Origin of the sequence: Shewanella glacialimarina, assembly GCF_020511155.1 — a bacterium.
Classification (GTDB): domain Bacteria; phylum Pseudomonadota; class Gammaproteobacteria; order Enterobacterales; family Shewanellaceae; genus Shewanella; species Shewanella glacialimarina.
Genome location: NZ_CP041216.1, coordinates 346,029 through 403,699 on the forward strand (window position 1 = coordinate 346,029; position 57,671 = coordinate 403,699).

Annotated in this window: 48 protein-coding genes (2 of these 48 cut by a window edge); 27 read left to right on the top strand and 21 right to left on the bottom strand. The window is 41.0% G+C overall.

Annotation, left to right across the window (positions count from 1 at the left end; translation table 11 throughout):
- The 6 genes from coaE to nadC form a co-directional block, all read right to left on the bottom strand.
- Positions 1-179, bottom strand: the 5' portion of a protein-coding gene (gene coaE / locus FJ709_RS01455) for a dephospho-CoA kinase (RefSeq protein ID WP_226412761.1). It extends 439 nt beyond the left edge of the window; the window shows 179 of its 618 coding nt (coding positions 1-179); its start codon is at positions 177-179; its stop codon lies off the left edge, out of view.
- Between the two features lie 27 nt (positions 180-206).
- Positions 207-1,136, bottom strand: a complete 930-nt coding sequence (locus FJ709_RS01460) for a prepilin peptidase (protein ID WP_226412763.1) — start codon at positions 1,134-1,136, stop codon at positions 207-209.
- Positions 1,137-1,186: 50 nt separating this feature from the next.
- A complete protein-coding gene (locus tag FJ709_RS01465) occupies positions 1,187-2,455 on the bottom strand; it encodes a type II secretion system F family protein (RefSeq protein WP_226412765.1) in 1,269 nt (422 codons plus the stop codon).
- 97 nt (positions 2,456-2,552) lie between these two features.
- Positions 2,553-4,265, bottom strand: a complete 1,713-nt coding sequence (pilB, locus tag FJ709_RS01470; protein ID WP_226412767.1) for a type IV-A pilus assembly ATPase PilB — start codon at positions 4,263-4,265, stop codon at positions 2,553-2,555.
- Positions 4,266-4,353: 88 nt separating this feature from the next.
- Positions 4,354-4,773, bottom strand: coding sequence for a prepilin-type N-terminal cleavage/methylation domain-containing protein (locus FJ709_RS01475; RefSeq protein WP_319002888.1), 420 nt, complete (start codon positions 4,771-4,773; stop codon positions 4,354-4,356).
- A gap of 811 nt (positions 4,774-5,584) precedes the next feature.
- Positions 5,585-6,463: a carboxylating nicotinate-nucleotide diphosphorylase gene (nadC, locus tag FJ709_RS01480; protein ID WP_226412769.1), complete on the bottom strand. Its 879-nt coding sequence runs from the start codon at positions 6,461-6,463 to the stop codon at positions 5,585-5,587.
- Positions 6,464-6,746: 283 nt separating this feature from the next.
- On the opposite strand from nadC, the gene ampD reads away from it, so the two are divergent.
- From ampD to FJ709_RS01520, 8 genes are all read left to right on the top strand, one after another.
- Entirely contained in the window at positions 6,747-7,328 is a 582-nt protein-coding gene (gene ampD, locus FJ709_RS01485; protein WP_226412771.1) for a 1,6-anhydro-N-acetylmuramyl-L-alanine amidase AmpD, read from the top strand.
- Positions 7,329-7,417: 89 nt separating this feature from the next.
- Complete coding sequence (gene ampE / locus FJ709_RS01490) at positions 7,418-8,269, top strand: beta-lactamase regulator AmpE (protein ID WP_226412773.1); 852 nt, start codon at positions 7,418-7,420, stop codon at positions 8,267-8,269.
- Positions 8,270-8,473: 204 nt separating this feature from the next.
- The gene (gene pdhR / locus FJ709_RS01495; protein ID WP_226412775.1) at positions 8,474-9,226 is read left to right on the top strand and encodes a pyruvate dehydrogenase complex transcriptional repressor PdhR; all 753 of its coding nucleotides are present in this window, start codon (positions 8,474-8,476) and stop codon (positions 9,224-9,226) included.
- A gap of 107 nt (positions 9,227-9,333) precedes the next feature.
- The gene (gene aceE / locus FJ709_RS01500) at positions 9,334-11,994 is read left to right on the top strand and encodes a pyruvate dehydrogenase (acetyl-transferring), homodimeric type (RefSeq protein ID WP_226412777.1); all 2,661 of its coding nucleotides are present in this window, start codon (positions 9,334-9,336) and stop codon (positions 11,992-11,994) included.
- An 11-nt stretch (positions 11,995-12,005) separates the two neighbouring features.
- Complete coding sequence (aceF, locus tag FJ709_RS01505; protein ID WP_226412779.1) at positions 12,006-13,886, top strand: pyruvate dehydrogenase complex dihydrolipoyllysine-residue acetyltransferase; 1,881 nt, start codon at positions 12,006-12,008, stop codon at positions 13,884-13,886.
- Positions 13,887-14,179: 293 nt separating this feature from the next.
- On the top strand, positions 14,180-15,610 hold the full coding sequence (lpdA, locus tag FJ709_RS01510) for a dihydrolipoyl dehydrogenase (RefSeq protein ID WP_226412781.1): 1,431 nt from the start codon (positions 14,180-14,182) through the stop codon (positions 15,608-15,610).
- Between the two features lie 567 nt (positions 15,611-16,177).
- Positions 16,178-20,611, top strand: a complete 4,434-nt coding sequence (locus FJ709_RS01515; RefSeq protein ID WP_404829993.1) for an EAL domain-containing protein — start codon at positions 16,178-16,180, stop codon at positions 20,609-20,611.
- Between the two features lie 117 nt (positions 20,612-20,728).
- Positions 20,729-22,939: a patatin-like phospholipase family protein gene (locus FJ709_RS01520; protein ID WP_404830032.1), complete on the top strand. Its 2,211-nt coding sequence runs from the start codon at positions 20,729-20,731 to the stop codon at positions 22,937-22,939.
- A gap of 56 nt (positions 22,940-22,995) precedes the next feature.
- On the opposite strand, the gene hxpB is transcribed toward FJ709_RS01520, so the two are convergent.
- The gene (hxpB, locus tag FJ709_RS01525; RefSeq protein ID WP_226412785.1) at positions 22,996-23,664 is read right to left on the bottom strand and encodes a hexitol phosphatase HxpB; all 669 of its coding nucleotides are present in this window, start codon (positions 23,662-23,664) and stop codon (positions 22,996-22,998) included.
- Between the two features lie 399 nt (positions 23,665-24,063).
- On the opposite strand from hxpB, the gene acnB reads away from it, so the two are divergent.
- Positions 24,064-26,661: a bifunctional aconitate hydratase 2/2-methylisocitrate dehydratase gene (acnB, locus tag FJ709_RS01530; protein WP_226412787.1), complete on the top strand. Its 2,598-nt coding sequence runs from the start codon at positions 24,064-24,066 to the stop codon at positions 26,659-26,661.
- A gap of 273 nt (positions 26,662-26,934) precedes the next feature.
- Here acnB and FJ709_RS01535 read toward each other — a convergent pair whose 3' ends face one another.
- The 4 genes from FJ709_RS01535 to FJ709_RS01550 all read right to left on the bottom strand — a co-directional run bounded on the left by FJ709_RS01535 (position 26,935) and on the right by FJ709_RS01550 (position 29,719).
- On the bottom strand, positions 26,935-27,414 hold the full coding sequence (locus tag FJ709_RS01535; RefSeq protein WP_226412789.1) for a hypothetical protein: 480 nt from the start codon (positions 27,412-27,414) through the stop codon (positions 26,935-26,937).
- Positions 27,415-27,666: 252 nt separating this feature from the next.
- Positions 27,667-27,870: a hypothetical protein gene (locus FJ709_RS01540; RefSeq protein WP_226412791.1), complete on the bottom strand. Its 204-nt coding sequence runs from the start codon at positions 27,868-27,870 to the stop codon at positions 27,667-27,669.
- A gap of 664 nt (positions 27,871-28,534) precedes the next feature.
- A complete protein-coding gene (gene trmH / locus FJ709_RS01545; protein WP_226412793.1) occupies positions 28,535-29,239 on the bottom strand; it encodes a tRNA (guanosine(18)-2'-O)-methyltransferase TrmH in 705 nt (234 codons plus the stop codon).
- Between the two features lie 96 nt (positions 29,240-29,335).
- Positions 29,336-29,719, bottom strand: a complete 384-nt coding sequence (locus FJ709_RS01550) for a RidA family protein (RefSeq protein WP_226412795.1) — start codon at positions 29,717-29,719, stop codon at positions 29,336-29,338.
- A gap of 273 nt (positions 29,720-29,992) precedes the next feature.
- Between FJ709_RS01550 and FJ709_RS01555 the strand changes: the two genes are divergently transcribed.
- The 3 genes from FJ709_RS01555 to FJ709_RS01565 are packed head-to-tail and all read left to right on the top strand — an operon-like array spanning position 29,993 to position 32,864.
- Positions 29,993-31,207 (top strand): hypothetical protein, encoded by a 1,215-nt coding sequence (locus FJ709_RS01555; protein ID WP_226412797.1) that lies wholly within the window; start codon positions 29,993-29,995, stop codon positions 31,205-31,207.
- Positions 31,204-32,049 (top strand): hypothetical protein, encoded by an 846-nt coding sequence (locus FJ709_RS01560; protein ID WP_226412799.1) that lies wholly within the window; start codon positions 31,204-31,206, stop codon positions 32,047-32,049. The genes FJ709_RS01555 and FJ709_RS01560 overlap by 4 nt, the downstream gene beginning before the upstream one ends.
- Positions 32,049-32,864 carry a hypothetical protein gene (locus tag FJ709_RS01565; protein ID WP_226412800.1) on the top strand — a complete coding sequence of 272 codons (816 nt, stop codon included), beginning with the start codon at positions 32,049-32,051 and terminating at the stop codon, positions 32,862-32,864. Before FJ709_RS01560 ends, FJ709_RS01565 begins: the two co-directional genes overlap by 1 nt.
- A gap of 98 nt (positions 32,865-32,962) precedes the next feature.
- On the opposite strand, the gene spoT is transcribed toward FJ709_RS01565, so the two are convergent.
- The 3 genes from spoT to gmk all read right to left on the bottom strand — a co-directional run bounded on the left by spoT (position 32,963) and on the right by gmk (position 36,045).
- On the bottom strand, positions 32,963-35,068 hold the full coding sequence (gene spoT, locus FJ709_RS01570; protein WP_226412802.1) for a bifunctional GTP diphosphokinase/guanosine-3',5'-bis pyrophosphate 3'-pyrophosphohydrolase: 2,106 nt from the start codon (positions 35,066-35,068) through the stop codon (positions 32,963-32,965).
- Positions 35,069-35,081: 13 nt separating this feature from the next.
- A complete protein-coding gene (gene rpoZ / locus FJ709_RS01575; protein ID WP_188735731.1) occupies positions 35,082-35,360 on the bottom strand; it encodes a DNA-directed RNA polymerase subunit omega in 279 nt (92 codons plus the stop codon).
- A gap of 61 nt (positions 35,361-35,421) precedes the next feature.
- Positions 35,422-36,045, bottom strand: a complete 624-nt coding sequence (gmk, locus tag FJ709_RS01580; protein ID WP_226412804.1) for a guanylate kinase — start codon at positions 36,043-36,045, stop codon at positions 35,422-35,424.
- 185 nt (positions 36,046-36,230) lie between these two features.
- Here gmk and FJ709_RS01585 point away from each other — a divergent pair, with 185 nt between their 5' ends.
- Genes FJ709_RS01585 through yjjG form a run of 3 tightly spaced genes read left to right on the top strand, consistent with a single transcriptional unit; the run spans position 36,231 to position 39,389 of the window.
- Positions 36,231-37,544 (top strand): DUF805 domain-containing protein, encoded by a 1,314-nt coding sequence (locus FJ709_RS01585; RefSeq protein WP_226412806.1) that lies wholly within the window; start codon positions 36,231-36,233, stop codon positions 37,542-37,544.
- Between the two features lie 49 nt (positions 37,545-37,593).
- Complete coding sequence (locus FJ709_RS01590; RefSeq protein ID WP_226412808.1) at positions 37,594-38,661, top strand: aminoglycoside phosphotransferase family protein; 1,068 nt, start codon at positions 37,594-37,596, stop codon at positions 38,659-38,661.
- 44 nt (positions 38,662-38,705) lie between these two features.
- Positions 38,706-39,389: a pyrimidine 5'-nucleotidase gene (gene yjjG, locus FJ709_RS01595; RefSeq protein WP_226412810.1), complete on the top strand. Its 684-nt coding sequence runs from the start codon at positions 38,706-38,708 to the stop codon at positions 39,387-39,389.
- A gap of 83 nt (positions 39,390-39,472) precedes the next feature.
- Here yjjG and FJ709_RS01600 read toward each other — a convergent pair whose 3' ends face one another.
- The gene (locus FJ709_RS01600) at positions 39,473-42,022 is read right to left on the bottom strand and encodes a penicillin-binding protein 1A (RefSeq protein ID WP_226412812.1); all 2,550 of its coding nucleotides are present in this window, start codon (positions 42,020-42,022) and stop codon (positions 39,473-39,475) included.
- 186 nt (positions 42,023-42,208) lie between these two features.
- On the opposite strand from FJ709_RS01600, the gene FJ709_RS01605 reads away from it, so the two are divergent.
- The 9 genes from FJ709_RS01605 (at position 42,209) to FJ709_RS01645 (ending at position 51,216) form a co-directional block, all read left to right on the top strand.
- Positions 42,209-43,288, top strand: coding sequence for a pilus assembly protein PilM (locus FJ709_RS01605; protein WP_226412814.1), 1,080 nt, complete (start codon positions 42,209-42,211; stop codon positions 43,286-43,288).
- Positions 43,276-43,860, top strand: coding sequence for a PilN domain-containing protein (locus tag FJ709_RS01610; RefSeq protein ID WP_226412816.1), 585 nt, complete (start codon positions 43,276-43,278; stop codon positions 43,858-43,860). Before FJ709_RS01605 ends, FJ709_RS01610 begins: the two co-directional genes overlap by 13 nt.
- Entirely contained in the window at positions 43,857-44,474 is a 618-nt protein-coding gene (pilO, locus tag FJ709_RS01615; protein WP_226412818.1) for a type IV pilus inner membrane component PilO, read from the top strand. The genes FJ709_RS01610 and pilO overlap by 4 nt, the downstream gene beginning before the upstream one ends.
- A complete protein-coding gene (locus FJ709_RS01620) occupies positions 44,475-44,993 on the top strand; it encodes a pilus assembly protein PilP (RefSeq protein ID WP_226412820.1) in 519 nt (172 codons plus the stop codon).
- 52 nt (positions 44,994-45,045) lie between these two features.
- Positions 45,046-47,064 (top strand): type IV pilus secretin PilQ, encoded by a 2,019-nt coding sequence (locus FJ709_RS01625; protein ID WP_404830033.1) that lies wholly within the window; start codon positions 45,046-45,048, stop codon positions 47,062-47,064.
- A 224-nt stretch (positions 47,065-47,288) separates the two neighbouring features.
- Positions 47,289-47,804: a shikimate kinase AroK gene (gene aroK / locus FJ709_RS01630; RefSeq protein WP_188842299.1), complete on the top strand. Its 516-nt coding sequence runs from the start codon at positions 47,289-47,291 to the stop codon at positions 47,802-47,804.
- Positions 47,805-47,812: 8 nt separating this feature from the next.
- A complete protein-coding gene (aroB, locus tag FJ709_RS01635) occupies positions 47,813-48,889 on the top strand; it encodes a 3-dehydroquinate synthase (protein WP_226412824.1) in 1,077 nt (358 codons plus the stop codon).
- A 19-nt stretch (positions 48,890-48,908) separates the two neighbouring features.
- A complete protein-coding gene (locus FJ709_RS01640; RefSeq protein WP_226412826.1) occupies positions 48,909-50,312 on the top strand; it encodes an AAA family ATPase in 1,404 nt (467 codons plus the stop codon).
- A gap of 61 nt (positions 50,313-50,373) precedes the next feature.
- Positions 50,374-51,216: a Dam family site-specific DNA-(adenine-N6)-methyltransferase gene (locus FJ709_RS01645; RefSeq protein WP_226412828.1), complete on the top strand. Its 843-nt coding sequence runs from the start codon at positions 50,374-50,376 to the stop codon at positions 51,214-51,216.
- Between the two features lie 10 nt (positions 51,217-51,226).
- Here the strand turns inward: FJ709_RS01645 and FJ709_RS01650 are convergent, their stop codons facing one another.
- Complete coding sequence (locus FJ709_RS01650) at positions 51,227-51,406, bottom strand: DUF2970 domain-containing protein (RefSeq protein ID WP_226412830.1); 180 nt, start codon at positions 51,404-51,406, stop codon at positions 51,227-51,229.
- Between the two features lie 2 nt (positions 51,407-51,408).
- A complete protein-coding gene (locus tag FJ709_RS01655) occupies positions 51,409-51,774 on the bottom strand; it encodes a hypothetical protein (RefSeq protein ID WP_226412832.1) in 366 nt (121 codons plus the stop codon).
- 386 nt (positions 51,775-52,160) lie between these two features.
- On the opposite strand from FJ709_RS01655, the gene rpe reads away from it, so the two are divergent.
- The 3 genes from rpe to trpS are packed head-to-tail and all read left to right on the top strand — an operon-like array spanning position 52,161 to position 54,584.
- Positions 52,161-52,829, top strand: a complete 669-nt coding sequence (gene rpe, locus FJ709_RS01660) for a ribulose-phosphate 3-epimerase (protein WP_226412835.1) — start codon at positions 52,161-52,163, stop codon at positions 52,827-52,829.
- A 42-nt stretch (positions 52,830-52,871) separates the two neighbouring features.
- Positions 52,872-53,552: a phosphoglycolate phosphatase gene (locus FJ709_RS01665; protein WP_226412837.1), complete on the top strand. Its 681-nt coding sequence runs from the start codon at positions 52,872-52,874 to the stop codon at positions 53,550-53,552.
- Between the two features lie 33 nt (positions 53,553-53,585).
- On the top strand, positions 53,586-54,584 hold the full coding sequence (gene trpS, locus FJ709_RS01670; protein ID WP_226412839.1) for a tryptophan--tRNA ligase: 999 nt from the start codon (positions 53,586-53,588) through the stop codon (positions 54,582-54,584).
- Positions 54,585-54,655: 71 nt separating this feature from the next.
- Here trpS and FJ709_RS01675 read toward each other — a convergent pair whose 3' ends face one another.
- The 4 genes from FJ709_RS01675 to FJ709_RS01690 all read right to left on the bottom strand — a co-directional run.
- Positions 54,656-55,237, bottom strand: coding sequence for a BON domain-containing protein (locus FJ709_RS01675; protein ID WP_226412841.1), 582 nt, complete (start codon positions 55,235-55,237; stop codon positions 54,656-54,658).
- Positions 55,234-55,827 carry a phosphoheptose isomerase gene (locus tag FJ709_RS01680; protein ID WP_226412843.1) on the bottom strand — a complete coding sequence of 198 codons (594 nt, stop codon included), beginning with the start codon at positions 55,825-55,827 and terminating at the stop codon, positions 55,234-55,236. Before FJ709_RS01680 ends, FJ709_RS01675 begins: the two co-directional genes overlap by 4 nt.
- A gap of 113 nt (positions 55,828-55,940) precedes the next feature.
- The gene (locus FJ709_RS01685) at positions 55,941-56,267 is read right to left on the bottom strand and encodes a YraN family protein (protein WP_226412845.1); all 327 of its coding nucleotides are present in this window, start codon (positions 56,265-56,267) and stop codon (positions 55,941-55,943) included.
- Positions 56,264-57,671, bottom strand: the 3' portion of a protein-coding gene (locus FJ709_RS01690; RefSeq protein ID WP_226412847.1) for a penicillin-binding protein activator. 419 nt of this gene lie beyond the right edge of the window; 1,408 of the gene's 1,827 nt are visible here — the last part of the coding sequence; the start codon falls outside the window, past its right edge; its stop codon occupies positions 56,264-56,266. The genes FJ709_RS01685 and FJ709_RS01690 overlap by 4 nt, the downstream gene beginning before the upstream one ends.

Below are 57,671 nucleotides of genomic sequence, written 5' to 3' on the forward strand. Positions count from 1 at the left end.
GATATGTCCGCGCCGAAATGTTGGATAATCTGTTGCAAACCGCTTGAATTAGGCTCAACTACTTGTCTGGCGACAATGTCTGCATCAACTAAGGTGATGCCTAAATCAGCAAATAAATTAGCAACAGTGGTTTTGCCGCTGCCGATGCCGCCAGTAAGACCGACAATAAAGTTAGACATGTGATTGTTTGGATAAATTAGTTAGCATTAAATAAGCGTGCTCAAATACCAGTTAATGATATCTTGGCCCCAAATAAGGGCTATCCAGCCGGCTAGCGCAATATATGGGCCAAACGGAATAGGTTTACCTGCATGCAGTTTTTTGGTCGCTATCATGGTGATGCCCACAATAGCCCCTACTAAGGATGATAATAAAATGATCAATGGTAGTATTTGCCAACCTAGCCATGCACCGAATACCGCCATTAATTTAAAATCACCATAACCCATACCTTCCTTGCCTGTGGCTAGCTTAAATAGCCAAAATACCGACCAAAGACTTAAGTATCCTGCAGCTGCGCCAAGTAATGCATCGCTAGAACTGGTAAACACCCCTTGCAAGTTGATCAGCAGCCCTAACCAAAGTAAGGGTAAGGTGAGTTGATCGGGTAATAACATTTCATCTAAATCAATGCCGGTTAACGCCACTAGAAAGAACGTCAGTATTGCGGCAAACAGAAATTGAGTTGTAGGGCCAAAATAAAACGCTAAAGTGGCCACCATTACGCCGGTAATCAATTCCATCACAGGGTAACGAGCTGAAATAGCGGTCTTACAGCTGGCGCACTGGCCTTTTAAGATTAACCAACCTAAAACGGGTAAATTATGCCAAGGCTTGATATTAGCCTTACATTTTGGACAAGCTGAACCTGGCACTATAAGGTTATATTTTACTGGGAACTCATCTATCGGTTTAGTTAAGCGTTTTTCACCGACTTGCTGGACGATATCAGGATGATATTCGGTTAAGTAAAAATTACATTCACTTTGCCATTCACGCTTCATCATAACCGGTAAACGGTGGATAACCACATTAAGAAAGCTGCCAATGGTGGCGGCAAAGATAAAGCTAATTGCCACAAATGCCCAAGGGTATTGGTGCATGATGGTGGTAAAAGTTGAAATAAATTCAGTCATGTTATTCTTATTTTTGATAGTAAATGTGTATTAGAAAAGAAGTTAGAATATTACCCACCTACCACTTTACCCATTTGGAATATAGGTAAATACATGGCGACAATTAAGCCGCCAACAACGGTACCAATAACCACCATCATAATTGGCTCAATTAAGCTAGATAATGCGTCAACTGCATCATCAACCTGCATCTCATAAATATCAGCGACTTTATTCAGCATATCATCTAGACCACCAGATTCTTCACCAATCATCACCATTTGGATTAACATGTCGGGAAATAGCCCTGTTGTTCGCATAGCAACATTCATTTGCATGCCGGACATGACTTCTTGTCGAACTTTTAACAAAGCTTTGCGATACACAGCGTTACCTGAAGCGCCAGCAGCAGACTCTAAACCATCAATCAGTGGCACACCAGCAGCAAAGGTCGTGGATAAAGTACGGGCAAAACGGGCCATGGCACCCTTGTGCAAAATATCGCCAACAGCTGGGGTTTTTAAAATTAATACATCGACCTTGTCCCGCACAATTTGTGAATTTCTGTGTGCTCTAATAAACAAAAAAATCACAGCAAAAATCATAGCGCCAATAATGTACCAAGACGATTGCAGCGCTCTGGAAATGCCTAATACAAATTGAGTAAATGCCGGTAGTTCAGCGCCGAAGCCATTAAAAATCTCTTCAAATTGTGGTACAACAAACAGTAGTAGTAACGAAGTTACCGCTATGGCAACAATAACCACAGCGGCTGGATAAAACATGGCCTTTTTGATTTTAGATTTCAGTGCTTCAGACTTTTCACGATAAGTCGCAATACGGTCAAATACCGCATCAAGAGAACCAGAGTGTTCCCCTGCGCCAACCAAATCAACATAAAGTTCATCAAAATAGCGTCTATGAGGTCGAAGTGCATCAGATAACGGAATACCCGATTGCACATCTGATAAAATTCCGCCGAGTAATTCACGCACCTTAGCTTTTTCATGACCGCGACCCAATAGCTCTATGGTGGTCACTAAAGGCACCCCAGCAGCTAACATGGTAGCTATTTGGCGAGTGATCATAGCAATGTCCATTGCGCTGATGCTTTTTTCAGTTTTAAACAGTGGTGTAGCTTTCTTTCTAACGCTTTTAGGGGAGACCCCCTGGCCTTTTAGAATAGTTCTTATTTCCGCTATCGTGTGACCCCTGAGCTCACCTGAAGTTTTTTTGCCATCGTTATTGGTGCCTTTCCACTCAAAGGTATATACCTTAGGCTGATGTTTAACAGCCTTTTTACTTGAACGGGATTTTCTTTTCGCTGCAGCGGTTGCCATAAAGCGATTCCTTGAAATTAGGCTCACATTTTGATTGTTTGTTTTAATTGTAAGCGAGTAGTTAATAAATATCTAAATTAAAACCAAGTAACTATTTTTAGTTAAAACTGGTGACACGATTGACTTCAGAAATACTAGTAACGCCATGGACTACTTTCAGTAACCCGGATTGACGCAAATCTCGCATACCCTCGGATTTTGCTTGCTGGGCAATTTGCAAAGAGTTACCACTTTCCATAATCGTACGCGCGATGGCATCGGATATTTTCATTACTTCATAAATGCCGACACGGCCTTTGTAGCCGCCGGAACATAAATCACAGCCACAGGGTTTATAAACGGTAAACCCTGCATCAATGTTTTGTTGGTTAAAACCAAGGCGCAACAATTCTGCAGCGGGTACATCTTCAGGCTGCTTGCACTCGGGGCATAAACGTCTGGCTAAGCGCTGGGCAATAATTAAATTCACTGAGCTGGCAATGTTATAGCCGGGTACACCCATGTTAATTAAACGGGTAAGGGTTTCTGCTGCCGAGTTAGTATGTAATGTTGATAATACTAAATGACCGGTTTGCGCGGCCTTAATGGCAATTTCGGCTGTTTCTAAATCACGTATTTCACCTACCATCACCACGTCAGGGTCTTGGCGTAAAAATGATCGTAGTGCTGATGCAAAGGTCAAGCCTGCTTTTAAATTAATATGAACCTGGTTAACCCCTTCTAGGTTAATTTCTACCGGGTCTTCGGCGGTAGAAATATTGCGCTCTTCGGTGTTTAATATATTTAGGCCAGTATATAAGGATACGGTTTTACCTGAACCCGTCGGGCCAGTGACTAAAATCATCCCCTGGGGTTTGGCGAGCATTTCTTCATACAATAAACGTTGGTCATCTTCATAACCGAGCTTTTCAATGCCTAATTGCGCTGAAGATGAATCCAAAATACGCATTACAATTTTTTCGCCCCAGATTGTGGGCAAGCTACTGACACGAAAATCAATGGATTTTGTGCGTGACAGTTTCATTTTAATCCGGCCATCTTGCGGCACGCGGCGCTCGGCAATATCCAACTTTGACATTACTTTTAAACGGGCTGAAATTCTGGCTGATAAGTTAACAGGTGGTTCAGACACTTCATGTAAAATACCGTCTATGCGAAAACGAATCCGGTATCGCTTTTCATAGGGTTCAAAGTGTAAGTCTGATGCACCTTTTCGAATGGCATCGGTCAGAATTTTATTGATATAAATGACGATAGGTGCATCGTCGCTACTGTCAGCGGATGGTTCATCTTCATGTTGATTGGTATCGGTTACATCTAAGCCTGCTAAGGCTTCTTCGTCAAGGCCATCAAGGCCTAAGCTGTTTAAATCTTCTTCTAGTACTTTTTCTAACACTTTATGCAGTTTATCATCTTCCACCAGAATGGCTTCAGCATGCAGGCCTAGACTAAATTGAAAATCTTCTAATGCTGAAATGTTGGTTGGGTCAGATGTTGCGATATAAAGTCTGTTACCACGCTTAAACAGTGGCAAACATTTGTGCTTGGAGATGAGCTTTTTATTGAGTAACTCTTCGGCAATATTGGTGATATCAAATTCATTGAGATCAAGTAGCGGTGTGCCATATTCTTCATAGCAAAGCTCAGCAATTTCCCGTGCAGACAAAAACTTATTGGTAATTAATGCACTGACTAAAGAGGATCTGTTTTTTCTTGAGTGGGAAATGGCCGTCGACAACTGCTCCTCAGTTAAGAGGTTCTTGCGGATAAATAATGTCGATAATCCTAAATTTAACGCTGTATTAGGCATAATAATGGGTTACCAATAAAAAAGGGTAAATGCTATATAGTATTTACCCTTTATTCACAATGTGAGCAACTTAATTTTAGTATATAGCCTAAGGTAAGTTTGCACCTTTTTTACATTTGTCTAATTCTGCTACTGGTGTTGCAGCCATAGAGAAAACAATACCACCTGCAGCATCGAAAGTACCGGTCAATTGACATTTTGGTTCGCTCCATGTAAGAGCAAAAGTGCCATCTTGCGTTGGGTCGGCGGTAACACCGGTACCAAATTTAGTGTTTTTGGTTGCTTCAGCAGCTATACCGGTACAACCAATACCCGTAGTAATACAAGTTTGTACCTTAGTTGAGAAAGAGGTAATACCTTTCATTGCCGCGCCACCTTGTGCAGATGTCACGTAATCTTTATAAGCAGGCAATGCGATGGCTGCTAAAATACCGATGATCGCGACTACGATCATTAATTCAATAAGGGTAAAACCCTTAGCGTTTTTGATTTGGTTAATGCTTTTCATTTTTTCTCTCCGTAAATGTGCTTGGGCCTATCCAATCCTAGGTACTGAACTGTATATCGGGCTACAACGCCTTTTAACTCATTGCAGTTTGTTACATGTTCAGTGGCATCCATCGTTGCCGAAGCCTTACGGGCACATATTATTTGCTAGTGTTGAAGTCATTGAATAACAATGAATTCAGTTTTTGTTGTAATCAACTTTGGTTTAGTCAACGTTTAATCAGTTTAGTTAGGCTTTAAACATTTTGTAGGGCTTTTTAAGCCTATGTCACTTTTTAACAAAGTGCCAACAAGTATTTATAACTAACTACACATGACTTTTCGGCTGATTTGCTTATTTCTAGAGCAAGTATTTCATAAAAACACAATTTTGTAACATCATTTATCAGTAAATTTTGTCAAAAATAGGCTGTTGTTTGAAAAACACACTATCAATAAGTCAGGTTCTGGCCGAAAGGCCACTCGCCTAATGCAAACGTTAGTATAAAGTGACCTAAAATGGAATACTTTTATCCGGTAAAAGTGAAATTAATGTTTAAATATTCTGTACTTGGCAGTTTTTAGGATGAAATATTGCAACTGTTTTTTGACTATTGACTTATAAGGGCTAATTTTTGACAGTCGAAAGTGTTAGGTCATAAAACTGACGCTAAAACATGCTGCCGACTGTAGGTGTATTATCACATTTAGGCATCGACGTTTTAGCGCGAGTAAATGGTTTGTTATGCTTAATATGCTAATGTTAGCGCACCGTTTCTCAGCACAGCTTACCGCTTCTCACTTGAGCGACGCGGTGAGCTATTGTAGTAGTTTTATCCTTTTAGTCGTAATGACAAGTCTAACGCTTTTACATGTTTGGTCAGTGCGCCTACAGAGATGTAATCGACGCCTGTTTTAGCAAAGTCGGCTAAGGTGTCAATGGTGACATTACCTGACACTTCTAATTTTGCGCCTTTGCCTGCATCTTTGTAAGTTTGATTTAAGGCGACAGCTTCAAACATCATGGTGATATCAAAGTTGTCTAGCATGATGATGTCGCTACCGCCGTCTAATGCTTGAGTGAGCTCGGCAATAGATTCCACTTCCACTTCTACGGGTTTGTCACTGTGTAGTTCCCGGGCAGCTTGAATTGCTTGGGCAATACCACCACAGGCCATGATGTGATTTTCTTTAATTAAGAAGGCGTCAAACAAGCCTATGCGATGATTTTTACCCCCACCACAGGTTACGGCATATTTTTGTGCGGTGCGCAGGCCTGGAATGGTTTTACGGGTGTCGAGTAGGCGAGTATGGGTGCCGGCGAGTTTATTAACATACAGTTTAGTTAAACTTGCGACACCTGATAGGGTTTGAATAAAGTTCATTGCGGTGCGCTCGCCGGTTAAAATGACGCGGGCTGGACCGGATAAGTCACATAACACTTGGTTGGGTACGACTAAGTCGCCATCGTCTACGTGCCAATGCAAGGCAACTTCACCGCCGAGCTGATTAAACACTTGTTCTGCCCAAGCTTTGCCGCAAAATACGCCTTCTTCACGGGTGATTAAGCTGCCTTCTACGTGTTTGTAAGCGGGAATAAGCTGGGCGGTAATATCGGCTTTGAGCATTTGTTCAACATTTTGATGTTCGCTATACCCTAGGTCTTCATTTAATGCGGTTTTCACTGCATGGCGGATATCATTTTCAAACATAAGCTAAATCCTTGCGAATATTGGGTGACGAGGTTTTGAATAAAAGGTCACACAAAACACTGTATAAGCTAATAGATTAACATAACTTTGAATGGGTTGTGAGTGCTGTGACCGTGGTATTAAGGCTATTTTACTGTTAATTTATTCGCTAATGACATTGCTGGTAGCTGTATGATGTTTTGCACAATTCATTATTAGCTACAACGCTATAGAAGTGGCTTGTTTAGAATGAAACTGAACCCAGATAGGATGCAATAGGCCTTAACATTGACAAGAATATAATATGAAATCACACACAAGTATGTCTTTAGGTTGGTTGCCCCAGGCGCGCCGCTGTATTTCGCCGCATTTTAATGCACGACCGAATAATGAAGTGAGTTTATTGGTTATCCACAATATTAGCCTGCCTGCAGGCCGTTTTGGTTTACCTTATATTGATGCATTATTTCAGGGCTGCTTAGAGACTGATGCAGCAAGCGCTGCCGACGATTCTTTTGTCGATTTAGCGGGTTTACAAGTGTCGGCGCATTTTTTAATTCGCCGCGACGGTGAAATTGTTCAATATGTCAGTTGTGATGATAGGGCGTGGCATGCTGGGGTATCTGAGTTTGAGGGTAGAACCAATTGTAATGATTTTGCCATTGGTATTGAGCTAGAAGGCACGGATGATATTGCCTATACAGATGCGCAATACCTTAACCTTGTACAACTAACACTGGAGATTATGGCGCAATACCCTATGATTAACCCAGTACGGATAGTTGGCCATTGTGATATTGCCCCTGGCCGTAAAACCGACCCTGGCAATAGTTTTGACTGGCTAAGGTATCGACAAGCGCTTGGTTTAGGCAATGGGTTAACCTAATTAGCGCTAAAATAATGGTAAAGGCTTAACCATTAAACTTATTTTACATGATTGAGCGTAATGCTTTTATTACACCCTAAGGATACAAGATGGCTTTATTTGCACTACTGGTCGCTATTTTAGTCGAGCGACTAAAAATACTCCCAGTAAGTCTACAATTTGACACCTTGATGCTGCGTTATCACAAACAGTTTTGGGATAAAAAGTCGCTATCAACCGATTTTGGTGTAGCGATAGCGGTAGTTTTACCGTCTTTTGTAGTGTTTGCTATTGGGTTGTTAGTGAATGGCTTAGTATTCGATTTACTGAGTTTATTACTATGGGTTGTAGTGACTTTAGTGTGTTTTAGCCATCAGGACTTGCGTGACATTTTTAAAAAATACGTGCAAGCGGCATGTCGAGGTGATGTGCAAGCGTGTTATCGCTACGCCGCAGAGCTTGATTGCAGCGAATGTATTGATGCGGTAGATGAACGTGATTTAGGCATTAAAGTGGGTCAAAGTGTCGCGTGGATTAATTATCGTTACTATGGTGCTGTAGCCTTGTTTCTGGTGTGTTTTGGTCCGGTAGGGGCGGTGTTGTATTGCAGCATTCGTTTTTATTATGATTTAAACATTAAACAAAATTTGTCTTTACCCTTAATCGATCACCTACAGCGACTGTTTGATTGGTTGCCTAGCAGAATATTTAGTTTTGGATATGTGTTAAGTGGGCAATTCTCCCAAGGGCTAACAGCCTGGCGAAAACGGGCGTTCGATACTCGCAGTAGTGCTAAATTAGTCGTCACTGAAACCGCGTTAGCGGCTGAGTCTTTGCCTGAGGCTGGGCCTGCTCCTGTTAGCGTGCAACCAACATTAGCCCTATTGGCGCTGACCAAACGTAACTTTACTCTGCTGCTTACTTTTGTGTCTGTTTTGACCATATTTGGGATCATTAGTTAGCCTAGATATTGTGTTTTTCGGGCTTTTGTCAAATGGTCTGACCCCTTAACGATTTTTTTCGTTTATGCTGCTTAATCTGAGAGTGCAGTTGGTGACTATGCTAGAAACTAGACATCAATAGGATGATTTGATAAAGTGCGCGCTCTCACATAAATTGGTAAGACCAATTTACAATAAGGCTTTCAAGGGAGTTTGAGCGCAATTATGGCTTACAGCAAGATTAACCAGCCAAAAATTTCTGATGTGATCATGGAGCAACTTGAGCGCATGATCCTTGAGGGCAGTTTACAGCCTGGCCAGAAATTACCTCCTGAACGTGAACTTGCGGTCCAGTTTGAAGTGTCGCGCCCTTCATTGCGTGAAGCCATTCAAAAGCTTGAAGCAAAAGGTTTATTAATGCGCCGTCAAGGCGGTGGCACTTATGTTAAAGAACAACTCTGGCAAAGCCTTGCTGATCCTATTGTTGAGTTGATGCATAACGATTCTGAAAGCCAATACGATTTACTTGAATTTCGTCATGCCACCGAAGGCATGATGGCGTATTTTGCTGCTCTACGCGGCACTGACGCCGACATGAAAAATATTCAAAATAGTATTTTAGACGTGGAAAATGCTCCCAGTATTGAAGAGCAAGCGGATGCGATTGTGCGTTTTTATCGCGCCGTAGCCGAGGCGTCACACAATGTGGCAATGCTTCATTTAGTATTAAGTTTAACCCCTGTGCTGCATAAAAACGTGGCGCAAAATTTGGAACTTCTTAGTCGTCGTGAAGAAGCTTCCACCATGGCAAATGATCACCGCCGGGCGTTATTGGCGGCGATTGTGCGCCGAGACCCTGATGCGGCACGTGAAGCGTCGAATGAGCATTTAAGCTATATCGAAGAAGTCATGTTGTCAGTAAGAGAAGAAGATAGTCGGTTGCAGCGTAGCTTGCGCCGTTTAAAGAGCGGCGTATAGGTGAGTTAAACAAGACCAAAGCCTGTCGCTAACAAGATTTTTTATTATTAACATACACTAAACACTCTCAATGGTGTCTTAGGTATAACGTATAGGAAAAGACTGCAATGTCTGAACATATGCTAAATGATATTGACCCGCTAGAAACGAATGAGTGGTTGTCTGCTTTAGAATCAGTGGTTCGTGAAGAGGGCCTAGAGCGCGCTCAGTATTTACTCGAGAAAGTGCTAGATAAAGCCCGTTTAGACGGTGTCGCTATGGCAACGGGTATCAATACTAATTATATCAACACTATCCCTACGACCCAAGAGCCGGCGTATCCTGGTGATACCACAATTGAACGTCGAATTCGTTCGGTTATTCGTTGGAACGCCATTATGATCGTGTTGCGTGCATCGAAAAAAGATTTAGACCTTGGTGGCCACATGGCCTCTTTCCAGTCGGCTGCATCATTTTACGAAGTGTGTTTTAACCACTTTTTCCGTGCCCCGAACGAAGTCGATGGTGGTGATTTAGTTTATTACCAAGGTCATATCTCTCCTGGTATCTATTCTCGTGCGTTTGTTGAAGGCCGATTAACTGAAGAGCAGCTTGATAACTTCCGTCAAGAAGTCGGTGGTAAAGGTTTACCGTCATATCCGCATCCAAAGTTAATGCCTGAATTTTGGCAATTCCCTACCGTATCGATGGGTTTAGGGCCAATGTCGGCGATTTATCAAGCACGCTTTTTGAAGTATCTTGATGGTCGTGGTTTAAAGAATACTTCAGCTCAGCGTGTTTATGCCTTTTTAGGTGACGGTGAGATGGACGAGCCTGAATCTCGTGGTGCTATCTCTTTTGCCTCGCGTGAAAAACTTGATAATTTATGTTTCTTAATTAACTGTAACTTACAACGTCTAGACGGCCCTGTAATGGGTAACGGCAGTATTATTCAAGAGCTAGAAGGCTTGTTTAGAGGCGCTGGCTGGAACGTGGTTAAAGTGATTTGGGGCAATAACTGGGATTCGCTAATTGCAAAAGATACCAGTGGCAAACTACTTCAGTTGATGAACGAGACTGTTGATGGTGATTATCAGACCTTTAAGTCAAAAGATGGTGCTTACGTGCGTGAGCATTTCTTCGGTAAATATCCAGAAACTGCGGCCCTAGTATCTGACATGACAGATGCGCAAGTCTTTGCCCTTAAACGTGGTGGTCATGACTCTTCTAAGTTATATGCCGCGTTCAAAAATGCACAAGAAACCAAAGGCAAACCAACGGTTATTTTAGCCAAAACCGTAAAAGGTTATGGCATGGGTGAAGCTGCAGAAGGCAAGAACATTGCACACGGCGTGAAAAAGATGGACATGACGCACGTACTGCAATTACGTAACCGTCTTGGTATTGATGATTTATTAAGCGACGAGCAAGTATCAGAGCTGCCATACTTGAAACTTGAGCCTGGCTCAGCAGAATATGAATATTTGCATGCACGTCGTAAAGCCTTACATGGTTATACGCCGCAACGTTTGCCTAATTTCACCGAGAAATTATCGTTACCGACTGTAGAAGAGTTTGGCGCATTGCTCGTTGAGCAAAAGCGTGAAATTTCTACCACAATGTCTTTTGTTCGTGCCTTAAATACTTTACTTAAGCATGAAGGCATTGGTAAAAATATTGTGCCGATTATTGCAGATGAAGCACGTACTTTTGGTATGGAAGGTTTATTCCGCCAAGTGGGTATTTATAACCCACAAGGGCAAGCTTATACCCCTGAAGATCGCAGTGTAGTGTCTTATTATAAAGAAGCTACATCAGGCCAGGTATTGCAAGAAGGTATTAATGAGTTAGGTGCAATGTCTTCATGGGTTGCTGCGGCAACGTCATACAGCACTAACGATTTACCTATGATCCCATTTTATATCTACTATTCAATGTTTGGATTCCAACGCGTTGGTGACATGGCATGGATGGCGGGCGATCAACAAGCACGTGGTTTCCTATTAGGTGCTACAGCGGGCCGTACCACATTAAATGGTGAAGGTTTGCAGCATGAAGATGGTCACAGCCATGTTCAAGCCAGCACGATTCCAAACTGTATTTCTTATGACCCTACGTTTGCATACGAACTTGCCGTGATTTTGCAAGACGGTATTCGCCGCATGTATGGTGATCAAGAAAACGTGTTCTACTATTTAACCTTAATGAATGAAAACTACGCCATGCCAGCCATGCCAGCAGGCAGTGAGGAAGGTATTCGTAAAGGTATTTATAAACTTGAATCACATAAAGGTAGCAACAAAGTTCAATTAATGAGCTCTGGTACTATCATGAACGAAGTACGTAAAGCTGCGCAAATATTGAGCGAAGAATACGATGTTGGATCAGACGTGTTCTCTGTGACGTCGTTTAACGAATTAACGCGTCAAGGCCAAGATGCAGAACGTTATAACATGTTGCATCCTGACGCTGAGCCAAAACAAGCGTATATCACCACCATACTGGGTACTGAGCCTGCAATTGCAGCAACAGACTATATGAAAAACTACGCAGAACAAGTGCGTGCATTTATGCCTTCTGTATCATACAAAGTATTAGGTACTGATGGTTTTGGTCGTTCTGATAGCCGCGAAAACTTACGTCGTCACTTTGAGGTCAATGCTGGCTATGTGGTTGTGGCGGCATTAAGTGAACTGGTAAAACGTGGAGATATTGACAAGTCTGTAGTGGTTAAAGCCATTGCAAAGTTCAATATTGACGCTGACAAGACAAATCCGCTATACGCGTAAGAGGCAATAACATGACAATCGAAATTAGTGTACCTGACATAGGTGCAGATGAGGTTGAAGTAACTGAGATTCTTGTTAGCGTTGGCGACAAGGTTGAGTTAGAACAGTCACTGATCTCTGTTGAAGGCGATAAAGCTGCAATGGAAGTACCGGCATCTGCTGCGGGTGTGGTAAAAGAAATTAAAGTCAAAGTCGGTGATAAAGTCGCAACAGGCTCAGCCATTATGATATTTGAGTCGGACTCAGCTGCTGAAGTTAAATCTGCTCCAGCTGCTGCGCCTGCTCCTGCTGCGGAAGCTCCTTCAGCCGCAGCATTGAAAGAAGTGCATGTGCCTGATATTGGTGACGATGAAGTCGAAGTGACCGCTATTTTGGTTAAGCTTGGCGACAGTGTTGCTGAAGATCAATCTCTGCTGAGTGTGGAAGGCGATAAAGCAGCGATGGAAGTGCCTGCACCTTTTGCGGGTGTGCTTAAAGAAATTAAAGTGGCTGTGGGTGACAAGGTTTCTACCGGATCATTTGTAATGGTATTTGAGGTTGCAGGTTCTGCTGCACCATCTGCCACTACAGCCGCTCCAGCCCAAGTTGCCGCTCCTGCGGTTTCTTCTGCGCCATCGGTACAAGATATCCACGTACCTGATATTGGCGGTGACGAAGTTGAAGTCACCGAAATCATGGTAAAAGTGGGTGACACTGTTACTGAAGAGCAAGCACTTATTAGTGTTGAGGGTGATAAAGCAGCAATGGAAGTTCCTGCACCCTTTGCCGGTAAAGTGACCGCTATTACGATTAAGCAAGGCGACAAGGTATCAACGGGTTCGTTGATTATGACCTTTGAAGTTGCTGGCAGTGCACCTGTTACATCAGCACCTGTGGCGGCTCCAGTCGCCACCGCAGCACCTGCTGTTACTCAAGCGACCCCTGCTGCTGCGGCGAAAGAAGACTTTGTTGAAAACAATGCTTATGCACATGCATCACCTGTGATACGCCGTATGGCTCGTGAACTGGGTGTTAACCTAGCAAATGTTAAAGGCACTGGCCGTAAAAATCGCGTAATGAAGGACGATGTTCAAAATTATGTGAAAGCGGCGGTTAAACAAGTTGAGTCTGGCAGTGTGAAATCTGCTGCTGGTGGCGCAGGAGGTGAGTTAAACTTACTTGCATGGCCAAAAGTTGATTTTAGTAAGTTTGGCGAAACAGAAGTTAAGCCATTATCGCGGATTCAAAAAATATCTGGTGCAAACTTACATCGTAACTGGGTCAAAATTCCACATGTTACTCAGTGGGATGATGCCGATATTACTGAGCTTGAAGATTTCCGTAAGGCACAAAATGCCTTGGAAGCGAAAAAAGACTCAGGCATGAAGATCACGCCATTAGTGTTTATCATGAAAGCGGTTGCCAAAGCACTTGAAGCATTCCCGACCTTTAACTCTTCATTATCAGAAGATGGCGAAAGCTTAATTTTGAAGAAGTTTGTTAACATTGGTATTGCGGTTGATACGCCTAATGGACTCGTGGTGCCTGTGTTCAAAGATGTGAACAAAAAAGGTATTCATGAATTATCTGACGAGCTTAAAGAAGTGTCTAAAAAAGCCCGTGGCGGTAAGCTAACGGCTGCAGATATGCAAGGTGGTTGTTTTACTATCTCAAGTTTAGGTGGCATTGGTGGTACGGCGTTTACGCCTATTGTTAATGCGCCAGAGGTTGCCATTCTGGGTGTGTCTAAGTCAGACTTTAAGCCTGTTTGGAATGGCAAAGAGTTCGTACCTCGCTTAATGTTGCCGTTGTCATTGTCGTATGATCATCGAGTTATCGATGGTGCAGATGGTGCGCGATTTATTACTTATCTGAATAGCTGTTTATCAGATATTCGTACTTTAGTGTTGTAACTAATAGGCTGCTTGAATCATTAAGCAGCCTATTTTGTTAGTGAAATGTGTTGTCTTTAAATGGTTGAATCAGTAAAGACTTGATTACACAACGATGGGCACTTAGCCTAAGCCACTAAATTGAAGTAAAGATCGGATTAAACGATACTCTGTCATAGAACACAGAATTACTAAAACCTAGGATTGTGATTGTCATCCAAGAAAGTGTAAACTGCGGCCAGTTAACATGATGTGATCACAATGATTGTAAAGACGGTATTGCCGCCAACTCAAGCAAAAGAATAGAGGAAAACATGAGTAACGAAATTAAAACTCAGGTAGTTGTATTAGGTGCTGGCCCTGCAGGTTATTCTGCGGCTTTTCGCGCAGCAGATTTAGGTTTAGATACTATTATCGTTGAACGTTTCAACACCTTAGGTGGTGTGTGTTTAAACGTGGGTTGTATCCCATCTAAAGCATTATTACACGTAGCAAAAGTGATTGAAGAAGCCAAAATGGTTGCTGATCACGGCGTTGTTTTTGGTGAGCCAAAAATCGACTTAGACAAATTACGTAGCTTTAAAGAGAAAGTTATTGGCCAATTAACAGGCGGCTTAGGCGGAATGTCTAAAATGCGTAAAGTTGATGTGGTTAATGGCTTTGGTACATTTACTGGCCCAAATACCTTAGAAGTGAAAGCTGAAGACGGTAGCGTTAAAGTTGTGCAGTTTGAACACGCCATTATTGCTGCGGGTTCGCGCCCAATTAAATTGCCTTTCATTCCTCATGACGACCCACGTATTTGGGATTCGACTGACGCATTAGAATTGAAAGAAGTACCGGGTAAACTGCTTGTTATGGGCGGCGGTATTATTGGCCTAGAAATGGGTACGGTTTACGAGGCACTAGGCAGTGAAATTGATGTGGTTGAAATGTTCGACCAGGTCATTCCTGCTGCTGATAAAGACGTAATTCGCGTATTCACTAAGCAAATTAAGAAGAAGGTTAATCTAATTCTTGAAACCAAAGTGACTGCTGTTGAAGCAAAAGATGATGGTATCTATGTGACAATGGAAGGCAAAAAAGCCCCTACAGAACCAGTGCGTTATGATGCTGTGTTAGTGGCTATTGGCCGGGCACCAAATGGTAAGTCATTGGCTGCAGAAAAAGCCGGTGTTAATGTTGATGAGCGTGGATTTATCAATGTTGATAAACAACTGCGTACTAACGTGCCACACATATTTGCTATTGGTGATATTGTTGGTCAACCAATGTTAGCCCATAAAGGTGTGCATGAAGGTCATGTTGCTGCTGAAGTTATTTCTGGTCTTAAGCACTTCTTCGACCCGAAAGTTATTCCTTCAATAGCGTATACAAATCCTGAAGTCGCTTGGGTTGGTTTAACTGAGAAAGAAGCAAAAGAGCAAGGTATTGCTTATGAAACTGCGACTTTCCCTTGGGCTGCTAGTGGCCGTGCAATCGCTTCAGATTGCAGTGAAGGTATGACTAAGTTAATTTTCGACAAAGAGACTCATCGTGTTATCGGTGGTGCTGTTGTGGGAGCTAACGGCGGTGAATTACTCGGTGAAATCGGCCTAGCAATTGAAATGGGTTGTGATGCTGAAGATTTAGCATTAACGATTCACGCTCACCCAACCTTACATGAATCAGTGGGTCTTGCTGCTGAAATTTATGAAGGTTCAATTACTGACTTACCTAACCCAAAAGCGGTTAAAAAGAAGTAATTAACTGCATAAATAAATTATTTAAAGCACCCTAATGGGTGCTTTTTTTTGGTCTACACTTACTTCATAGTAGCATATTAATTCTAGCGTAAAATTTATGTTATTTATTATATGTTGCCCTTATTGGCTTTGAATTTAGTCTCCATTTGCACACTATTAAGCCACACATTCTGGCGTAATTGCACAATATGCGCTCAGCAATTTAAGTTGTTTGGCTTAATGTCTCTTGAAAAATAGCGCTATTGGCTTGTCTGTTTAAATGCTAACCTGTAAAAATACTTTTATACTTAGTTTAAGAGACTGCTAGAAGTGAAGCTAACACATTAACAGCAATGATTTAGTTGGTAAAAGTTATTGTTTAAATGGCTGTTTTAAATATTTTTCATTATTTGTAACTGTGACTGTGACTGTATATTGAAATTAGACGGTTTTTGATACCAGAATGGACTTCTAAATCAAATAGGATAAAAGTCAGTTCATTAGTTGTTTTATTTGAGATAAAACAACATTAGGTATTGGAGTATCTCACCTTAAATGTATCGCTTCTGCGCCTTTATAATAGTCGTTATGGTTATGCTGGGATCCGTTGCACCTGCTAAAGGGGCCGACTTCATTCAGCGTGTATTTAATGCTAAAGATGGTTTAGCTAATAGCACTATTAACGATATCAGTTTTGACCGTTATGGTTATGCTTGGCTTGCAACTGAACAAGGGCTTTATCGAGTTAGTAATAACTCAATTAGGCGCATTGATAAAGTCGGCACTGAGTCTGTTTTAGACGACGAGATGCTTTACCGAGTGGTTCCAGTTGCTGATGAGCATTTATTAATTACCTCTATTAGCACCCTGTACCTATACAGTATACGGGAACACAAATTCACCCAGCTATTTCAACCTACTGCGATGGGAGGGGATGAAGACAATACTAGCCTTGGCATAGTCTCGATAGTTGATAATCACGCGAATCAATTTGAATTACTGTCACATGACGGCCAACGTTACCTATTTGACATTGCCAGTATGAGTTTGATCCCTGACCCCAAAGGATCGCTATCTTCTACTATCCCTTGGGGGCATCAATTAGTCTTAAGCAACCAAGAGCGTATTTATACTTCCCCCCATAAAGCTGAACTGCACCTTTTAGATGGTAAAGTAATCGATTTAGGATGGAACAAAAAGCGTGGGTCAATTAAGGGGTTAATGCAAGACTCACATCAACAGATATGGCTATTTTCATCTAAAGGTTTGTTTAAAATAATCTTAAGCCAGCGCACCATAACTCCTATTATGGATAAGCCCTTTTATATTGAAAAAGTGGTTGAAGACAGCAAAGGCACACTTTGGCTTGGCAGTCGCAGTGGATTGATTTCATGGGATGTAAATACTAATGACTCGAAGAATTATCATCAGCCATTAAAAACATTTGCAGATATTGATTATATTCATGCCCTTGCAATTGATGAAAACGGTTTGATCTGGGTGGGTGGCTCAGGTGATGGTTTGGCTTTAGTGGCAACCGCCCCTGATTATATTGTTGATTATTTTTCTCAGTCTTCAGAATATCAACTCGATAACGAAATGATATGGTCTATTTTTCAACAAAATAATAAAGTTTGGTTAGGTACTGATGGTGGTTTAGAGGTGATTGATACGCTTTCTAAAGCTTCGACATTAGTTGTGCCCGATGGTTTTGAACCAAATGACAGCATTTATAACATTACTGATCTTGATGATGATCATATTGTGTTATCTACCACTAACGGTTTATTTGTTATTAACAAATATACCAATGCCTCCTCTGATTTTAGTCAATGGAGTGGTGGGCAATTATCCCTAAGAAAAAATGTGGTGATTACTAGTTATCGTGATCCTATATTAGATAGAATTTGGTTTTCGACGACTCAAGGCCTCTACTATTGGCAGTATGGAGGCATTGAGCTGCAGCAAGTGATGCTTGATGATCGTGAGTCACAGCAAGGAAGATTCTGGTTTAGTGCAATTATCAGAGATAACCATAATCGCTTATGGTTAGGGGGAGAGAAAAGTTTTGGTTACCTTGATGACGACTTAATATTTACGCCAATAAAAAATGCTTTTTCTCATTTAGATAAGCAACCGCAGATTACCCACCTTCTTCAGGTTAGTTCGGATACGCTATGGCTGGGGACATCGCAAAATGGTGTGTTTGAATATCATATTAACACTGGGGTAATTACTGACTTCGATGATAAGTTAAATATTGACTGTAATGTGGTGCTTTTTTTACAAGAAACCCCAGAGGACTTCTTAATTGGATGTTCTCGCTCTATTATAAAAATTAATAAACGGACACAAACTCACTCTTCATTTACTCACCATGATGGCTTTATCTCTGATGAGCTTAATGAATCAGCGGTGTTATATCAGCCTCAAATGGGGTTATATGTCGGCACGCCTGACGGCGCCATGTTAATTGACCCCAACAAATTAGCTAATCGAATTATTAATAATAATATTTTTCTTGAGTCAGTCTCGGTTTTTTATGATAAAAAAACCGATTTGTTTTTGCTACCTGAGCAATTAAAAACGGTAGAGCCAGGCGCAAGCTTAATTAGCTTTCAAATTTCAAATTTAGATTATCTTGATGACAGCCCAATAAGTTTACAATATCGCTTACTGAAAAATGGCAAAGCTTTGTCTAGCTTTGTGTTATTGGAAGGCCAATCTCAAATTAACATTTCAGGCTTAAACGCTGGCAAATATACCCTAGAACTGAACTATAAAAAACACAGTGTATGGTCGGCTCATCCATTTCAGTTTAGCTTTTTAGTAGATGAGTATTGGTGGCAATCTCAATACTTTAAAGGTGTACTAATTTTCAGCGTGCTCTTTTTTGCTTTTGTTTTATCCATATATCGTCAGCGCCAAGTCATGCGTTTTAAAAAGGTCAATCAAGCTTTAGTTGAAAGCGATGACAGGTTGTCTCAAGCCCTTCGTGGCAGTGATTCTGATCTATGGGAATGGCGCGATGATAACCAAATACTAACCTTAGATAATCGTGGTGGCATGTTAGGCGATAAGTTAAATATTTTGACAAAACTAGTCGATCTTCCTATTCATCCAGAGGATGTTGACCGCGTGACCCAAGCATGGCTTGAGTTGCTTAAGTCGACAGCAGATATGATAGATGTGGACTTTCGCTATCGTCATGAGTCACAGGACTGGCGATGGCTGAGAATAAAAGGACGGGCTATATCGTGGCAAGCTAAAAGCGGTCGACTAAAGCGTGCTGCTGGCATTTACTCCGATATTACCTCACAGCGCGAATTAGAAAGTGAAGTGAACCTATTGGCTGAGGCATTTGAGAATACCTCAGAAGGGATGTTAATTCTTGATGCTGATAAGCGTATCAAAATTAGTAATCTTGCCGCTAACCGAATTCTTGCTATGCGGGGTGAAGAGTTATTGGGTAACCAATTTTCCAACTTAGTGCTATCCAGTCAAGTCCCTTTAAATATCGATAAGCTGTTTAGCCGAGACACATTTTGGAGTGGCGAGCGTGATTTATTGCGTGCAGATAATAAGCCTTGTCCTGTGTGGTTAAATATCTCCAAAATGCTCAATTCTGTCGGCACTACCCAACATTATGTGGTGGTGTTTTCTGACATGACCGAGCGAAAACAGAGTGAACTTAAATTACAGCGATTAGCCAATAACGATCCACTTACAGGTTTAGCTAACCGAACTCAGTTTGTCGTATTACTTAATCAAGTCATTGAAGATGCGGTGCGAAGTGATGAAAAGTTAGCGCTTATGTTTTTAGATTTAGATCGCTTTAAATCGGTTAATGATTCTTTTGGTCATAGCATGGGGGATGCATTATTAATTGAGGCAGCAAACCGTTTGCAATCCTGTTTGAATTCGGAGCATCTGTTATGCCGTTTTGGCGGTGATGAGTTTGTTATTTTACTGCGCAATGCTGATGACATTGATCATATTAACCACCTTGCAAGTCTATTATTAGAGCAGATTGAAAAGCCATTTAAACTTTATGGACGTGAATTTTTTATTTCAACCAGTATAGGAATTAGTTGTTGGCCTGAAGATTGTCAAGATTCAGAAGTCTTGATAAAAAATGCTGACTTAGCCATGTATCACGCTAAAGAAGAGGGGCGTGGTAATTTTCAATATTATTCAGCTGAGCGTAATGCAGAAGCACTGTACCATTTACGCTTGGAGTCTGATTTGCGCAAGGCGATTGAGCGAGATGAGTTTGAGCTGCATTATCAGCCACAGATTGACATTCTACATAACGATCGCTTTATCGGCATGGAAGCATTAATTCGTTGGAAACATCCAACAGAGGGTTATATTCGACCCGATATTTTTATAAAAATAGCCGAATCTTGTGGATTAATTATCGACATTGATACATGGGTGCTTAAACAAGCCTGTCTTGATGGAGCCCGTTGGTATCAACATTATGAACACGACTTTAAGCTATCAGTAAACGTCTCTGCCGTGCAGTTTAGACAAAGTAGCTTTATTGACTCAGTTAAAAGTGCGTTAACTGAAACGGGGTTTCCAGCAAAAAACTTATGCCTTGAGATTACCGAAGGGGTGTTAATGAAAGAGATACATGTTGCGACTGAGCATTTATCTCAATTAAAAGCTTTGGGCATACAAGTGGCGATTGATGACTTTGGGACCGGATACTCATCACTGGCTTATTTAAGATCATTTGAGGTTAATACACTCAAAATTGACCGTTCCTTCTTAATTCAAATTGCTGAAAATCAAGCAGATCAAGCGATTGTATCCAGTATTATTGAGTTAGCACGTAATCTTAAATTACAAGTCGTAGCCGAAGGAATTGAAACTAAGGAGCAACTAGAGCAAGTATTTAGCCGTGGATGCTACATTATCCAGGGTTATTATTTTGCTAAGCCGATGCCAAGATCTGATTTGGACACTTTTCTTGGTATTGACACCAAAGAAAAACCCATCACTTTTCATAATTGAGTTAGGGGGAGTTGGTTAATCTTTGCTAGAATATGATTGTTTTTAATTGTCTTTGGGATTACTAAATTGGTCATTTTTCGGTCAATATTGCGTGTGAAATTTATTATTGGTTCAGTGATTGCACTGTTGTTTTTTGGTTCTGCGCATTCTGCAGTTGATAAACCGCCAACATTTAAAGAACGACCCACCATTGGCTTAGTGCTTAGTGGCGGCGGTGCTAAAGGCGCTGCCCATATTGGTGTGTTACAAGTGTTAGAGGCCAACAATATCCCTGTGGATTACGTGGCTGGCACCAGTATTGGTGCTTATATTGCTGGTATGTATGCTTTAGGTTTTAGTGCCGATGAAATCGAAACTATCATGTTGGAAGGTGCATGGGATACAGGCTATTCAGACACTATTCCCAGAGAAGACTTATCATATCGAAACAAGCAATTAAGAGATAAATACAATATTCCACTTAGCGTGGGATTTAATAGAGGAGAGATCACTACACCTTCAGGGCTGTTGCAAGGTCAAACAATGTCGCAACTATTGCGCCACTCAACGGACTTGGTTGAGCAGTTTGGTGATTTTGATGATCTGGCCATTCCTTTTCGCGCAGTTGCTACCAATTTAGCCACCAGTGAAGCCGTGGTCATAAGTCATGGGAGTATTTCCAAAGCGATGCAAGCTTCTGCAACCGTGCCTGGTGCGTTGCAGCCTGCCAGTATCGATGGAATGTTATTGGTCGATGGTGGCATTGCTAACAATATGCCTATTGATGTAGTTCAAGGCATGGGGGCTGATATCATTATTGCGGTTGATATAGGCTCACCTTTAACTCAACAAAGCCAGTTAAATAGTACCATTGCCGTACTTGAGCAATTATCCACTATCTTGACTCAAGCTAGCACAGCGCGTCAAAAGCAACTGCTAAAAGAAAACGATATTCTAATCAGACCTTGGATTGATAACCTCAGCACCACAGACTTTTCAATCATGCCCCAAGCATTAGTGATTGGAGAGCAGGCTGCACAGCTGAAATATGACCAACTGATTAAGTTGTCTATTTCTGATGAAGAGTACCAAGCCTATGTTGATGCGAAACAACAAAAACGTTTACGCTGGAACAACCCAATTAAACAACCGATTTATCAAATTGTGTTAAATAATGAATCTAAAGTGAATGATAAATTAATACACGATAGTCTGCAGATAAAGCCGGGGCAGGTCATTACCAAAGAAGAATTAGAAGCAGCGGTTAAACGTGTTTACTCATTAAACAGATTTGAAAGTGTTGATATTGAATTTAATGATACTGAACTAGGACGTATTCTGACGGTAAAATCTAAAGCGAAATCTTGGGGACCTAATTATTTTGATGCTGGTTTTAATTGGGAAGACGATTTCACATTAGACTCGGCAGTGACATTAAACTTAGCTTTTGCGATGACAGATTTAACTGACAATGGTGGTGAGTGGCGCAATGAATTGGAACTTGGCTTTCAAAAGCGGGTTGCGACTGAGTTTTATCAACCACTGGATAGAGACCAAGACACCTATACGATTGCTCGGTATCAGTACGAAATGAAAAGCTGGGATTTATATGATGAAAATGAATTGATATATCAGCTAGATAATAACGTATCAACTTTTACAACGGGTATAGGATACAACTACTCTTCTGATGGGATTATCGAGTTAGGTCTGATCGGTGAATTAGGTACAATTACCAACAATGCTGTGTTCACTGGCAAGTTTGATTATGAAACCTATGGCGCTTATATCAAAACGGCTTATGATACCTTAAACAGTATTAGCTTCCCGACAGAAGGTAACCGGTTTACTTTAGCTGGCTACTTTAGAAATGAAAGCTATATGTCTTCAAGCTTTGCTGACGCGAGCGATAGAACCTGGCAAATTGACGCGGATTGGAAAGGAGCGCTTAATTTAGGTCACCATGCAATCGTAGGAAAGATGGCTTTGTCGACGGTTGAAAGTGACGGTGATTTTTCAATCCACTTGAGCAATTTAGGAGGATTTTTAAATCTATCAGGTTTTCATAAAAGTGCTTTGGCCGGAGCACATAAAGTCTTTGGCGCTGTGATCTATCAGTACGATTTAGGCCGGGATGTATTAATTACTGATATGCCATTATATTTAGGCACCAGTTTCGAAGCGGGGAACGTTTGGTATTTGCGTGAGGATGTTGATATTAACGATCTTATTTTTTCAGGCAGTCTATATTTAGGGACAGATACGTCCTGGGGGCCTGCAGCATTAGGCTTTGGTTACAATGATAACGGTGACAGAGCATTCTATTTATTTATTGGGAAGAACTTCTAAACTCATTATTCAATCAAGGCTGCATTAGCTGCCTTGATTGTTTGGGTGAGAAACACCTATCGATAATGTTGTTTAAGTATGTCGATGATGGCGTGAGCATCAGGCACTTGATGATGACCAATAATCCATTTAGCTTGTGTTGCCAACTGTGGCGCAGGAATAGCAATCGTTTGCATAGAAGCGGCTCTAGCGGCAACTAAGCCATTAAATGAATCCTCTATTGCTAGGCAGTTTTCTGCATCAATGTTCAGCGCTGAAGCACAATTCAAATATACTTCAGGATGGGGTTTTCCTCTGGCTAAAAACTCTGCTGAGGTGATGGCTTCAAAATAATGCCGAATACCAAGCTTATCTAGCACAGCATCAATGATAAGGCTTGGGGAAGAGGTTGCTAGGCCTATTTTTAGCCCTTGCTGCTGACAAAAGCTAAGAGTGTCAATAATGCCGTCCATTACTTGACCCTGTTGGCGGATAATATTGACAACTTCTTCTACGATAGCATTAGCCGTTTTGGCATTATCATAGTTGTCCCAAGGGTAGCGTTGGTACCAATAACGCACCACTTGATCGATGCGAAACCCGGTGGTACTTTCGACATCTTCTAAGGTTAGCGATAATCCGAGCGCGTTCAAAATAGCTATTTCAGCTTGTTGCCATGCGGGTTCGGAATCGATAAGTACACCATCCATGTCAAAAATAATCGCTTTGATATCCACATTTGCCATAAAAAACTCAATATTGGTCAGAAAGGACCATTAGCGTAACGTTTTCCCTAAATGAGTTCATTAAAAATACAAATTATTGAAAATATTTATTTTTAAGGCGTGAGATTGTTTACAGATGATTTTAATCAACAGATATATTTTAAAGTATTGAATTTTATGTTTTTTATTGTAATTTCAAACTATTGTCTAATTTTATTTGTTTAAATCAGGCTTTACATTATCTGTAGTACCAAAAAATCCCGTAGATTTCATCTTAGTAACAGTGTGAGCAGATTCATACTTTTTTAAAGCTGTAGTATACTGGGGACCGGATTTCAAGCCCTAACCTGTGGAATTTCAGCGTGACTAAAACTGACGTTGAGTTTCGCCGTAAGGCGTCAAACAAAGAGGAATGTTGCCGTGCTAGAAGCATATCGTAAACACGTCGCAGAGCGTGCCGCAGAGGGTATTGTCCCTAAGCCATTAGATGCACAACAAGTGGCTGAATTAGTAAAATTAGTTGAGACACCGCCAGCTGGTGAAGAGGCTGTCATTCTCGATTTATTAGAAAACCGTATTCCACCAGGTGTTGATGAAGCTGCCTATGTGAAAGCGGCATTCTTAGATGCTGTGGCAAAAGGCACTGTAAAATCACCAATATTATCTGCTGAACGTGCCGTAGAGTTACTTGGTACTATGCAAGGTGGTTACAACATTGAGCCGTTAATCGCTCAATTAGATAACCCAGCATTAGCGCCATTATCAGTTAAAGCATTATCAAACACCTTATTAATGTTTGATTCTTACCACGACGTGGTAGAAAAAATGCAAGCAGGTAATGCATCAGCAAAACAAGTTGTTGAAGCTTGGGCAAACGCAGAGTGGTTCTTAAACCGTCCTAAACTTGCTGATAAAGTGACTTTAACCGTATTTAAAGTGGCGGGTGAAACCAACACTGATGACTTGTCACCAGCACCCGATGCATGGTCACGTCCTGATATCCCATTACATGCATTAGCCATGTTGAAAAACGCCCGTGACGGTATCGTACCTGATGTGTCTGGCGAAGTGGGTCCAATTAAAGAAATCGAAGCGCTTAAAACCAAAGGTCATCCACTTGTTTATGTGGGCGACGTTGTTGGTACCGGCTCTTCGCGTAAATCAGCAACTAACTCAGTGTTATGGTTCATGGGCGATGATATCCCTTATGTACCAAACAAGCGTGCTGGTGGTTTCTGTTTAGGTAACAAAATCGCACCAATTTTCTTCAACACTATGGAAGATGCAGGCGCGTTACCGATTGAACTAAACGTTGATAAAATGGAAATGGGCGATGTTATCGACATTTATCCATACACTGGCGAAGTTAAGCGCGGTGGTACTGATGAAGTTATCTCTACGTTTGAGCTAAAAACAGACGTATTGTTAGACGAAGTTCGCGCTGGTGGCCGTATTCCATTAATCATTGGCCGTGGCTTAACAGACCGTGCACGTGAAACCTTAGGGTTAACAGCATCTGACGTATTCGTACGCCCACAAGATGTTGTTGTCACTAATAAGGGCTTTACCCTTGCACAGAAAATGGTCGGTAAAGCGTGTGGCGTAAAAGGTATTCGTCCTGGTCAATACTGCGAACCTAAAATGACGTCTGTGGGCTCACAAGACACAACAGGTCCTATGACTCGTGATGAGTTAAAAGACTTAGCTTGTTTAGGTTTTAGCGCTGATTTAACCATGCAGTCATTCTGTCACACAGCGGCTTATCCAAAGCCAGTTGACGTTGACACTCACCATACGTTACCTGATTTCATCATGAACCGTGGTGGTGTATCACTTCGTCCAGGTGACGGGGTTATTCACTCATGGTTAAACCGTATGTTACTTCCAGATACCGTAGGTACTGGTGGTGATTCACATACGCGTTTTCCAATTGGTATTTCATTCCCAGCAGGTTCTGGTCTAGTAGCATTTGCTGCAGCAACGGGTGTTATGCCTCTTGATATGCCAGAGTCAATTTTGGTTCGCTTTAAAGGTGAAATGCAACCAGGCATCACATTACGTGATCTTGTCCATGCCATTCCGCTTAAAGCGATTGAACTTGGCTTATTGACCGTTGAGAAAAAGGGCAAAATCAATGCTTTCTCTGGTCTTGTATTAGAAATCGAAGGTCTTGAGCACTTAAAAGTAGAGCAAGCATTTGAATTATCTGATGCATCGGCTGAACGTAGTGCTGCTGGCTGTACCATCAAGCTAGGTAAAGAGCCTATCATTGAGTATCTTAACTCTAACATCGTGATGTTAAAGTGGATGATCAGCGAAGGTTATGGCGATCGTCGTACTATTGAGCGCCGTATTACAGCGATGCAAGATTGGTTAGCAAACCCTGAGTTAATGGAAGCTGATAAAGATGCAGAATATGCTGAAATTATCGAAATTGACTTAAACGACATCAAAGAGCCAATCCTTTGTGCGCCAAACGATCCTGATGATGCAGTATTATTATCAAGCGTGGCACAAACTAAGATTGACGAAGTGTTTGTTGGTTCTTGTATGACTAACATAGGTCACTTCCGTGCGACCGGTAAGATGTTAGAAAAGTTTGCTACAACACTGCCAACACGTTTGTGGATTGCACCGCCAACTAAGATGGACCGCGATCAATTAACCGAAGAAGGTTATTACTCAATCTTCGGCCGTGTTGGTGCTCGCATCGAAATCCCTGGTTGTTCTCTATGTATGGGTAACCAAGCACGTGTTGCAGAAGGTGCTACTGTAGTATCAACTTCTACGCGTAACTTCCCTAACCGTTTAGGTACTGGCGCAAACGTATACTTAGCATCTGCTGAGTTAGCAGCAGTTGCCGCGTTATTGGGTCGCCTACCTTCAGTTGAAGAGTATCAAACTTACGCTAAAGAATTAGATGCAACGGCAGCTGATACTTACCGTTATTTGAACTTCGATCAAATCGACTCTTATACTAAGAAAGCCGGCAGCGTGATTATCCAATCAGCGGTTTAAGCTTGAACTAGTTAATCGTTGAATTAAAAATGCCAGCAGAAATGCTGGCATTTTTGTTTGTGATGCTAAATGTTTCAGTTATGGAGTGGACTTATAGTTTTGGAAATATAATTGAAGGTTATACTGATTAATATTAAGGCTTATTTTCAATGTTTAAGGCAAATTTCGTAAGTTTATCACTAAAGTGAACTGCAATTTTTTGGACTATTTTTAAGTAATTATTGTCCTTGCTTATTTCGGCATACAAGTTAATTTTTAATGATGATGGATGGATTAGTTTTGAGCAAAGCTTATAAATGCTAGATAATCATTTAGATAACCATACTTATCTGCTAGGGGTTTTATTTGAAATGGGCCTTTCGATTCATACTTGCTTTCTTCGTGGGCTTTGTCCTTAAGTTGCTGCATATTTTCTAGTATAGAAGTATCAAGTCCATTAGATTGAAATAAAGAAACGAAGCCTTTGTTAATGTCTGTAGAATCTTTGTGTGACTGCCCAATCCAGTTGCTTAATGCTATTTCATCTTCAGAAATATGCCGTAAAATTAAGTATAGTTCGAATATATTTCGTGTATGTAGACTGGATGAGGTTAAATCGTCAATTTTGTTGATCAGATCATCAATTTCTATAGCAGAAGCTTTCAATATTGCATAAAAAGCTTGGTTGAAAATAGTGTGCTCATAGGACTCGATTTCATTTGCTAAGGTATTTATCTTATTTAAGCATAAATTTAAATTATCTGAATTAGTCAATTGATCTCTTTAAAATGTAGAATACTGTAGTGAATAATAATTATAGTGCATTATTTTTTATATTAAGTGGAAAATAATTTTGTATCTATTATCAGATCTGATCGAGCTAGTAAGTAACCCTACTGAGAATTAACATTAAAGCCTCTCCAAACGATTTTTTGATTACATTTATATAAGTCCAGAACTTGAATCTAACTAATTGCCTGTCGCAGGTTTATGTGCAGATAATCCAACGAGACGCCGGCTGTTGATTTATAAAGAAGCATCCATGTGGGCTTGACCAAAACCAATAACATCCTTGTTAAACTGCCAGTTCGGCATCCATGCCTCTCGCTCAAAACGTTTCACACCATGAAACTTCGCCTTGGTTTTGGATACTCGCTGGCTCATCTGCACCTGAAATTTTTGTTTCTTCGATTTGGCATTGTTGGTGGCTACATTTAAAAGCAAAAGCAAAAGGCTGGATTCCCGATAAGAGATCTCGGGAATGACGGTTTGAACATTACTTCAAGTGAGGGTAAATCGAAGAGATAGAATATCAGGCGCAAGCGCGGCTGTGACCGTCGATGGCAGGGATGCCATCGTTGAGCTTACATGGACGTACTTGCAGCGTGTCACAGAAGTGCTTGCGCTAAAGCCTGCGGCAGGCAATTGATTACAGTAATGGTACTGTATAAATTTAACGATCAAATAGCAAAACTGCCATGAAATTAATTATCTCTATTTAGATATTCACAGAATAACGCCACACCTGAAATTTTTATCTCCTCTATTTGACATTGTTGGTTGCTACACTTAAAAGCAAAAGGCTGGATTCCCGATAAAAGATCTCGGGAATAACGGTTTGAACATTACTTCAAGTGAGGGTAAATCGAAGAGATAGAATATCTGGTGCAAGCGCGGCTGTGGCCGTCGATGGCAGGGCGAATTTTCATGGTATGAAACGCTATGGGCGAGAGTCATGGATGCCGAACTGGCAGTTACACAAGGATGTTGTTTAAAATCGTTGAGCTTACAGGGACTTATTCTATATAAAGAGTGCAGCGTGACACAGAAGTGCTTGCGCCAAAGCCTGCAGCAGGCAATTGATTACAGTAATGGTACTGTATAAATTTAACGATTAAATAACTAAATCAGCATTAGGATCCGGTTCTCGCATCCTTTGCCACCAGGTTGCATTGGCCTCTATTTGTCCTTGCTGATCAATTTTCGGATAAGGGATATTTTTACGTCGACAGGCTTTTGCATAAACTGGGTGGCCTTGCTCGAACAACATTTTCTGACAATAAGCCTCATCTAAATGACGAGTGCCATACATGCCTGCTTGTTCACGTTGGCGTTGTGCTTCATACATGATCAATGCAGAAGCGACCGATACATTGAGCGATTGCACCATACCAAGCATAGGGATAATGATATGTTGGTTAGCAATCGCTAGCCCTTCATCACTGACACCGTCACGCTCGTTGCCCATGATGATCACCGTTGGTTTGGTGTAGTCTATTTCGCGAAAGTCGACGGCGGTGTCAGAAAAGTTGGTAGCCAGCACTTGCATGCCCTGAGCAGTAAACTGAGAAGCCGCTTGGCTCATGTTGTCATACACTATGGTTTTTACCCATTGCTGACTCCCAGAGGCTGTATTGCCTGATACTCGCATTTGAACGTCAGGCCATACAGCATGAACTTGATGTATACCCACGGCATCTGCGGTGCGAATAACCGCAGCAATGTTTTGGGTTTTATGGACAGTATCTAAACATAAAGTGAGATCAACCTGGCGGTTATCTAGCATTTGATTAATACGGGCGAAACGTTCAGGGCTCATAATAAATATTCGGTAAAATTTTAGCTAACAACAAGTAAACAAAAGGGCGCATAAGCGCCCTCTATACTGAGTAATATTGGACGTTAATGACAGAGCTTATAGCTCCATAATGCCGTCCATTTCAACCAATGAGCCTTTTGGTAGCTCTTTTACCCCAATAGCAGCACGTGCTGGGTAAGGCTGTTGGAAGTAGCGACTCATAATGTCATTCACTGTGGCAAAGTGTGACAAGTCAGTTAAGAAGATATTTAACTTCACTATGTCTGACATTTTTCCGCCAGCAGCGTCACACACCGCGGTTAAGTTTTCAAATACTTGCACAACCTGTGCAGAAAACTCATCGCTTACCATGGTCATGGTTTTAGGGTCTAACGGAATTTGACCAGATAGATAAACAGTAGTGCCGACCTTTACAGCCTGAGAATAAGTGCCAATCGCCTGCGGTGCTTTGTCAGTAGCAATGATAATTTTTTCAGCCATCTTGTGCTCTCTTGTTGTTTATTATCGGTAAATTCAGTTATATAATGTATCTACTTAAGGGTGAACGAGCAATAGTATTTAAATATGTTTTGATTTTAAATATATTGCTTTATAGCCCTGTAAATGGATAACTCTCGTAAAAGGGGTATTGTATTAAGTAATAACACCCATCACTAAGTGTTACTTCGTGCTTGAAAACCAATCATTTATAGCTATATAAAAAATAGATAAAGCGCCTTATTATATAGCATTTAAATTTCAAGGATGATTAACATGACATGGAAAAACATCAATACAGGCGTTAACGCGCAGTCAGGAGAGACTTTAGCACCCCATAGTTTAATGGGTTTAGATCATCAAATGGCTTTAGAGCATGGCGTGCGCTTGCCACAAAACTTTAATTGTAAAAAAGTTGAATTCACATATCAAGCACTGGTCATGCTGCAAAGCCTTAATGATTATGACCAGAAACAAGTGATTAAAGAAATTGAGTTTATCAGTATACACCCCACAGCAGCGTCTTCTATTAAGCAAAGCCGAAACCCCTTCAGGCATATGCGCCGTACTAATATCCCCTTCCGTAACTATCATTATTTCATCGACTATAAAATAGCCGCTAACGGCCAAGTGCAAGTCACCGATATATTATTTGATAAGCAATTATATGGCAGCAAAGATCGTCATACTGATGAACGTACCATGTTGTATCGAGTAGAAAGGATTGGCGTTGGGGAAAAATATGATGGCGCGAAAACAGATGATGAAATAAAAGTACTGATCAATGAATGGGGGCGCCCAACACCAAGTACACAAGTGAATACTGCCCATGCTGCGGTTAATGGTATGTTAAATGAGTTTGCTAAAGCGCAGTGGTTAATGGGCACCCATTTAGACAGTGCTTATCAAAGCGATAGTATAAAAGCCTATACCTTGTTTCATAATCCCAGTGATAAAGCCGTACGTGATTTATATGAATGTGCTTTTGACAAAGGTCAAAGTAATACTTCGCATAATGCTCAGCACTTGGCGGCGGTGCTAAAACAAAATCAGCAATTAGGCAAAAAGGTCAAGTGGGTCGCCCACAGCCAAGGGGCGATTATATTTTTATCAGCGTTGCAATATTATCGAGTCAATTATCAAGGGCAATTAACGGGTCAAGAGCTAGCGATTCATGGTAGTGGTGCTAATGTGGCCGACTTGCAACAAGTTGCTAAGTTAGTGGGGTTGAAAACTCATCAGCCACGAAATAATCCGTTTGACGTGGTGCCCAATATTGCCGGTAAAAATGATCTGTCAAAAAGTAGTTTTGCGCGGTCGTTAAAATTTGCTAGCGCATTGCTAGGCTCACCTGGTGTAAGTCCGCATACCTTGCCATTTCTCGGGGTGAAAACCTATCACCAGCAGCTAGTGATGCTAGGTGATCATAAACGGGCTGCATATGTTAAAAAATATATAACTAAAGCGGAACAGATGAGCCAACTATTATGAAAAAATTAATCAAAGCGTTAGGGCGAGGCTTTGTTGGTGGAGCAGACTTTACTCAGTTGATTACAGAACGATTTATTTTAGAAGATAAAATTCTTAAAGTCACCATTCCGATAAGTAATGTTGCCGCAAGACAAACTCCTAAAGAAGTCAATTATCCGTATCGTAATAAAAATTGGTTTAGTACACATCAAAGAATATATAGCCATCAGACCTACGTGCATATCTATACACGTGTTTGGGTATATTTACCGATAATTGGTATTTTACCCAGTAGTGAATATGGCATGCTAGGGTGTTCTTTTCATATAAGAAAGGCCCCCAAGGGGGTGAATGCTCTCGATAATAAGGCTTTAGGGCTGTGGCTTAATCAAGAGTATGATGAATATTATAATCACCCGGAGCCTGGAGAGAGAGGAATAGGTTGGAATACTAAATTGAGAAACGAAATGAGTAAGCATAAGACCTTGGATGATGAAACCATGCAGATTCAAACAAATGCATATATAAATGCCAGTGGTTACCCGGCCATTCCTGCAGCAACTATGGTTGATGTTAATAATACACAATGGGTATTCTTTCAATTACTGAAGCCAAATCACCGAAGTCGGACAGATATGTATTGTTTAGGTCTGGATGAAGGCCATTATTTGGTCGTTGATTTCAGCCATCAAGTTGACCGCTCAGACAAGCACAAAAAGTGGCGCAAGGCTGCCAATCAAACCCAACAAAGGGTGATGGAAATGGTGTCATTAACTGATTATGTTGCAGAGGAGCCACAAACGCTACTAACCAATGATACTTCGTCAGCTCCACAAACTTCATTTGGGCAAGAAACGGCATAATGGGTTTATTGAAGAGTTTATGGCGAGGCTTTGTTGGCGGTGCAGACTTTACTCAGCTAGTCACTGAGCGGTTTATTTTAGAAGATAAACTGTTAAAAATAACTATGCCAGTCAGTAATATTGCTACGGAAGAGCCCCCAAAAGAAGTTAATTATCCTTATAGAAGCAACTATTGGTTTGGTCAGAAACAAAAAACTCACACCCATGAAACTTATGTTCATATCTATACTGAGTTGTGGATGTACTTACCTATTATCGGTATTCTACCGAGTAGTGAATATGGTATGCAGGGCTGCACATTTAGAATAAAAAAAAACCCTGATGGTGTTAATGCGCTTGATAATGAGGCTCTAGGAGTTTGGGTGATACAAGAATATGATGAATATTATAATGACCCTATTCCTGGAGATAAAGCTCGAGGTTGCAATACCGAGTTAAGAGCTGAAATGAGTAGACATACAACGCTATCGGATGAGGTGATGGCGGAGCAACTGGAGGCTTATATTAGTGGCAGTGGCTATCCGCCGATTCCTGATGCAACCACGGTACAAATTAATAATACTGAATGGGTATTTTATCAACTGGTCAACCCCCGTTTAAGAAGTAGAAAAGACATGTATTGTTTAGGTTTAGATGAAGGCCATTATTTAGTGGTGCGTTTTAGCCATCGTGTAGACCGTTCTGATAAGCATAAAAAGTGGCGTAAGGCGGCCAATCAAACCCAACAAAGGGTGATGGAAATGGTGTCATTAACGGATTATGTTGCAGAGGACCGACAACTGCTACTAACCAATGATACTTCGTCAGTTGAGTAAGCTTCACCTAGGCAAGAAACGGTATAATGGGTTGATTAAAAAAAATTAAAGTTTGACTAACAAGGTGTAAATCACACCTTGTTAGTATTGTCTTGGGTTTAGCGATTACGTGAGGTACGCAGTACTTCAGGAAGTACTCTGATACGGCGCATCACATTGGCTAAATGTACCCGATCATTGACCGAAATACGCAAATTAATTAAGTACACTCGGCCATCGCGCTCTTCGGTACTCAAGTTATGAATATTTGACCCTGCTGAAGCAATAATCGAGGTGATTTTTGCCAATGCACCTTGATGATTGACAATTTCAACGCGCAAGTTAGCATGATATTCAACCCCTTCAGTATTATCCCAATGGACAGAGATATACTTGTCTGGTTCGCCTTGATAACCACGGATGTTAGAGCAGCTTTCCATATGCACAACCAACCCTTTACCTGGACTGACATGGGCAATAACCGCATCACCAGGTATTGGGCGACAACAATTTGCATAGGTAACTAACATGCCCTCAGCACCACGTATTGGCATGGCATGGCCATCTTTATTGTTGTGTGATTCTAGCTTTTGGCCGAGTAAGCGCTGTGCTATCACTATGCTCATCGCATTGCCCAAACCAATATCGGCTAACAATGAATCTAAGTTAGTATGTTTGGTTTCTTTGATAACTTTTTCGATCAAATCTGCAGGAATACTGTCAAACTTAGTTTCGCCCAATGCATGATTCAATAAGCGGCGTCCAAGTGTGATGGCATTGTCACCCTTTAAACTTTTCAATACTTGACGAATTTTACCGCGAGCTTTACCGGTTACCACAAAGTTAAGCCATGCAGCATTAGGGCGTGCACCTTTTGCAGTAATAATTTCAACCGTTTGACCTGAAATTAACGGTTGGCTTAGTGGGTAAGCTTGGCGATTCACTTTTGCGCCCACGCAGGTATTGCCCACATCGGTATGCACTTCATAGGCGAAGTCGACAGCGGTGGAATTAACCGGCAACTCTAAAATACGGCCTTCAGGAGTGAACACATAAATTTCGTCAGGGAAGAGTTCAGTTTTAACGTTTTCAACAAATTCGAATGAGCTAGACGCACTTTGCTGTAATTCAAGCAAGCTTTGCATCCATTTTCGGGCTCTGACCTGGGTGGTATTTTGCTGGCTAGCATCGGTTTTGTTTTTATACATCCAATGAGCAGCAACCCCTTTATCAGCCATTTGGTCCATTTCTTCGGTGCGTATTTGCACTTCAACTGGCACAGCATGGGGTCCAAATAACGAGGTGTGCAATGATTGATAACCATTGGCTTTAGGTATCGCGATATAATCTTTAAAGCGGCCTGGATGGGGTTTGTATAATCCATGCATGGCGCCGAGAACTCTATAACAGGTGTCAATGCTGTCAACGATGACTCTGAAGGCGTAAATGTCCATTACTTCTTCAAATTGCAGCTCTTTGTTGCACATTTTACGGTAAATGGAGTAAAGATTTTTTTCTCGGCCTTTGACCTTGCCTGCTATACCAGCATCTTCTAATCGCGTTTCAATGGCACCTTCGATACCAATGATTAATTCCTTACGATTTCCTCGTGCAGATTTAACCACTTCTTTGATCACTCGATATCGCATTGGGTAATAGGCTTGAAAGCCTAAATCCTCTAACTCTATTTTGATATTATGAATACCAAGACGGTTGGCGATAGGTGCGTATATTTCAAGGGTTTCGCGGGCAATGCGACGACGTTTATCAGGACGCAGCGCGCCTAAGGTGCGCATGTTATGGGTTCGGTCAGCCAGTTTGATAAGAATAACCCGAATATCTTGGGTCATGGCCATCATCATTTTACGAAAGTTTTCCGCCTGCGCTTCTTTCTTATCGCGAAATTTGATCTTATCTAGCTTTGATACACCTTCGACTAATTCCGCCACATCAACACCAAACAACTCAGCAAGTTCTTCTTTGGTGACAGGGGTGTCTTCGATGGTGTCATGAAGCAGGGCAGCCATTAACGTCTCATAATCAAGACGCATGTCTGCCAGGATGCGCGCAACCGCAACCGGATGGGTAATGTAAGGTTCGCCACTTGTGCGCATTTGCCCTTCATGGGCATCGCGCGCGACCAAATAGGCCTGCTTGAGTAATTCTACTTGCTCCGGCTCTAAATAAGCGGAAGCTGATTCTTTGAGACCTTCAAACAGATACAAGTGGCGCTACTCCTTAAATTACACGACCTTCCGCAATGGCGGCAACAGCAGCTATTTCAGCAGCTTCGCGTTCACGGACAGTTTGACGCTCATCAGCATCTAAAGTATTAGAGGTGACTAAACCTAATTCGATTTCGCGTAAAGCGATAACCGTTGGCTTATCATTCATCTCTTCAACCATTGGATCTTTACCTTGCACAGCGATTTGGCGTGCACGACGCGCTGCAACCAGGATCATATCAAAACGGTTGCCGATTTTATTTACAGCGTCTTCTACAGTTACGCGAGCCATGTGTGGAAACTCCAGTGTTATCTATGGGGAAAAAATGACGCAAAATTGTACACTAAGACAATTAGTTTGCCAATAGATCGACAAGCATATCATTGTGAGTGTGTCTCTGACTAGCACAGGTTAATCTTTGACTGCTAATGATGGCTTTTAAATTGTCCAATGCAGTGTCGAAATTATCATTAATGATCACAAAATCATATTGAGTATAGTGTGACATTTCTGAGACAGCTTGAGCCATACGACTATCAATAACCTCTTGACTATCCTGGCCTCGACCAGTTAAACGGCGTGCAAGCTCGGTTTTTGATGGCGGTAAAATAAATACCCCAACGGCTTCAGGCATGAGCTTTTTAACTTGCTCGCCACCTTGCCAGTCTATATCTAAAAAAACATCTACACCTTTGGCTAAGGTTTGTTCGATAACAGTGCGTGACGTGCCGTAGTAATTACCAAATACTTCAGCCCATTCAAAAAAGGCATTTTCAGCGATTAACGCTTTAAATTGTTCAACTGTGACAAAATGATAGTGTTGACCGTTAACTTCACCTGGTCGTGGTTGGCGAGTGGTATGAGATACAGATACTTGCATATCACTGGGATTATCTTTTAAAAGTGCGGAGATGAGAGACGATTTTCCTGCACCGCTAGGGGCTGACACAATAAAAAGATTTCCAAGAGTACTCATAGTTTTGCTGTTCTCACAATACGGTTAAGAAAGTTTAATATTATAACTCAACAAAAACTGCCTACATAGCCATAAAATCTCTGCTGATTGAGATTGAAATTCAGTACTCTCTTTTTACACAGATTCATACTAAAATACCCCCGCGACCCAAACGGGTTGCCTTGCTTACGATTCAAGGATTTTTCATGCAGTTAAACACGCTTTGGTGTTATCAAGGCCGCGACAATGCCTTCCGCTTTTTGGCCATCATTTTAGCCAGTTTTAGTTTTTTGTTTTTAGTCGGGATAGTTTTTCCGCAAAGCATGATTATTTTATTTGCAGCACTGCTAACAACGACAGTGATTAGCTTGTCTGCGCTCAGACGTTTACATGATGCAGGTAAACCCATTTTTTGGGTGTTACTTGCTGTCTTGCCACACTTATTATTTGTATTGAGTTGTTATTTGTTTTGGCCTTTTGCTGCTATTGCAGGAGTAGGTTTATTAGGTATTGCTTGTAGTGTTTTTATTAGCTTCTTTCCCGCCATTAGTCAAAAAGTGCCTTATGTTGAAGGTTATTATGGCCCTAAAGCACAGGTTAAGTCGGAATTAGGTGGCGTGAGAAAACGCCGTGAACCACAGGTTTTTGGCCAGGCTGCTCGTGCGGATGTTAAACCGATGGCTGCTGAAGTGCATCATGTTGCTGATGATGAGCGGGGGAAAAATGAAGTATCAGATATAGGTGCGCATCATGCCTCATTTGATCATGCAGAAGTTGAGGTTAATGAAACCGAACATACAAACAGCAAACATATCGACATTAATACTACCGACGAACCTTTAGTCGCGCCAATGCGTTTTTCTGCAATTGATCAAGCACCTGAGTCAATGTCTGCTTTTAAGCAATCTTGGCAGGCATCTCATCGTTTTGATGTTGATCGTGATGCGCTTGATACCGGCTCGGTGACTGAGTTAATCAAATCCTGGTTAAATCGCTTAAAGGAGCATCATATTCCAGTGATTCTGGGCGCTAAGGTGTTAGGTGTATTACTGGTATCGGGTTTAATCGTATGGTTGCTAGTCAGTCTTACTAATAGCGGTGACAGTGATGAAAAAGCTATTGCCAAGGTTAACGTTACCCAATCAGAAAAAATCGACAGAGTCAGCGCTAAGTTGCCTGATGGTTTTTGGATAGTCATGCAAGACAGCATATTTATTGTGCGCTGGCTCGGTGATACAGATACGGCAAAAAACCTCTGGCGACTCAATACCGCCCAAGGCGATAAAACCTGTAGTGAGCTCGTTTTTAACGATGGTAGTGAATATAGGCCTATTAGTGTTGATTTAATGAGCGATGAGGCCACTGAAGCGCGTTTTTCACCTTTAGATAACAAATCTATTATTAATCATATTGCAATGCGTGGTAGTTTTAAGCTTTGTGGCTATGACTTTAGCTTAAAGGGCAGTCAAGCTACGTTAATGCAGCATCAAGAGTTTGCTGATTATCTACCGTCAGATTAACTGAATATAATTAATACGATATAACTTAAAAAGAATATGGAGCGTATGAGTGAGTGATTTTATTAGGCAGCAAGTGCTGCCTCATTTTGGTATTGGTTTAGATAAAGTCACCATCTCAACGCTTGGAAATGGACACATCAATCAGACATATTTAGTACGTTGGCCCAAGGGCGAATTTGTTTTACAAAGAATAAATACCGATGTATTTACCCAGCCAAATATACTGATTGAAAATGCATTACATGTAAGTGAACATCTTCAACAGCAAGTAGAACAAGGCTATTATCAATTACAAGTTGTTAAGCCTGTGATCGCGCAAGATAAACAATATGCTATTAATCTTGGCGATGATGGTTATTGGCGGGCGATAACTTACTTGCCCAATAGCCATACTATTGAAGTGGTCACTCACACCGAACAAGCAAAAATGGCGGCCGGTGCCTTTGGTCATTTTGCCGCGGCATTGAGTTCACTAAACCCAGATTGTATTAATGATGTTATTAAAGATTTTTTGAATTTTCCTTTTAGACTACAACAGCTACAGCAAGCGGTCAGTGATGATAAATGCCAGCGCTTGTCAGAATGCCAATATTGGGTTGATTTGGTTTTTAGTCAACATGCGTTATTCGATGAGCTTGAGCAGGTTGAATTGCTATTACCTTTGCGTGTTTGCCATAATGATACCAAAATCAACAATATGCTGTTTGATGAGCGTGATATGTCAAGTATGGCCATTATTGATTTGGATACCTGCATGAAAGGGTATTTGATGTATGACTTTGGTGACATGGTGCGTGCTTTTTGTTCGCCAGAGGAAGAAGATTCCACCGCATTAGATAAGGTTATTGCACGACCAGAGATTATTGCTGCGGCCAGTGAAAGCTACATCAAAGCACTAGAGGGTGTGATCACTCCAATTGAAAAGCGGAGCTTATGGTTAGGTATAAAAGTCATGGCATTGATGTTGGGTAGTCGTTTTTTAGCCGATCATATCAATGGCGATGCTTATTTCAGTATTCATAGACCTAATCATAATTTAGATCGTGCAGCTAACCAGTTAACGATTTTTAAAAGTTTGCTGGGGCAAGAAGCCAAATTAAAACCACTTTTCGAGTAATTATCAGTTAACTCAACATATCAATTAATGGGTGAATGTAATTAATGCATATTTCAAAATATCAGTGGATTTTATTTGATGCCGATGAAACCTTGTTTCATTTCGATGCTTTTGCTGGACTGAAGTTATTATTTTCAAAATATGATGTTGAATTTAGTCATGCAGATTTTGACCATTATCAAAAGGTAAATAAACCTCTTTGGGTTGAATACCAAAATGGGGTCATTGATGCCAAAACGTTACAGACGCAACGATTTGTTGAGTGGGGAATAAAGCTAACCGTTCAGCCTGAGCAGTTAAATCATGGTTTTTTGGCGGCAATGGCCGACATTTGCGAACCTTTACCTGGTGCTAGGACGCTTATTGATGCTTTAGTGGGTAAAGTTAATTTAGGTATTATTACCAATGGCTTTACTCAGCTTCAACAAATACGCCTGCAAAAAACCGGTATGGAAGCGGCATTTTCTCAAGTGATTATTTCTGAGCAAGTGGGAAAAGCGAAACCCGATAAAGCGATATTTGATCATGCTTTTGAACGAATGGGCCATCCTGAAAAGCATCAAGTGTTAATGGTTGGGGACACATTACAGTCAGATATTTTGGGCGGTATTAATGCCGGAATTGACACTTGCTGGTTAAACTCTGCGGATGTAGTGGCTGATAGTAATATTACACCTCACTACCAAGTTGGCTCATTAACCGAATTACATCAACGACTATTACCATAATTAATCGATTCTCATATTCAAACGAACATAAAAAAGCCGTATTAAGTTTTAACTGAATACGGCTTTATCATTTTCATAATTAGCTATTGGAATAAATCTTCCGCAACGCTATCAATAAATGTCTCACCAGAGCTTTGAGTTTCTATCGCATATTCTTTGGGCTCAGTGCCAGCAACAAAATATTCAAATGCGGTTGTGTGATCAGTCTTTCTTGTGAGCTTACCTGTTTCTAAATCAATACGAACAGAGACAATGCCTTTTGGTGGTTCAGCCGATACTTCGGTTGTGCCTTTTAATGCTTTATTCATAAAGTCATTCCAGCCAGGGCCAGCGGTTTTTGCGCCGGCTTCTCCGCCTGATATTTGATCAGGAGCACCGCTAGCCATCCAACTGGCACGCCCTAGTTGACGGCCGTGGTCATCAAATCCTACCCAAAATGTCGAAGTTAACGTAGGGTTAAATCCACTAAACCAAGTGTCACGAGATTCGTTGGTTGTTCCTGTTTTACCTGCAATGTCATGGCGTTTAAGTAACTTAGATGCACGCCACGCAGTACCATTCCAACCAGTACCTTTACTCCAATCTCCGCCGCCCCATATAACACTTTTAAGCGATTCGGTGATCAAAAAGGCAGTTTGCTCTGAAATGACTTGCTTAGCATAGCGGCCATTTTGACGATTACAGACTAATTCAGTATCTGAATTAGCGGCTGATAATTCTTGATTCATTGCAGCAAAAAAATCGCTGCTAGTCTCATCGTTAGATGGCTCGCTAATCGATTGCTCATTTAAACCGGATGAACAAGCTAGAGTAGGAGATGCTTGCTCAATGACATTATCGTATGAATCTGTTACGTGGTCGATAAAGTAAGGTTCAACTAAATAACCGCCATTGGCAAACACGTTAAATGCAGTGGCTACCTGTAAAGGTGTCACCGAAGGTGAGCCGAGTGCTAAAGACTCATTACGCGGTAAATCTTTGGCATCAAAGCCAAATTTAACCAGCTCATCAATAGCATTTGTCAAACCGGCATGTCGAAGTGCGCGCACTGACATGACGTTAATTGATTGTGCTAGACCTACGCGCAATCGGGTCGGACCACCGTATATATCTGGCGAGTTTTTAGGGCGCCAAGCTGTTCCTTGACGCGTGTCAGGCTTATTAATCGGGGCATTATTAATTAAGGTGGCTAAGGTCCAATCTTGTTCAAGGGCTGTTGCATAAATAAATGGCTTAATATTTGAGCCGAGTTGACGCTTGGCTTGGGTCACTCGGTTAAACTGGCTTTTACTAAAACTAAATCCGCCGACAAGTGTGCGAATAGCCCCATCAAATGGGTCTAAACTTACCGTTGCACTGGAAACCTCAGGGATTTGCGATAATTGCCAGAAGCTGCCGTTATTACGCACATAGACTTGCTGTCCCTGCGATAAAATATCAGTAGCAAGCTTAGGCGGTAAACCTTGACGTTTATCTGTGATAAATTTACGTGCCCATTTTAGTCCAGGCCATTCAATGGTTATTTCAGTACCATCGGCAAGCATTACCTTTGCTTGCTGCTCAGCAACAGTCATTACCGCCGCGGGTAAAATACCTTGCATTGGTGGCGTTTGGGCTAACTGTTCAATAATCTCAGTACGCTCAAGTGGCGTTTCTGTCCAGAGTTGCGAAATTGGACCGCGATACCCATGACGTTGATCGTATGCGAATACGTTATCTCGTAATGCATCCTGAGCCATTAACTGTAAATCAGATGAAATAGTGGTGTAAACATTATAGCCATTGGTATAAGCCGCTTCTTCACCGTATTTCTGGATCATGTAATCGCGGGCCATTTCAGAAATGTACGGCGCATATAAGTCAATTTCTGCACCGTGATATCGCGCCGTTAGTGGGGCATTAGTCGCTTCTTGATATTCAGCTTCAGTAATGTTGTTTTTCTCTAACATTCTGCTTAATACCCAGTTACGACGTGCTTTAGCTCTAGCTGGATTGCGGATTGGATTGGCTGCTGATGGTGCTTGCGGCAAGCCTGCAATCATTGCCATTTCTGGTAATAACAACTCATTTAAGTTCTTACCATAATAAACTTGCGCCGCCGCCCCAACACCGTATGCACGGTTTCCTAAAAATGAGCGATTTAAATATAAGGTTAAAATTTCATGTTTGGTGAGGGCTTTTTCAATTTTTAACGCGAGAAAAATTTCTTTTACTTTACGAATATATGTTTTTTCGTTTGATAAGAAAAAGCCTCGAGCAACTTGCTGGGTTATAGTGCTTGCACCTTGGCTTTTTTTGCCTGTAGTAATTAAAATAGTCGCAGCACGAATTATACCGATTGGGTCAATACCTTTATGTTCGAAAAACCTCGCATCTTCGGTATCAAGTACTGCATTGATAAGTTGTTGTGGTACGTCTTCAAACTCAACAGGTACTCGACGTTTCTCACCAAATTGAGAAATGAGTTTTCCGTCACTACTATATATACGCAGTGGTGTTTGTAATTGAACTGTTTTTAGTGAGTTAACATCAGGTAAGTCAGGTAAAACATAAAAATATGCTGCAGCAATAGCACCTACACCAAGTAAAGAGAGACTAAAAAAAGCAATTAGTAATCGTTTAAACCACTTCACGCATGTATTCCAAAAAAGCTTAAATAGGGCGCTAGTATATAAGCCGCAACCATTTTGGTGAAGTAAAAACGTATAAACAAAAAAATTGTGTTTGTACAATATAGAAACATTTTGTACAAATAAGTGTAACGAGATGATTTTGTGCTACTATATTTTAAAACAATAAAAGAATTGTGATGACGGAATATGCTTTCTAAATTATGGAAGCGTCAAGCTCCGCAAATGGTGGGTGTCGATATAGGCTCCCATGAAGTAAAAGCCATATTGCTAAGTAAGACTGCTGATGGATATAAAATTCAAAATTATGCAACTGTGCCAATTAAAAAAGGTGCCGTTGCCGATCATGATATTCGCGATTCTGAAGCCGTATTAGAATCGTTAAGACAAGTGAAACGTTCTTTGCCCAAAGGGGTGAAGTTCGCGTCTGTTGCTGTTTCTGGGTCCGCGGTTATGACCAAAGTGATTTACATGGATGCTTCATTGAGTGAAGAAGAAATGGAAGCACAAATTGAGATCGAAGCAGATAACTTGATCCCCTATTCACTCGATGAAGTCAGTATCGATTTCGAAACACTTAGTCAAAACAGCACCGACCCGACAAAGGTGGATGTTTTACTGAGTGCTTGTCGTACAGAAAATATTGACTCACGTGTTGATGCTTTAGATGCTGTCGAATTAGATGTGAAAGTGGTTGATGTTGAAGGGTATGCGTTAGGTCGCTCAGCTGAGTTGATTTACGCACAACTTCCAGAAGGCGCTAAAGACAAAACCATTGCGATGGTAGATGTCGGTGCTAATATCACTACATTTGCCGTTGTCGATCGCGGTGAAACGACTTTTATTCGTGAGCAAGCATTTGGTGGGGAGCTATTCACTCAGTCTATTTTATCCTTTTATGGTATGTCGCATGCCGAAGCTGAATTAGCTAAAGTGAGTGGCAACTTACCTAGAAACTATATGTTTGAAGTGTTATCCCCATTTCAAACTCAACTGCTGCAGCAAATTAAGCGTACTTTACAGATATATTGCACAGCCAGTGGCCGTGAAAAAGTGGATTACGTAGTTTTATGTGGCGGAACAGGTAGATTAGAAGGTATGGCAACCGTATTAACTAATGAACTTGGCGTTTATGCCATTGTCGCGGATCCTTTTCAAGGCTGTTTGTATGCCGATGAAGCAATTAAATCCCAATTACAGCCATCAATTAATAAGTTCATGGTAGCAAGTGGCTTGGCGCTGAGGAGTTACGCTCAATGGCGAACATAAATTTACTCCCGTGGCGCGAAGAAGCACGGGAAAAACAAAAGCGTGACTTTATTGGTATCCTCGCGCTAGTCTTTCTAGTGACATCATTATTAGTCTATTTGTTTATTAGCTACATTGAATTAGTGACCGATGATCAACGTCAGCGGAATAGCTATTTAATGTCTGAGATTTCCTTATTGGATACTCAGATTGCAGAAATTAGCGAAATAACCAAACGTAAAAAAGATATTGAACGTCGAACTGAAATTATTTTAGCGCTTCAGCAATCTCGTAACTTACCCACTCATGTATTAGATGAGTTGGTTAGGATCGTTCCACCAGGCATTTATTTATCGAGTATTGAGAAAAAAGGCAGCACCCTTTGGATTGAAGGTCGCAGCGAGTCAAATAATAACGTTGCGAATATGATGAGGAAAGTAACAACTTCTGAGTATTTATCGGATCCAAGCATGCAGTCTATTATTTCTCAAAATGAAGAATTACGCCAATTGCAGCGGTTCAAGCTAAAAGTGTCTATTACTAATCAGTTCGGTAATCAAGCCCTTGATATGCAACAAGGAGCGAAAAAATGAATTTAGATTTAGACCAATTTAATGATATTGATTTTGAAAATATTGGTGGCTGGCCTAAGTTAGTCAAGCTCGTTTTTGCAGCGTTCTTATCCATATGCGTTATTGGTGCCAGTTATTACCTGTTTATTGCCGATACCATTTCAGTAATGGAGTCAGAACAAAATAAAGAAATCGAATTAAAAGCTGATTTTGAAACTAAATATCGATTAGCTGCTAATCTAAAGTTATACCGCGAGCAACTTGTTATTATGGAAATGCAATTTGCCGAGTTATTAAAAATGCTGCCTTCTGAAAATGAAATGCCAGGATTACTTGATGATATAACTTTTGCAGCAACTGATGCGGGTTTAAGAATAAACAGTTTAGACTGGGATAATGAAATTGAGCGTGATTTCTATATCGAATTTCCTATTAGATTAAATGTCGAGGGTGATTATCATGAAATAGGCAATATGGTTAGTGGGGTTGCAAAGCTCCCGCGTATTGTTAGTTTGCATGATTTTACTATTACCTACAAAGAAGGCGGTGGTTTGTCTATGGCTATTTTAGCTAAAACCTACCGCTTTAAAGAAGGTGCAGAGTTACCTAAAGAAATTGCTAAGGGGAAGAATTAAATGAAACTCTTACCCGTGTTTATTGGTGTTAGCTTGTTATTAACTGGCTGTATTGGTGACCGCAGTGATTTAGAGTTGTTTGTTACAACCACTAAAGCACAGCATGTTGCCCGTATTCCGCCACTAACAGAAACACCAAAGTTTGAGCATTTTTCATATCAAGCTGAATTAATGCGCAGCCCTTTTGTTCCGCCTTCAAGAGAGTTAACCGAAGAGGTTATTGATACGTCAAAAGACTGTTTACAACCCGACTTGACAAGACGTAAAGGCAGATTGGAAACCTACGCACTAGATAATTTAAGAATGCGTGGTACGTTAAGTGAAGACGATAGTATTTGGGCATTAATTGAATCAGCCGATGCTAATGTTTATCGCATGGGTGTGGGCGAGTATTTAGGGCTTTATCATGGTCGAATTTCAAATGTAACGCCCCAATATATCGAAATTATAGAATTAATTCCTGATGGTTCAGGTTGTTGGGCTGAACGTCCTAGCAACTTAGAATTATCAGGCAAATAACCATGCGAAGGATGAGCGAATAATGAAATCTTCTGCCGCGATGAGAAAATCAATGACGAATTCATCAATAATAAAAACCCTTCTAGGGTCAGTGCTGTTAATTTGTGCCATGCCGAGTGCTTTTGCGGCTAATCGCCTATTGGATGTGAAATATCATTCAATCGTCGATCATCAATTAGAATTAGAACTGGTATTCGAGTCTGAAATTACTTCCCCTACAGTGGATCTTTCAGCCAATCCGGCCGAAATTATTTTAAACTTTGATGACACCATCTCTAGCTTAGCCAAAGATAAATTACCGATAGATAGTGTGGGTGTGAAGCATCTAACAGCACAGCAACGAGCGAGCGATCTTTCAGTTATTGTTGCGCTTAAAAGTGTTAAGCCTTATCAGGGTAAAATTGAGGGTAATACTTATCGTTTGACAATTAACGATGGGGTATCAGGGCCTTCTAGTGCAGATAATCCATTTGTGAACTCGATACAAAGTATTGATTTTAGAAGAAATGCTAAAGGTGGCGGCGAATTATTATTTAATCTCAGTAATCGCTCTGTGGCTGCCAATGTTGAGCAGGTTGGCGCTAAGCTCGAAATTAAATTATATAATACTAATATTGGTGATGACTTATTGTATGTCATGGATGTTCAGGACTTTGCGACTCCAGTCAGTAGTTTTGAAACATTTAAAGAAGACTTAACCTCACGAGTTTTAGTCGATGTGGGTGGCAACTATGAATACAATTACAAGCAAGATGGTAATGTATTTACCGTTAGTATCGATAAGATAGAAAGAGTATCTGTTGCTAAAGAGGCTAAGAAATATAATGGCCGCTCTTTATCATTAAATTTCCAAAATATTTCAGTCAGAACTGTTTTACAAATTATCGCCGATTATAATAATTTTAACCTAGTGACGAGTGACACCGTTGAAGGAAATATTACCCTACGTCTAGATGATGTACCTTGGGATCAGGCATTAGACTTAATTTTGCAAACCAAAGGACTTGATAAACGTATTGAAGGTAATATTTTGATGGTTGCGCCGAGTGAAGAATTGGCTATCCGTGAAAGTAACGACCTTAAAAATAAGCAGGAAGTAAAAGAGTTAGCGCCATTATACTCTGAGTACTTACAGATTAATTATGCTAAGGCGGTAGATATTGCTGAGCTATTAAAAAGCACTGATTCCAGCTTATTATCTACCCGTGGCAGTGTGGCTGTTGATGAACGTACTAACACTTTATTGGTGAAAGATACTGCTGAGATTTTAGAAAGTATTCATCGTTTAATAGAAGTGCTCGATATTCCAATTAAGCAAGTGCTGATTGAAGCACGTATGGTTACTGTTAAAGATGATGTTTCTGAAGACTTAGGTATTCGCTGGGGCATCACAGATCAGCAGGGTACGAAAGGCTCTTCAGGTTCACTTGAAGGTGCGGGAAGCATCGCTGGTGGGCTTGTTCCAAGCTTAGATGATCGCTTAAACGTTAACTTGCCAGCGGCGATTTCGAACCCAACTAGTATTGCCTTCCATGTGGCAAAGTTAGCCGATGGTACCGTGCTTGACCTAGAGTTAAGTGCATTAGAGCAAGAAAACAAAGGCGAAATTATTGCAAGCCCACGTATTACAACCTCAAACCAAAAGGCTGCTTATATTGAGCAAGGTGTTGAGATTCCTTATGTGGAGTCAGCGTCAAGTGGTGCAACATCAGTTACCTTTAAGAAAGCGGTGTTGTCGTTACGTGTGACCCCACAAATTACCCCAGATAACCGTGTAATTTTGGATCTAGAAATCACCCAAGATTCACAGGGTAAAACTGTTCAAACCCCTACAGGTGAGGCTGTGTCTATCGATACGCAGCGCATTGGTACTCAAGTGCTTGTGGATAACGGTGAGACGATTGTATTGGGTGGTATTTACCAACAGAACTTAATTAGCCGTGTGAGCAAGGTGCCAGTTTTAGGTGATATACCTTTAGTTGGCTTCTTATTCAGAAACACATCTGATAAAAACGAACGCCAAGAGCTATTGATTTTCGTGACCCCTAAGATTATTTCTGAAAAGTTATAACATACAATAAAATGATAAAGGCCAGCTAACTCTAAGCTGGCCTTTGCTTTTGACTACATTGTGGACTTTTATTGAATATAATTGCCACCATCACTTGCCAGCAGTAGCCTTAAGCTGAGATAATCCTCCGTCAAGTCTCAGTAGAGCAAGGTAATATTTTAAGCGGTCGGCTGTATCTTTAGTCGATCAGGCATTCTTTTATATAAGATTCAGACGTATACGAAATGGCTGAAAAACGTAATATTTTTCTAGTAGGCCCTATGGGCGCAGGTAAAAGCACAATTGGCCGTCATTTGGCTCAAATGCTGCATTTAGAATTCCACGATTCTGACCACGAGATTGAACAACGTACAGGCGCTGATATCGCTTGGGTGTTCGATGTTGAAGGTGAAGAAGGTTTCCGTCGTCGTGAAGCACAAGTTATTGCCGATCTTTCAGAGAGGCAAGGTATTGTGTTAGCAACTGGTGGTGGCTCGGTTCAGAGTAAAGATATTCGCAATTATCTTTCTGCTCGCGGAATTGTGGTGTATTTAGAGACGACTATCGATAAACAAGTTGCTCGTACGCAACGTGATAAACGTCGTCCATTACTGCAAGTTGATGACCCACGCGAAGTTCTTGAGAACTTAGCAGAATCGCGTAATCCTTTGTACGAAGAGATTGCCGATGTCATCGTAAAGACAGACGAACAAAGTGCGAAAATTGTCGCAAATCAAATAATTGAGCAACTCGGTTTTTAGGTAAAGTAATGCAACAAATTCAGGTCGATTTAGGTGATAGAAGTTATCCTATTTATATAGGCCAGAATTTGATGCATGATAGCGCGCTTTTTAGCCGTTACCTTGCAAACAAGAATATACTCATCGTTAGCAATGACACTATTGCCCCTTTGTACTTATCTACATTGGAACAGGCAATGGTGTCTTGTGCGTCAGTTGAAAAAATCATTCTGCCTGACGGCGAGCAATTCAAAAACCTTGAGCATCTGGATATTATTTTTTCAGCTTTGTTAGAGCGTAACTTTGCTCGTGATTCAGTTCTCGTTGCTTTAGGTGGTGGGGTTATCGGCGACATGACCGGTTTTGCGGCTGCATGTTATCAGCGTGGAATCGATTTTGTTCAAGTGCCGACGACATTATTGTCTCAAGTTGATTCTTCTGTCGGTGGAAAAACGGCTGTAAATCACCCCCTTGGCAAGAATATGATAGGCGCATTTTATCAACCTAAAAGCGTTATCATTGATACCAATTGCTTAAAAACCCTTCCTGCTAATGAATTTTCTGCTGGTATGGCAGAAGTCATCAAATATGGCATTATTTGGGATGGAGAGTTTTTTTCTTGGTTAGAGCAAAATGTCGCCGCGTTAAAAGCGTTAGATACACAGGCGTTGGAATATACCATAGCCAAATGCTGCCAGATTAAAGCTGATGTTGTTACACAAGATGAAACTGAACGCGGAGTTAGGGCGTTACTTAATCTTGGCCATACCTTCGGTCATGCTATAGAAGCTGAAATGGGCTATGGTACTTGGCTGCATGGTGACGCTGTTGCAGCAGGCACAATTCTTGCTGCATTGACTGCGCAAGAACTCGATTTAATAGATGAGTCAATAGTTTGTCGTATTAGAAATTTATTTGTTGCATTTGACCTACCCGTTAATGCTCCTAAGTCGATGGATTTTGATAGTTTTATTAAGCATATGCGGCGTGACAAGAAAGTATTAGCTGGTAAGATCCGATTAATTTTGCCAACTGCTTTAGGTGAGGCAGATGTTTTCAGTGATGTTAGTGAAGACTTACTTGAGCGGGTGATCAACCGCGCATAATTGACGTGTGGTGGATTTTTTGACTTCAGCATTATTATTACTGCCAACCCAAGAAGAGCTCGTTGAGCGACTTCAGCATACCGCCAGCTATAGTGGCCAGTTACTGTTATTATGTGGCCAAAAAGGATCGGGTAAATCTACCTTAAGTGCAGCACTAGCCAGTGAACTTGATGATTATAATTCGGCGCTTGTTCTTTGCCCTCAGCATGCTGCTTCAGCAGAGATCCGACGTAAAATTCTGGTTCAATTAATTTCTTCGCCTATTTTCGACGATGAAATCCCCCTGATGGATACCATTATGCGTATTCAATCAACGTTGACTAAACCCTTACATATCATTATTGATGATGCCCATTTATTGCCAAAAACCTTATGGGCAGAATGCATTCTGCTATCAAAAATTCAATGTGGCGGCTCAAATGTGTCAGTGACTATGGCAATGGATTCCTCTTATCTTTCAAAATTAATGGCTGAGCTATCCAATGACATGCGTCAGTTATTATTGCCTATTACCATTGAGCCATTGCCGATAGCAGAGCGGGATGGTTTATATCAAAGCTTACTAATGAGATCCGGTAGTACCTCTTTTATCGCGAGAGATATTATTCATCGTCAGCTGGAGAATCAATCTGGAACACCCTTTGAAGTCGTTGAGTTATTACAGTTAGCGATAACCGAGCCGAAACAAAATAGCCCTGCTTGGGGGATGAAAATCAAACTAGCCTCGTTGTTAATGCTTGTGACTGTGTTGGTAATAATGGGATACTTTGTTAAAAATGAGCCAAGGTTTAATCGAGTAGAATTAACCCAGCCACAGAAGCAATTGACCGCACTTCAGCAGCAACAACGAGACAGCGCTGAAGCCTTTATCGTATTCTATGGTAAGACATTGATATCATCTATTAAGCCAGCGACAAAAAATAATCAAACTCATCCTCCTTTTGCGATACAGAGCATTAAACTACCTGGTATAGAAAAGGTGAGTCACAATAGGGATACTGCGCTTGAAATAGGCTCGACAGCGCTTAATAACAACGAATCTATCGCAGATGCTAAAAGCTCTGCAGCTGAACCGAAAGCCGCTAGTTCGGATATCGCAAGTGTTGTAAAAGATGTTCGCAAGCCAGTGCTCACAAAGATAAATGATAACAATGATCTACTTAATAAGGGCTATACGCTTCAGTTGGCCAGCGTGATAGATAAGAAGTCATTGGAATCAATAATAACTAAAATCGGTAATAAAGAGTTCGTTTATATCGCTAAACATAATCAGCGATATGTGTTGTTGTTTGGTCAGTATTTTTCTCCACAAGAGGCTCAACAACAGGCTGAGCGGTTACAAGCTGAGTATGGCATAAGTGCTCCTTGGGTGAGAAAGTGGACCGATTTAAGCGAATATAGAATTGAACTGGAAAGTCGATGATAAATAAGTGCAAACAGAGTACAATCTTCAGCTTTAATTTTAGCTGCAAGTAACTCACTTTATGACAAAAAAGCATAGAGCCTTTCTAAAATGGGCGGGTGGAAAATTTAAACTCGTCGATGAATTGTCGAAACATCTACCAAAAGGTCAGCGATTAGTTGAGCCTTTTGTTGGTGCTGGCTCAGTGTTTTTAAATACCCACTTTGACGACTACTTGTTATGCGATATTAATCAAGATTTGATTAATCTTTATGAAATAGTAAAGCAAAAGCCAGACGCTTATATCAAGGCGACCAAAGCATTATTTGTTGCTGAAATGAATAACAAAGAAGCCTATTATCAGATACGTACCGATTTTAATTTAAGCCGTGATCCTTTTACCCGTTCGGTATATTTTTTATATTTAAATCGATTTGGATTCAATGGTTTGTGCAGATATAACCGCAAAGGTGGCTTTAACGTACCTTTCGGCTCATACAAGAAACCTTATTTCCCTGAAGCTGAAATTCGCCATTTTTCAGCCAAAGCCAAACAAGCCACATTTAAATGTATTGGTTATGAAGGTGCATTCGCTTTAGCAAAAGAAGGTGATGTTATTTATTGTGATCCTCCTTATGCTCCATTATCGACCACCGCAAGTTTTACTACCTACGCAGGTCCAGGATTCAGTTTAGATGATCAGGCATTACTTGCCAGACATTCACGTCATACAGCCCATAGACGCAATATTCCTGTGCTGATCAGTAATCATGACATTCCGCTGACCAGAGAGCTTTATCGTGGCGCAAAACTTGCCACAATATCTGTGCAAAGAAATATTAGCCAAAAAGGTGCTTCGCGAATTAAAGTAGATGAAATTATGGCGCTGTATGACCATCACTATTTTGACGATGAAGAAAGCTAGGTTTGAGAGATTAGCTAAGGACTTGCTGTACAATAAAGATTAACGTTAAAACCATCACTATAGCTAAAGCAATGCCCATTAGAATAAAAGGCACAGGTGAAGTTTTTTTAAAATCTCGCTGACGATTACTATCGGTTTGCACCCCAAAAAATGCGGCAATCGTACTGCTAAATATCCGCCAAAAAGACACGGTTAAATTTGCTCAGGCTTATTTGATGCAGGTATATCCGCAAGCGGTTTATCTTTATGACCATATAATAATTCAATTAAGTCGATAAAATGGAACTGACTTGAACGACTATTGCCAGAGATCCAATTTTTCCAACTTACATCATGTTCTTTGGTTGCGCAGCGGTTGACTGGGTGGCTAGAGGGTAAACTTGCATTATAATTTACATCCGTATCACAGGCGCATGCCTGATCAATACTCTGTTTGGCTGACGATGAAAATGCAAAGCTAATTAGCACAACCAAAGTTGAAGTCGTCACCATAGCAGCGATAGATTTTACTGATTTGGTGCTAAGGTACGAAAATAAACGATGTGGACGTAATTCCATGAGGGGATCCTTTCCATTAATTAACGCCAGCATATTGCTGACATTGTACGCTTTTACTTTCAATAAACTTAAACTTAATATTAAATTTTTTTATAAAAAATTTAATACTTAATTAACAATGTGTTAGTTTGCTTGATTTGTATTTAGCTTCTATAGAATTGATAGCTAATTAGTCATGCTATTGCATTGGTACCACAAGCTGAACCTGAAACAGTGCCAACATCTTTGTTATTATACCAAATCCGTATAGTTTATGAACATATACAGCATATTTATTTTTAAAATCAAACTTGTTGCATACCTGCGGCATTTTTTTATCGTTTAACTAGAGGCTTTTCGTCTCAAAGGGTAAACTATTACTTCATTTATTTTGCTGCGAGACCAAGATGCAACCTTATTTAATTGCTCCATCAATCTTATCTGCTGACTTTGCCCGCTTGGGTGACGATGTTAAAGCTGTACTCGATGCGGGTGCAGATGTGGTGCATTTTGATGTAATGGACAATCATTATGTCCCTAATCTGACTATAGGCCCAATGGTTTGTACGGCATTACGTCAATATGGGATCACTGCGGATATTGATGTTCATTTAATGGTTAAACCCGTTGATAGAATAGTGCCTGACTTTGCCAAAGCGGGTGCATCAATTATTACCTTTCATCCAGAAGCGTCTGAGCATGTTGATCGTACCTTACAGTTGATTAAAGAGTCAGGATGTAAAGCGGGTTTAGTGTTTAATCCTGGTACACCATTGCATTACCTAGACCATGTAATGGATAAGCTAGATGTTATTTTGTTGATGTCGGTTAACCCAGGTTTTGGTGGGCAGTCGTTTATTCCGTCAACATTAGATAAATTACGCCAAGTTCGTCAACGTATTGATGCCAGTGGTTTTGATATTCGTTTACAAGTAGATGGCGGTGTTAAGGTTGATAACATTGCTGAAATCGCGGCAGCAGGTGCAGATATGTTTGTAGCGGGTTCGGCTATTTTTAGTCAACCTGATTATAAAACGGTCATCGATGAAATGCGCAGTGAGTTAGCAAAAGTATAATCTATAACGTCAACTTTATTAGCAGTAAATAGTAGCCCAACCATGACAAATTTTGATCAAATACGTGCCATAGCCTTTGATTTAGATGGCACCTTAATTGACAGTGTGCCTGATTTGGCGGCCGCAACCAATGCAACATTACTTGAATTGGCTTTGCCACAAGCAAGTGAAGATCAAGTAAGGGGCTGGGTAGGCAATGGCGCTAAAATGCTTATGCACCGAGCGCTCAGCTTTGCACTGGCTAAAGAGGTTGATGAATCGCTATTATCAGACACTATGCCTAAGTTTATGCATCACTATGGTTTGTTTCTGGAAAAATATAGCCGCTTATATCCTAATGTATTGTCGACGCTAACGGCTTTAAAACAGGCTGGCTATCGTTTGGCTGTGGTAACGAATAAACCCTATCGTTTCACTATTCCGCTACTAGAAGCGTTTGGTTTACGTGATTTTTTTGATCATGTGTTAGGGGGGGATTCATTAGCAAAAATGAAGCCTGATCCATTACCCCTTAATCACCTTTTGCAGCAATGGCAAATTGAACCACAACAGTTGTTGATGATAGGCGACTCTAAGAATGATATCTTAGCAGCTAAATCGGCCAATGTTGCAGTCATAGGGTTAACTTATGGTTATAACTATGGTGAACATATTCGTTTAAGCGAACCGAATGAAGTGTGTGATGACTTTGGCCAAATCGGTCAGTTTTTACTTTCTAAATAATTTTACAACACAGTAATTGGAGCAACAAAACCCATGACTAAACCCATAGTTTTCAGCGGAGCACAGCCATCAGGCGAGCTCACCATAGGTAATTATATGGGCGCGCTACGCCAGTGGGTGGCAATGCAAGACACACATGATTGTATTTATTGTGTCGTTGATTTGCATGCAATTACTGTTCGTCAAGATCCTGCGAAATTACGTGATGCGTGCTTAGATACATTAGCGCTGTATCTAGCCTGTGGTGTAGACCCTGATAAAAGTACCGTGTTTGTCCAGTCACATGTGCCGCAGCATACCCAGTTAAGTTGGGCGTTGAACTGTTACACCCAAATGGGTGAGCTAAATCGCATGACCCAGTTTAAAGACAAGTCACAAAAGCATGCTAACAATATTAATGTCGGTTTATTTGGTTACCCTGTATTGATGGCGGCAGATATTTTATTGTATCAAGCGCAATCAGTGCCTGTAGGGCAAGATCAAATGCAGCATCTTGAGCTGACACGTGATATTGCCACTCGCTTCAATAATGCCTATGGCGATACTTTTACCGTGCCTCAGGCATATATTCCAGAACACGGCGCTAAGGTAATGTCATTACAAGAGCCGCTGAAGAAAATGTCTAAGTCTGATGATAACCGCAATAATGTGATTGGTCTGCTAGAAGAGCCAAAGGCAATTCTGAAGAAAGTTAAAAAAGCCATGACAGACAGCGACGAGCCACCAGTGGTGCGTTTTGATGTTGAAAATAAACCCGGTGTATCGAATCTATTGAGCCTGATGTCAGGTGTAACAGGTAAGTCGATTGCGACTTTAGAAGCTGAGTTTGAAGGCAAAATGTACGGCCATTTAAAAGTTGAAGCAGGTGAAGCGGTTGTCGCTATGCTTGAACCGTTACAGGAACGTTTTAAGCAGTATCGTGCAGATGAAGCTTATCTTGAGCAGGTGATGAAGCAAGGGGCTGAAAAAGCCAAAGCGCGCGCCCAAGCAACTATAGACTTGGTGTATAAGAAAATCGGCATGATTGTATAGGGTTTCTTATGCATAAAAAAGCACCTTTTTAGGTGCTTTTTTGATTTATACAATTAGGTTTTAAAGTTCGACTAATCTTCTTCTTTGGGCTCGACATATTCGAACACTTTAACGACTTTACGAACTCCGGCGGTATTGCGGGCTACGTCAACGGCCAGATCAGCTTGGCTACGCTCAATCAAACCGAGTAAAAATACCTCGCCATTTTCAGTAATCACTTTAATGCGCGTCACATCTAATGATTTCTCATTCAACATCCGGCCTTTTACTTTAGTAGTTACCCAAGTGTCATTGCTACGGGTGGTAAAAGAAGTAGGATTACCAATACGTATCTGGTTATGAATTTTACCGCCAATATTTAACTCTTGTACCGCTTTAATGGCTTTATCGCGCAACATAGAGTTAGGCGCTTGCCCATACATTAATACGTTACCGTTCATCACCACGCCAGTTATATTGGTTTGATTATTTAAGTCTTCGTATTTTGAAAGGGCGCCAGTAATATCAAAGCCAGCATTGGTATCACTGATTTGAGTAGACATACTGCGCTCATCATTAGCCATCTTGGCGCCACCAACAGCGCCAACCATAACTGCCCCAGCACATCCTTGCAGCAAGGCTATAACCGAGATGATGGCAACAAGCTTTATCATGCTTGTTCATCCTGAGGGAATAACGTACGGTCAATATTGTCACATAAGCAGTGAATGACTAATAAATGCACTTCTTGAATACGCGCGGTAACATTTGATGGCACGCGAATTTCAACATCACCAGCACTCATCAAGCCTGCCATAGCGCCGCCATCTTTACCTGTCATAGCGACAATAGTCATGTCACGGCTTAAAGCCGCTTCCATGGCTTTAATAATGTTGCCAGAGTTACCACTGGTAGAAATAGCCAATAAAATATCACCTGGTTGGCCTAACGCTAAAATCTGCTTAGAGAAAATTTCATCGTAGCTATAGTCATTAGCAATGGCTGTGATAGTGGATGTGTCGCAGCTTAATGCAATAGCCGGTAAAGGTGGGCGCTCAATTTCATAGCGGTTAAGTAGCTCAGCAGAAAAGTGCTGCGCGTCACCGGCACTGCCGCCATTACCACATGAAAGAATTTTATTACCGCCGAGTAAACATTGCACCATCATTTCAGCAGCTTTTTCAATTGACTCAGGTAAGGCTTCTGCCGCATCAATTTTAGTTTGAATCGATTCTGTGAAACTGTCTTTAATACGTTCTAACATGCAACAATCCTTACGATATAGAATTTTTACTGGCGGTTAACTACCGGGGTGTATTGTCGCCAAGTCTGTGTCGATATAATGCCATAAATCAATGCTGTGGTAACTATTGATGCTTAAAAACATCCCTGAATCCAACTTATTTGTGTGTTATTTATGGCAATAACATCAAATCGGCAAGGTGGATTAATGCCTTGTTGTTGCAAATAAGCGTTAGCACTGAGGCGAATGCGATTAATTTGCTTAGCGCTCAGTGCATTTATTGCTCCGCCAAAGGCTTGAGTTTTACGATATTTCACTTCAACAAACACTAAAGTCTGTTGCTGCTTCATAATGAGGTCAATCTCGCCGAACTTGTAGCGCACATTTGCAGTAACAAAGGTTAATCCTTGTTGCTGTAAATATTCTCTAGCATGTTGTTCAGCGAGTTCGCCTGATGTCATAGTGGCGTGAGTTTACCTTTTTCGTATTTGCCCCAGGTTAATTGACGGTCAATTAACCCATTAGGTTTTAGCGACAATGCACCGCTTCGGCCATTAAATTGGTATCCTGGAAATGCACGCATTTGGGCTAACCGGTTCACTAACTCGAGCGCGTCATACCCCATAACATATAGACGTTTTTGGCTGTTATTCCAGGTAGACCATAAAGATTCAACCATACGAGTTTCGTTACTTGGCTGCATTAACCAAGGTATGTCGCTGATCATCACTTTATTTAACTCTTGTGCCGACTGGGTTGATTCGTTCTCTAAGCGGCCGCGACTCGAAGTATAAAGTGCAACAGGTTCTGCAAATACACTGAAGTTAACGTCTAAAAAGGCTTTTAATAACGATAAATCTTGGTAAGCCGCAACCATATAGATAGCATCTATATCTTGGCGAGAGCGAAAATCAGCTTCAAGTTTGCTGCCCAGTATCTCTTTCATACGAGTAATTCTTGCCTGACTGTCTTTAACCCCTAAGGCTTCCTGCACGGTGAGTTTCATTTGGTCGCCGCTATCAAAATAATGAATTTCAGCGTTATTTTCTGTTAACGATAACCAGGTTTGATTAAAGCTTTCAGCCATACGTTTACCAATGGCGTCATTACTGGTTAGCAGTAAAGGTATCTTAACCCCATCGGCGTACAATTTACGCGCGGCATCACTGGCTTCTTGCGCGGGTGATAACGAGAAATAAAATTGATTAGACTGTGGCTCAAACTGCTCTAGTTGATTTAAATACAGTTGCGGAATAAGTTGCTCTTTACTTTGGTTTAAGCGTTGCAACTCTTCCACTTCATTAGGCAATAATGGCCCGATAATAAAGTCTGCACCGGTATCAGTTGCTTGCTGATAAGCTGCTTTGATGCCTATTTGGCTATCAATAAAATGCAGAGTGACATTGCTATCAAATTCGGCCATATAGCTGGCCATAATGCCCATTTTTATAGGTTCGGCAACAGCCGCTCTTGGGCCTGAAAGCGGTAATAGAACCGCAATATTTTGCGGGCGATAAGGTTTAGCATTGAGTGCTTTTTCTAAATCAGACGGTAATTTTACCGCACCTGGATGATGTGGGTTATTGCGTTGCCATTCGCCTAAATAACGAACCAGCTGAGTGGGCTCAACTGCATAGTGTTTAGCGATATAAGCGAGTTGTAGCCAGCCTGAAAATATTGGGTTTGCCGGTTCACGCATGAAGCTTTTAATGGTTTCTTCATGTAAGGGCTGTAACACTTTCCAAATAACGTCATTAACCTGAGTCGATTCAGATTTAGGCAAATAGTTACTTAACAAACTTAATTGTCTAATTTGATCGATAGGTTGTTGGATAGCCTTATAAAGGCGGGCTTTATACTGATGA

What these genes read in the sequence shown, in the direction of transcription:
- FJ709_RS01460 (WP_226412763.1), bottom strand. Translation starts at nt 1,136, where the DNA reads ATGACTGAATTTATTTCAACTTTTACCACCATCATGCACCAATACCCT.
- FJ709_RS01465 (WP_226412765.1), bottom strand. Translation starts at nt 2,455, where the DNA reads ATGGCAACCGCTGCAGCGAAAAGAAAATCCCGTTCAAGTAAAAAGGCT.
- pilB (WP_226412767.1), bottom strand. Translation starts at nt 4,265, where the DNA reads ATGCCTAATACAGCGTTAAATTTAGGATTATCGACATTATTTATCCGC.
- FJ709_RS01475 (WP_319002888.1), bottom strand. Translation starts at nt 4,773, where the DNA reads ATGAAAAGCATTAACCAAATCAAAAACGCTAAGGGTTTTACCCTTATT.
- nadC (WP_226412769.1), bottom strand. Translation starts at nt 6,463, where the DNA reads ATGTTTGAAAATGATATCCGCCATGCAGTGAAAACCGCATTAAATGAA.
- ampD (WP_226412771.1), top strand. Translation starts at nt 6,747, where the DNA reads ATGAAATCACACACAAGTATGTCTTTAGGTTGGTTGCCCCAGGCGCGC.
- ampE (WP_226412773.1), top strand. Translation starts at nt 7,418, where the DNA reads ATGGCTTTATTTGCACTACTGGTCGCTATTTTAGTCGAGCGACTAAAA.
- pdhR (WP_226412775.1), top strand. Translation starts at nt 8,474, where the DNA reads ATGGCTTACAGCAAGATTAACCAGCCAAAAATTTCTGATGTGATCATG.
- aceE (WP_226412777.1), top strand. Translation starts at nt 9,334, where the DNA reads ATGTCTGAACATATGCTAAATGATATTGACCCGCTAGAAACGAATGAG.
- aceF (WP_226412779.1), top strand. Translation starts at nt 12,006, where the DNA reads ATGACAATCGAAATTAGTGTACCTGACATAGGTGCAGATGAGGTTGAA.
- lpdA (WP_226412781.1), top strand. Translation starts at nt 14,180, where the DNA reads ATGAGTAACGAAATTAAAACTCAGGTAGTTGTATTAGGTGCTGGCCCT.
- FJ709_RS01515 (WP_404829993.1), top strand. Translation starts at nt 16,178, where the DNA reads ATGGTTATGCTGGGATCCGTTGCACCTGCTAAAGGGGCCGACTTCATT.
- hxpB (WP_226412785.1), bottom strand. Translation starts at nt 23,664, where the DNA reads ATGGCAAATGTGGATATCAAAGCGATTATTTTTGACATGGATGGTGTA.
- trmH (WP_226412793.1), bottom strand. Translation starts at nt 29,239, where the DNA reads ATGAGCCCTGAACGTTTCGCCCGTATTAATCAAATGCTAGATAACCGC.
- FJ709_RS01550 (WP_226412795.1), bottom strand. Translation starts at nt 29,719, where the DNA reads ATGGCTGAAAAAATTATCATTGCTACTGACAAAGCACCGCAGGCGATT.
- FJ709_RS01555 (WP_226412797.1), top strand. Translation starts at nt 29,993, where the DNA reads ATGACATGGAAAAACATCAATACAGGCGTTAACGCGCAGTCAGGAGAG.
- FJ709_RS01560 (WP_226412799.1), top strand. Translation starts at nt 31,204, where the DNA reads ATGAAAAAATTAATCAAAGCGTTAGGGCGAGGCTTTGTTGGTGGAGCA.
- FJ709_RS01565 (WP_226412800.1), top strand. Translation starts at nt 32,049, where the DNA reads ATGGGTTTATTGAAGAGTTTATGGCGAGGCTTTGTTGGCGGTGCAGAC.
- rpoZ (WP_188735731.1), bottom strand. Translation starts at nt 35,360, where the DNA reads ATGGCTCGCGTAACTGTAGAAGACGCTGTAAATAAAATCGGCAACCGT.
- gmk (WP_226412804.1), bottom strand. Translation starts at nt 36,045, where the DNA reads ATGAGTACTCTTGGAAATCTTTTTATTGTGTCAGCCCCTAGCGGTGCA.
- FJ709_RS01585 (WP_226412806.1), top strand. Translation starts at nt 36,231, where the DNA reads ATGCAGTTAAACACGCTTTGGTGTTATCAAGGCCGCGACAATGCCTTC.
- yjjG (WP_226412810.1), top strand. Translation starts at nt 38,706, where the DNA reads ATGCATATTTCAAAATATCAGTGGATTTTATTTGATGCCGATGAAACC.
- FJ709_RS01605 (WP_226412814.1), top strand. Translation starts at nt 42,209, where the DNA reads ATGCTTTCTAAATTATGGAAGCGTCAAGCTCCGCAAATGGTGGGTGTC.
- FJ709_RS01610 (WP_226412816.1), top strand. Translation starts at nt 43,276, where the DNA reads ATGGCGAACATAAATTTACTCCCGTGGCGCGAAGAAGCACGGGAAAAA.
- pilO (WP_226412818.1), top strand. Translation starts at nt 43,857, where the DNA reads ATGAATTTAGATTTAGACCAATTTAATGATATTGATTTTGAAAATATT.
- FJ709_RS01620 (WP_226412820.1), top strand. Translation starts at nt 44,475, where the DNA reads ATGAAACTCTTACCCGTGTTTATTGGTGTTAGCTTGTTATTAACTGGC.
- FJ709_RS01625 (WP_404830033.1), top strand. Translation starts at nt 45,046, where the DNA reads ATGACGAATTCATCAATAATAAAAACCCTTCTAGGGTCAGTGCTGTTA.
- aroK (WP_188842299.1), top strand. Translation starts at nt 47,289, where the DNA reads ATGGCTGAAAAACGTAATATTTTTCTAGTAGGCCCTATGGGCGCAGGT.
- aroB (WP_226412824.1), top strand. Translation starts at nt 47,813, where the DNA reads ATGCAACAAATTCAGGTCGATTTAGGTGATAGAAGTTATCCTATTTAT.
- FJ709_RS01645 (WP_226412828.1), top strand. Translation starts at nt 50,374, where the DNA reads ATGACAAAAAAGCATAGAGCCTTTCTAAAATGGGCGGGTGGAAAATTT.
- FJ709_RS01655 (WP_226412832.1), bottom strand. Translation starts at nt 51,774, where the DNA reads ATGGAATTACGTCCACATCGTTTATTTTCGTACCTTAGCACCAAATCA.
- rpe (WP_226412835.1), top strand. Translation starts at nt 52,161, where the DNA reads ATGCAACCTTATTTAATTGCTCCATCAATCTTATCTGCTGACTTTGCC.
- FJ709_RS01665 (WP_226412837.1), top strand. Translation starts at nt 52,872, where the DNA reads ATGACAAATTTTGATCAAATACGTGCCATAGCCTTTGATTTAGATGGC.
- trpS (WP_226412839.1), top strand. Translation starts at nt 53,586, where the DNA reads ATGACTAAACCCATAGTTTTCAGCGGAGCACAGCCATCAGGCGAGCTC.
- FJ709_RS01675 (WP_226412841.1), bottom strand. Translation starts at nt 55,237, where the DNA reads ATGATAAAGCTTGTTGCCATCATCTCGGTTATAGCCTTGCTGCAAGGA.
- FJ709_RS01680 (WP_226412843.1), bottom strand. Translation starts at nt 55,827, where the DNA reads ATGTTAGAACGTATTAAAGACAGTTTCACAGAATCGATTCAAACTAAA.
- FJ709_RS01685 (WP_226412845.1), bottom strand. Translation starts at nt 56,267, where the DNA reads ATGACATCAGGCGAACTCGCTGAACAACATGCTAGAGAATATTTACAG.